The 57671-nt window shown below is 71.1% G+C and carries 44 protein-coding genes (2 of these 44 cut by a window edge); 30 read left to right on the top strand and 14 right to left on the bottom strand.

Annotated features, from left to right (window positions below; translation table 11 throughout):
- Positions 1-265 carry the 5' portion of a DUF5949 family protein gene (locus ACFYY7_RS05890; RefSeq protein WP_388657560.1) on the bottom strand. The gene continues 236 nt to the left of window position 1, outside the view, so 265 of the gene's 501 nt are visible here — the first part of the coding sequence; it begins with the start codon at positions 263-265; the stop codon falls past the left edge of the window.
- 375 nt (positions 266-640) lie between these two features.
- Here ACFYY7_RS05890 and rsgA point away from each other — a divergent pair, with 375 nt between their 5' ends.
- Positions 641-1816, top strand: a complete 1176-nt coding sequence (rsgA, locus tag ACFYY7_RS05885) for a ribosome small subunit-dependent GTPase A (RefSeq protein ID WP_388657557.1) — start codon at positions 641-643, stop codon at positions 1814-1816.
- 103 nt (positions 1817-1919) lie between these two features.
- Positions 1920-3272 (top strand): DNA-3-methyladenine glycosylase 2 family protein, encoded by a 1353-nt coding sequence (locus ACFYY7_RS05880; RefSeq protein ID WP_388658379.1) that lies wholly within the window; start codon positions 1920-1922, stop codon positions 3270-3272.
- A 6-nt stretch (positions 3273-3278) separates the two neighbouring features.
- Here ACFYY7_RS05880 and ACFYY7_RS05875 read toward each other — a convergent pair whose 3' ends face one another.
- From ACFYY7_RS05875 to ACFYY7_RS05865, 3 genes are all read right to left on the bottom strand, one after another.
- Positions 3279-5585, bottom strand: coding sequence for a glycoside hydrolase family 95-like protein (locus ACFYY7_RS05875; protein ID WP_388658376.1), 2307 nt, complete (start codon positions 5583-5585; stop codon positions 3279-3281).
- 260 nt (positions 5586-5845) lie between these two features.
- On the bottom strand, positions 5846-6328 hold the full coding sequence (locus ACFYY7_RS05870) for a DUF456 domain-containing protein (protein ID WP_388657555.1): 483 nt from the start codon (positions 6326-6328) through the stop codon (positions 5846-5848).
- 149 nt (positions 6329-6477) lie between these two features.
- On the bottom strand, positions 6478-7467 hold the full coding sequence (locus ACFYY7_RS05865) for a helix-turn-helix domain-containing protein (RefSeq protein WP_388657552.1): 990 nt from the start codon (positions 7465-7467) through the stop codon (positions 6478-6480).
- Between the two features lie 210 nt (positions 7468-7677).
- Between ACFYY7_RS05865 and ACFYY7_RS05860 the strand changes: the two genes are divergently transcribed.
- The 3 genes from ACFYY7_RS05860 to ACFYY7_RS05850 all read left to right on the top strand — a co-directional run bounded on the left by ACFYY7_RS05860 (position 7678) and on the right by ACFYY7_RS05850 (position 15129).
- A complete protein-coding gene (locus ACFYY7_RS05860; protein ID WP_388657549.1) occupies positions 7678-11448 on the top strand; it encodes a S8 family serine peptidase in 3771 nt (1256 codons plus the stop codon).
- Positions 11449-11575: 127 nt separating this feature from the next.
- Positions 11576-13321, top strand: a complete 1746-nt coding sequence (locus tag ACFYY7_RS05855; RefSeq protein WP_388657546.1) for a protein phosphatase 2C domain-containing protein — start codon at positions 11576-11578, stop codon at positions 13319-13321.
- A gap of 65 nt (positions 13322-13386) precedes the next feature.
- Positions 13387-15129: a pyruvate dehydrogenase gene (locus tag ACFYY7_RS05850; RefSeq protein WP_388657543.1), complete on the top strand. Its 1743-nt coding sequence runs from the start codon at positions 13387-13389 to the stop codon at positions 15127-15129.
- Between the two features lie 78 nt (positions 15130-15207).
- Here ACFYY7_RS05850 and ACFYY7_RS05845 read toward each other — a convergent pair whose 3' ends face one another.
- Positions 15208-18333, bottom strand: coding sequence for an alpha-mannosidase (locus ACFYY7_RS05845; RefSeq protein WP_388657540.1), 3126 nt, complete (start codon positions 18331-18333; stop codon positions 15208-15210).
- Between the two features lie 154 nt (positions 18334-18487).
- Here ACFYY7_RS05845 and ACFYY7_RS05840 point away from each other — a divergent pair, with 154 nt between their 5' ends.
- The 7 genes from ACFYY7_RS05840 (at position 18488) to ACFYY7_RS05810 (ending at position 25459) form a co-directional block, all read left to right on the top strand.
- Positions 18488-19678, top strand: coding sequence for an NAD(P)/FAD-dependent oxidoreductase (locus ACFYY7_RS05840; protein WP_388657538.1), 1191 nt, complete (start codon positions 18488-18490; stop codon positions 19676-19678).
- A 40-nt stretch (positions 19679-19718) separates the two neighbouring features.
- Complete coding sequence (locus ACFYY7_RS05835) at positions 19719-20045, top strand: (2Fe-2S)-binding protein (RefSeq protein ID WP_388657535.1); 327 nt, start codon at positions 19719-19721, stop codon at positions 20043-20045.
- On the top strand, positions 20026-21495 hold the full coding sequence (locus ACFYY7_RS05830; RefSeq protein WP_388657533.1) for an NAD(P)/FAD-dependent oxidoreductase: 1470 nt from the start codon (positions 20026-20028) through the stop codon (positions 21493-21495). The genes ACFYY7_RS05835 and ACFYY7_RS05830 overlap by 20 nt, the downstream gene beginning before the upstream one ends.
- 136 nt (positions 21496-21631) lie before the next feature.
- Complete coding sequence (locus ACFYY7_RS05825) at positions 21632-22540, top strand: dihydrodipicolinate synthase family protein (RefSeq protein WP_388657531.1); 909 nt, start codon at positions 21632-21634, stop codon at positions 22538-22540.
- A 159-nt stretch (positions 22541-22699) separates the two neighbouring features.
- Positions 22700-23701: a proline racemase family protein gene (locus ACFYY7_RS05820; RefSeq protein ID WP_388657529.1), complete on the top strand. Its 1002-nt coding sequence runs from the start codon at positions 22700-22702 to the stop codon at positions 23699-23701.
- Entirely contained in the window at positions 23698-24642 is a 945-nt protein-coding gene (locus ACFYY7_RS05815; protein ID WP_388657526.1) for an ornithine cyclodeaminase family protein, read from the top strand. The genes ACFYY7_RS05820 and ACFYY7_RS05815 overlap by 4 nt, the downstream gene beginning before the upstream one ends.
- An 88-nt stretch (positions 24643-24730) precedes the next feature.
- The gene (locus ACFYY7_RS05810) at positions 24731-25459 is read left to right on the top strand and encodes a GntR family transcriptional regulator (RefSeq protein WP_356079138.1); all 729 of its coding nucleotides are present in this window, start codon (positions 24731-24733) and stop codon (positions 25457-25459) included.
- A gap of 204 nt (positions 25460-25663) precedes the next feature.
- Here the strand turns inward: ACFYY7_RS05810 and ACFYY7_RS05805 are convergent, their stop codons facing one another.
- Positions 25664-27142 (bottom strand): aminopeptidase P family protein, encoded by a 1479-nt coding sequence (locus tag ACFYY7_RS05805; protein WP_388657524.1) that lies wholly within the window; start codon positions 27140-27142, stop codon positions 25664-25666.
- A gap of 409 nt (positions 27143-27551) precedes the next feature.
- Here ACFYY7_RS05805 and ACFYY7_RS05800 point away from each other — a divergent pair, with 409 nt between their 5' ends.
- Positions 27552-29903: a M9 family metallopeptidase gene (locus ACFYY7_RS05800; RefSeq protein ID WP_388657521.1), complete on the top strand. Its 2352-nt coding sequence runs from the start codon at positions 27552-27554 to the stop codon at positions 29901-29903.
- A 98-nt stretch (positions 29904-30001) separates the two neighbouring features.
- Here ACFYY7_RS05800 and ACFYY7_RS05795 read toward each other — a convergent pair whose 3' ends face one another.
- A complete protein-coding gene (locus tag ACFYY7_RS05795; protein ID WP_388657518.1) occupies positions 30002-30391 on the bottom strand; it encodes a barstar family protein in 390 nt (129 codons plus the stop codon).
- Positions 30392-30485: 94 nt separating this feature from the next.
- On the bottom strand, positions 30486-30884 hold the full coding sequence (locus ACFYY7_RS05790; protein ID WP_388657516.1) for a ribonuclease domain-containing protein: 399 nt from the start codon (positions 30882-30884) through the stop codon (positions 30486-30488).
- Between the two features lie 361 nt (positions 30885-31245).
- On the opposite strand from ACFYY7_RS05790, the gene ACFYY7_RS05785 reads away from it, so the two are divergent.
- The gene (locus tag ACFYY7_RS05785) at positions 31246-31608 is read left to right on the top strand and encodes an ATP-binding protein (RefSeq protein ID WP_388658373.1); all 363 of its coding nucleotides are present in this window, start codon (positions 31246-31248) and stop codon (positions 31606-31608) included.
- Between the two features lie 89 nt (positions 31609-31697).
- Here ACFYY7_RS05785 and ACFYY7_RS05780 read toward each other — a convergent pair whose 3' ends face one another.
- Together ACFYY7_RS05780 and ACFYY7_RS05775 are read right to left on the bottom strand one after the other, a co-directional pair.
- Complete coding sequence (locus ACFYY7_RS05780; RefSeq protein WP_388657513.1) at positions 31698-32768, bottom strand: DUF2637 domain-containing protein; 1071 nt, start codon at positions 32766-32768, stop codon at positions 31698-31700.
- Positions 32769-32959: 191 nt separating this feature from the next.
- A complete protein-coding gene (locus ACFYY7_RS05775; protein WP_388657510.1) occupies positions 32960-33808 on the bottom strand; it encodes a (2Fe-2S)-binding protein in 849 nt (282 codons plus the stop codon).
- 146 nt (positions 33809-33954) lie between these two features.
- Between ACFYY7_RS05775 and ACFYY7_RS05770 the strand changes: the two genes are divergently transcribed.
- On the top strand, positions 33955-34707 hold the full coding sequence (locus ACFYY7_RS05770) for a GntR family transcriptional regulator (RefSeq protein ID WP_388657507.1): 753 nt from the start codon (positions 33955-33957) through the stop codon (positions 34705-34707).
- 51 nt (positions 34708-34758) lie between these two features.
- Here the strand turns inward: ACFYY7_RS05770 and ACFYY7_RS05765 are convergent, their stop codons facing one another.
- The gene (locus ACFYY7_RS05765; RefSeq protein ID WP_388657505.1) at positions 34759-35544 is read right to left on the bottom strand and encodes a hypothetical protein; all 786 of its coding nucleotides are present in this window, start codon (positions 35542-35544) and stop codon (positions 34759-34761) included.
- 162 nt (positions 35545-35706) lie between these two features.
- Complete coding sequence (locus ACFYY7_RS05760) at positions 35707-37473, bottom strand: PucR family transcriptional regulator (protein WP_388657502.1); 1767 nt, start codon at positions 37471-37473, stop codon at positions 35707-35709.
- Positions 37474-37741: 268 nt separating this feature from the next.
- Between ACFYY7_RS05760 and ACFYY7_RS05755 the strand changes: the two genes are divergently transcribed.
- The 12 genes from ACFYY7_RS05755 to ACFYY7_RS05700 all read left to right on the top strand — a co-directional run bounded on the left by ACFYY7_RS05755 (position 37742) and on the right by ACFYY7_RS05700 (position 53321).
- Positions 37742-38632 (top strand): FAD binding domain-containing protein, encoded by an 891-nt coding sequence (locus ACFYY7_RS05755; protein ID WP_388657500.1) that lies wholly within the window; start codon positions 37742-37744, stop codon positions 38630-38632.
- Positions 38633-38634: 2 nt separating this feature from the next.
- Positions 38635-39228 carry a (2Fe-2S)-binding protein gene (locus ACFYY7_RS05750; RefSeq protein WP_388657499.1) on the top strand — a complete coding sequence of 198 codons (594 nt, stop codon included), beginning with the start codon at positions 38635-38637 and terminating at the stop codon, positions 39226-39228.
- A gap of 2 nt (positions 39229-39230) precedes the next feature.
- Positions 39231-41615 (top strand): xanthine dehydrogenase family protein molybdopterin-binding subunit, encoded by a 2385-nt coding sequence (locus tag ACFYY7_RS05745; protein WP_388657497.1) that lies wholly within the window; start codon positions 39231-39233, stop codon positions 41613-41615.
- A gap of 299 nt (positions 41616-41914) precedes the next feature.
- Entirely contained in the window at positions 41915-43366 is a 1452-nt protein-coding gene (locus ACFYY7_RS05740) for an NCS2 family permease (RefSeq protein WP_388657495.1), read from the top strand.
- Between the two features lie 106 nt (positions 43367-43472).
- The gene (locus tag ACFYY7_RS05735; protein ID WP_388657492.1) at positions 43473-44624 is read left to right on the top strand and encodes an XdhC family protein; all 1152 of its coding nucleotides are present in this window, start codon (positions 43473-43475) and stop codon (positions 44622-44624) included.
- A gap of 162 nt (positions 44625-44786) precedes the next feature.
- On the top strand, positions 44787-48545 hold the full coding sequence (locus tag ACFYY7_RS05730; RefSeq protein WP_388657489.1) for a S8 family serine peptidase: 3759 nt from the start codon (positions 44787-44789) through the stop codon (positions 48543-48545).
- Positions 48546-48789: 244 nt separating this feature from the next.
- The gene (locus ACFYY7_RS05725) at positions 48790-49092 is read left to right on the top strand and encodes an urease subunit gamma (protein ID WP_351252735.1); all 303 of its coding nucleotides are present in this window, start codon (positions 48790-48792) and stop codon (positions 49090-49092) included.
- Complete coding sequence (gene ureB, locus ACFYY7_RS05720) at positions 49089-49457, top strand: urease subunit beta (RefSeq protein ID WP_388657486.1); 369 nt, start codon at positions 49089-49091, stop codon at positions 49455-49457. The genes ACFYY7_RS05725 and ureB overlap by 4 nt, the downstream gene beginning before the upstream one ends.
- A gap of 1 nt (position 49458) precedes the next feature.
- Positions 49459-51162, top strand: coding sequence for an urease subunit alpha (locus ACFYY7_RS05715; RefSeq protein ID WP_388657483.1), 1704 nt, complete (start codon positions 49459-49461; stop codon positions 51160-51162).
- Positions 51162-51827 carry an urease accessory protein UreF gene (locus ACFYY7_RS05710; protein WP_388657480.1) on the top strand — a complete coding sequence of 222 codons (666 nt, stop codon included), beginning with the start codon at positions 51162-51164 and terminating at the stop codon, positions 51825-51827. Before ACFYY7_RS05715 ends, ACFYY7_RS05710 begins: the two co-directional genes overlap by 1 nt.
- Complete coding sequence (gene ureG / locus ACFYY7_RS05705) at positions 51820-52557, top strand: urease accessory protein UreG (protein WP_388657478.1); 738 nt, start codon at positions 51820-51822, stop codon at positions 52555-52557. The genes ACFYY7_RS05710 and ureG overlap by 8 nt, the downstream gene beginning before the upstream one ends.
- Positions 52554-53321: an urease accessory protein UreD gene (locus ACFYY7_RS05700; RefSeq protein WP_388657475.1), complete on the top strand. Its 768-nt coding sequence runs from the start codon at positions 52554-52556 to the stop codon at positions 53319-53321. The genes ureG and ACFYY7_RS05700 overlap by 4 nt, the downstream gene beginning before the upstream one ends.
- Here ACFYY7_RS05700 and ACFYY7_RS05695 read toward each other — a convergent pair.
- Positions 53308-54573: an MFS transporter gene (locus ACFYY7_RS05695; protein WP_388657472.1), complete on the bottom strand. Its 1266-nt coding sequence runs from the start codon at positions 54571-54573 to the stop codon at positions 53308-53310. The genes ACFYY7_RS05700 and ACFYY7_RS05695 overlap by 14 nt on opposite strands.
- A 262-nt stretch (positions 54574-54835) precedes the next feature.
- Here ACFYY7_RS05695 and ACFYY7_RS05690 point away from each other — a divergent pair, with 262 nt between their 5' ends.
- The 3 genes from ACFYY7_RS05690 (at position 54836) to ACFYY7_RS05680 (ending at position 56604) form a co-directional block, all read left to right on the top strand.
- Entirely contained in the window at positions 54836-55369 is a 534-nt protein-coding gene (locus ACFYY7_RS05690) for a DinB family protein (RefSeq protein WP_388657469.1), read from the top strand.
- A gap of 118 nt (positions 55370-55487) precedes the next feature.
- Positions 55488-56066: a dihydrofolate reductase family protein gene (locus ACFYY7_RS05685; RefSeq protein ID WP_388657467.1), complete on the top strand. Its 579-nt coding sequence runs from the start codon at positions 55488-55490 to the stop codon at positions 56064-56066.
- Between the two features lie 106 nt (positions 56067-56172).
- Positions 56173-56604, top strand: coding sequence for a nuclear transport factor 2 family protein (locus ACFYY7_RS05680; RefSeq protein ID WP_388657464.1), 432 nt, complete (start codon positions 56173-56175; stop codon positions 56602-56604).
- Positions 56605-56667: 63 nt separating this feature from the next.
- Here the strand turns inward: ACFYY7_RS05680 and ACFYY7_RS05675 are convergent, their stop codons facing one another.
- Positions 56668-57671, bottom strand: partial view of a zinc-binding dehydrogenase gene (locus ACFYY7_RS05675; protein ID WP_388657462.1) — the 3' portion only. It continues 136 nt past the right edge of the window; only the last 1004 of its 1140 coding nucleotides appear in the window; its start codon lies beyond the right edge, outside the window; its stop codon occupies positions 56668-56670.

Genomic DNA, 57671 nt, shown 5'->3' with positions numbered 1-57671 from the left:
CCTGGACGAGCAGCTTCACGGGGAGGCCCGGGTTCTCGGCGGCGTACACCGGAGCGCTGCCGACCGGCAGTCCGCAGCGCTCCAGGGCCGTGCGCATGGCGGTCTCGCCGACGGCGGGGCCCTCCGCACCGTCGCCCAGCGAGTAGACGAGCAGGAAGGCGACATCGTGGCCGTCGGCAGGATGTTCACCGCTCCACCCGATCAGCGTGATCGTGCCCAACTGGGCTTGTGTGAACGTGCCGGTGGCGGTCTGGGGTGAGGTCATGCTCGGCACCATAACGGCCCCGGACCGGTCGTTGTGCATGCGTATCACCTGATTGAGGGGTATAGCGGGATAAACTCTGTGGAAGCAGCCCGGATCCCTCTCCGCCCGACGGATGCGCTGGGCCTCGTTCAAATGTGTTGAGCCGGCCGATGCGTGCGGGCTAGGGTGTTCACTGTTCCGGACGGCGGAGGTCAACTACCGCTGTCGGTCCCGTGCTTGAACCAGGAGGTGAGGACTGTGATGACTGTCGCTGCGATGGGTGCTGCCCACAACTCGAAGAGCATCGTTCCCACCCCCGTGGTCGCCGGCTGACCTACTCCGCAACTCTCCGCGCCCGTGTGCGCGTTGCCGGGGCCACCCTTTGAAGGGTTTCCCTTGTCTTTCCCGTCCTTCCCCTCTTCTGTCTCCTCTCTTCAGGGCTCGTCCGCCTCGCACCCGCTGTCCCCGTACGGCTGGGACGACACGTGGGCGGCCGAATTCGCACCGTACGCCGAGCAGGGTCTGCTGCCCGGGCGCGTGGTGCGGGTGGACCGCGGTCAGTGCGATGTCGTCACCCCTGAGGGCACGCTCCGCGCCGACACCGCCTTCGTCGTCCCGCGCGATCCGATGCGGATCGTCTGCACCGGCGACTGGGTCGCGGTCGACCCCGACGGCGACCCGCGGTTCGTACGGACGCTGCTGCCGCGGCGTACCGCCTTCGTTCGCTCAACGTCCTCGCAGCGCTCCGAGGGCCAGGTGCTCGCCACCAATGTGGACCACATCGTCATCTGCCTCTCGCTCGCGGTCGATTTCGACCTGGGGCGGGTGGAGCGCTTCCTCGCCCTTGCCATGTCCAGCTCCAGCGGTGACGCTCTGCTGGGGGGCGGGGGGCCGGCCGGGAACGGTGCGGCCGAGCCGATCGTGGTGCTGACCAAGGCCGATCTCGTACCGGACGCCACCACGCTGTCGTACCTCGTCCAGGACATCGAGGGCGTCGCGCCCGGGGTGCAGGTGCTGACCGTCAGCTCCACCACGGGGGAGGGCATCGATGTCTTCTCCGCCATCGTCTCGGGCGGTACCAGTGTGCTGCTCGGTGCCTCCGGTGCGGGCAAGTCGACCCTCGCCAACACCCTCCTGGGCCACGACGTGATGGAGGTGCAGGCCGCGCGGGACGTCGACGGCAAGGGCCGGCACACCACCACCACCCGCAATCTGCTGCTGCTGCCCTCCGGCGGCGTGCTGATCGACACCCCCGGGCTGCGCGGGGTCGGGCTCTGGGATGCGGAGGCCGGTGTCGGCCAGGTCTTCTCCGAGATCGAGGAGCTGGCCGAGCAGTGCCGGTTCCACGACTGCGCCCATGAGTCGGAGCCGGGCTGCGCGGTGCTCGCCGCGATCGAGGACGGTTCGCTGCACGAACGGCGCCTCGACAGCTTCCGCAAGTTGATCCGCGAGAACCAGCGCATCGCCGCCAAGACCGACGTCCGGATGCGCTCGGAGATGCTGCGTGACTGGAAGCGCAAGGGTGCCGAGGGCCGGTTCGCCATGGAGGCGAAGCGGGGCCGGGTGCGGTAGGTGGTGGTCCCCGGTCCGCGGGCGTCCATGGCCGCGGACCGCCGGGTCCACGTCCGAAACCCGCCAGTCCGGTGCCGGTGGGTGCCGCACACTGGACGGTGTGATGGACGAACTGACCAGGTACGAGGCGGTGAGCAGCCGCGACGCCCGTTTCGACGGGGAGTTCTTCTTCGCCGTCGAAACGACCGGGATCTACTGCCGGCCGAGCTGCCCCGCCGTCACGCCCAAGCGGAAGAACGTCCGCTTCTACCCGACCGCGGCCGCCGCGCAGGGCCATGGCTTCCGGGCCTGCCGGCGGTGCCGCCCGGATGCCGTGCCGGGCTCGGCGGAATGGAATGTGCGGGCCGATGTCGTGGGCCGCGCCATGCGGATGATCGGCGACGGTGTGGTCGACCGGGAGGGCGTGCCCGGTCTCGCCCACCGGCTCGGCTACAGCTCACGCCAGGTGCAGCGGCAGCTCAACGCCGAGCTGGGCGCCGGGCCCGTGGCGCTCGCCCGAGCCCAGCGGGCCCACACGGCACGGGTGCTGCTCCAGACGACCGGGCTGCCCGTGACGGAGATCGCCTTCGCGTCGGGCTTCGCCAGCGTGCGCCAGTTCAACGACACGATCCGGCAGATCTACGCCCGTACGCCGAGCGCGTTGCGGGCCGAAGCGGGGACGGGGCTGGGAGCGGCGGTCCGGGAGGCGCGCACCGCCGGGATCCCGCTGCGGCTCGCCCACCGGGGGCCGTACGCCGCCCGTGAGGTCTTCGACCTCCTGGCAGGTGAGACGGTCGCCCGGATCGAGGAGGTCAGCGGTGCGGCCGGTGCCCGTGTCTACCGGCGTACCCTGCGGCTTCCGTACGGCACGGGCATCGTGGCCGTCGACGAGCGGTCCGCCGGGGCCTGGCTGGACGCCCGGATCCACCTCACGGACCTGCGGGACCTGACGACGGCCGTCCAGCGGCTGCGGCGGCTCTTCGACCTGGACGCCGATCCGTACGCCGTCGACGAGCGGCTCGGCGCCGACCCGCTCCTCGCTGCGGGCGTCGCCGCCCGCCCCGGGCTGCGTTCGCCGGGCGCCGCGGACCCGGAGGAGTTCGCGGTACGGACGCTGGTGGGGCGGGAAGAGGCGGAGCGGCTGGTGGAGCTGTACGGGAAGGTGCTGGACGTGCCCTGCGGCGGGCTGACGCACGTGTTCCCCGAGCCGGGAGTGCTGGCCGGTGCGGCGAGCGATCCGGGGCTGCGGGCGCTGGCGATCGCGCTCGCCGACGGGGACGTAAGGCTCGACGCCGGGGCCGACCGCGACGAGGCCGAGCAGGCGCTGCTGCGGCTGCCGGGGATCGGCCCGGCAGCCGCGGCGCTGATCAGGATGCGTGCGCTCGGTGACCCGGACGTGGATCCGGACGGGCGGCCCGAGGCGGACCGGTGGCGGCCCTGGCGTTCGTACGGGGTGCGAAACATGGGGCTGTTGTGAGCGGGCTTACGCAGGCAGGCCCCAGCGCGGTGCGGGGGCGTTCGGTGTCACCGGGCGGACGGTCAGGTCCGGCCGGTCGCCCCATGCCGTGATCAGGGCCGATTCGCCCTTGTCGAGGCGGATGCGTACCGTGCCGTCGGCCGTCGTCCCGTGGTCCAGCGGCCGTCCGTGCCGGTCGCGGATCTCCACCGGGCCGTCGATGCCATGGCGTACGACGCAGGGTGCGCCGGCCTCGCTGGTCAGCCGCACCCAGCGGGTCCGGCCCTCCTCGCGCACCGCACTGAGCAGGAAGGCGCCCTGGGTCCGGAAGTCGTGCACGGTCAGTTCCCGCCAGGCGGCGGGCAGTGCCGGGAAGACCCTGATCGTGCCGCCCCAGGACTGGCAGACCATGTCGTGCAGGGACTGGGCCGCCGAGAGCGGGGTCTCGATGACCGGGCCGGACTCCTTGTACATGGTGTTCGCCTGGATGAAGCGGCTCATCAGCTGACCCAGGTACTTCAGCGCGTCCTCGCCCTTGCCGAGCAGCGCGGACATCGACGCGGCGCCGGTGAAGGTGTAGCCCTGGAGGGCGCCTTCGAAGCCCACCCCGTGGGCGAGGGACTTCTCGATCAGGGCGCGTTCGTCGGCCGTCGCGCCCGTCAGCTCGTACAGCGGGTACACCGAGAGCATGTGCGAGTAGTGGCGGTGCGACTTCGCGAACGGGACCCCGGCGCCGATCATGAACCCGTTGGCATCGACGGGGTAGGGCGCGAGCCTGGCCAGGACCTCCTGCCAGCGGGCGGTCAGCGGGTCGCGGACGCCGAGCCGCTCGGCGGATTCCAGCAGGGTGCGGCAGCCCCAGCGCAGCAGCATCAGGTCGTAGTTGCAGTCGGGGGCGTTGACGCCGTACTCGGGGGAGAACGTCGCCGGGAGGTGCAGCCTGCCGTCCGTCCCGGGCGTCAGGAAGTGCAGGTAGTAGTTGACGGCCTTGCGCAGCAGCGGGAAGAGCGTGTCGCGCAGGATCGACTCGTCCATGGTGTGGCGGTAGGAGAGCCAGACGTTGTGCAGTGCCCAGGTCAGATTGCCGACCTCGGGGGTGGGCGGGTCCTGGCCGGGGATGCCGACCCCGTAGCCGCCGTCGGTCACCGAGGCACCGTTGACCAACTGGGGGTCGGTGGTGCGGGGGATGCCGGCCGAGTCGGCCCGGTAGGGGGCGGAGACCTCGCGCGAGAGCTGGTCCCGGAATTCGCTCAGGGCGCGGGTGACGGCGTCCAGTTCCAGGTGGTTGGAGCCGTGGATCAGCCAGTACTCCAGCTGGACGTTGAGGTTCCACCAGGTGTTGGGCCAGGGCGTGGGCTCCAGCCAGGGGCCGGAGGTGGCCATCACCGGGGCGTCCTTGCGGGCAGCCGACGCGGTCTTGTAGAGCTGGATCCAGTAGAAGCGCTGCAACCGGGCGTCGGGCAGGGACAGGAAGCTTTTCTGGTAGAACCGGTCCCACCAGGCGCGATGGGGTGCGGCGAGCGGGTCGTACGGGAGCGCGGAAGCGGCCTTGACGGTACGCAGCGCACGGTCGCGGGCCGTTGTCGCGGGGTGGGAGTGCGCGACCGTGACGTAGAGGGTGCGGGCCGAGCCCCTGGCGCGTTCGCGCCAGGCGGTGACGTGCTGACCGCCCGCGAGCAGCGACTGGACGGCGGCGGTGGTGTCGCCGTGCTGTTCGGTCACCGCGGGAGGGTTGCCGGTGTAGCCGTCCGGGACCGGCTTGAAGGCGGCGCGCGGGCTGATCGCCTCGGCGGGGTGGAAGACCCAGCGGAAGTCCTGTTCGCCCGCGCTCGGGGTGATCTCCACGGCGAGCAGATCGCTGGTGGAGTGGACGAAGGCACGGAGCTTCAGGGTGCCCGCGGTCGTGGTGATCGTGCCTTCGAGCTGGGCGGTGCGCAGCCGCATCCACCACTCGATGCCCGTGATGGCGCCGACCGGCTCCAGGGTGAAGTGGCCGATGGGGAGGCGGGCGAGACCGAAGAGCGAACCGAACTCGGGGCGGTGGTCCTGGACCTCGGAGTGCTGGACGTTGAAGCGGACGGCCCGGGTGGTGGCGCCGGGCTCCGCGTAGATGCCGGAGCCGAGGCGGCCGTTGCCCAGGTACGGGCCCTCGTACCAGGTCTTCGGCAGCTTCTGCCAGAGCAGGTCGGCGTCGTCGAGGACGGTGTGCCAGCTGTCGTAGGGGGAGTGCACGGTGGTGGGGGTGGCCGGGGTGGTTGGGCTTGCTGCCAGGGCGGGGGCGGCCGAGCCGGCTGCCACGAGCGCGCCGCCGATCGCGGTGCCGGTGGCGAGCACCGTCCTGCGCGAAGGGGCGGGTCGGGACGGAGCGGGTCGGGACGGGGATGAGGCTTCGGTCCGGGGCGTGCGGGAGGGGTCCGGTGCTGTGGACAAGGATTCTCCTGGCGACTCGTACGCAGACGCTTCAATTCATCCGAGCTATTCCTTGAGGGAAGGTAGGCGCGAGGTATTGCTGCGTCAATGGAGCGGGAGAGATCCGATGTGTTTCCGTGTATCTGGACAGTGTCCAGCAGGATGTCGCAGGGGTGGGGCGTGAATCAGCCCCAGATCACCGCGCCGAGCCAGGCGCCCGTCACCAGCAGGCACGCGAAGAGCTCGACGAGTACCGAATAGCCGGTCGCCCGCATCACCGAGCGCACCGAGGTCCACCCCGCCCCGTGGCTGCCCAGCCGCAGCCGCTCCGCCCCGTAGATGGTCCCCACGTATCCGGGGACCGCACCGATCACCGGCACCACGAAGAAGCCCACGATCGCACCGATCCCGCCGAGCATCAGGGTCTTGCGCGGCGCGCCCGTCTCGCGCGGGCGGCGCGGCGGCAGCAGTGGCTTCAGCGCCTGGTTCAACAGCAGCAGAGCCGTCGCGCCGATGAGTACGCCCCAGGCGACCGGCGTCATGTCGGTCAGCGCCCACCACAGCACGGCGGCCCAGACGATCGCCTGCCCGGGGACCCCCGGCACCAGCACGCCCAGCAGGCCGAGGAGCATGACGAGGCCGACGGCGACGAGTTGCCACATGCTCATCTGACCAGCCTGCCGGAGTCCGGCCGGTCCCGCCCGTCAGCGCACCCGGGGACGGAGGCGTCGGTGCAGCTCAGGGCCGTATCGGAGCCGTAGCGGTGTGTTGTCGCGGCCGCTCCGTGGCGGGCCTCTTCCGGAACAGGGGGTGCGGGTCAGAACCGGGGCGTGCGGGCCACCCAGCCCCGTTCGTACGCGTGCCAGCCCAGCTGTAGCCGGGTGGAGACGCCGGTCAGCTCCATCAGCCCCTTCACCCTTCTCTGTACGGTCCGCAGCCCCAGCTCCAGCTGTTTTGCCACGCTCGCGTCCGTCAGTCCGGCCAGCAGCAGCGACAGGATCTCCAGGTCCGTGGGATCGGGGCCGGTGTCTTCCTCCTGGAGCCGGTTGTCCTCGCCCAGCCTGAGCGGCATCGCCTCGCGCCACACCGCCTCGAAGAGGCCCATCAGCGACTCCAGCAGCCCGGAGGCATGGACCACCAGGGCGGCAGGTTCGGCGCCGCGCCCGGTCAGCGGCACCATCGCCAGGGCGCCGTCCGCGACGACCAGCTTGGTCGGGACCCGGTCGATGACCCGGCACTGCTCGTTCCGGCTCAGCGCCGTCGACAGCTCCAGAATCCCGAACGGCATCGAGAGCGTCTCCCGCTCGACCACCACCCGGTAGGACACCCCGCGCGTCGCGACCTGCTCCTCGGCCTCGTTCTCCATCCCGCTGACGGCGATCGGCTTCCCGGTGACCAGGGCGCACACCTCGCTCGTCGCACCGAGCTGCAGCTGATGGAAGCGGTGCGACACCGCGCTCGCCCCCGTGACCACCTCGACCAGATCGTGCACGGCCGGCTCGTCGGCATCCGCCCGGTACTCCTCGGCGAGCAGCGCCGCCGCCAGCTCCGCCTGCTCCAGTTCATGGCGCTGCTGGGTGAGCAGTGCCCCCAGCGCCACGCCCGGCGGAGCCGCCACCCAACGGCCCGTGCGGGCCGAGGACTGCGCGGCCAGACCGTGCTGCTCCAGCCTGCGCAGCGCCCGCTCGGTGGCTGGCTCGGGAAGGCCCAGCCGGTGCGCGAGATCGGAGACCTCCGCGGCCCCCACCGCCACGAGCGCGCGGTACGTCGACTCCTGTATCTCGTCGAGCCCTATGGCTCCCAGCATCCCCGGACCCCTCCCGGACGCGTTGATTCCGCACGATGTCGCTGTCGTCGGGTGTCCGTCCATGGCGGAAAGCGGCCACGGCGTAAACCCGCCGTGTACATCATCCCTTTATCGCCTGGCGCTCTGCCAATGTGGCGCCACCGAAGTACCAACAACCTCCGGAAGACTGCGGTTTGCGCTGATTGGTTCCGGATTCACTTGGGGAGAACGATGCGTCCGATATCGCGTACGGCGCTGGGCGCGGCCACCGCCGCCGTCCTGGCCGTCACCGCGATCGCACCGTCCGCGGCAGCGCCGCAGGACGATGCGACAGGGAAGAGAGCACTGACCGGCAGTTCGGCCGCCGAAGCCAAGAAGGACAAGTCGGTCACCGTGACCCTGGTCACCGGTGACAAGGTCCTGGTGAGCAAGGACAGTTCGGGGGCCGACTCGGCCACCGCGCTGCCCCGCGAGGACGGCACCGTCCCCCTGGTGCAGACCAGGCAGTCCGGCAAGGACCTCTACGTCTACCCCGAGAGCGCCGCCGCCGCGCTCGCCGAGGGCAAGGTCGACGAGGAGCTCTTCAACGTCACCGGCCTCATCCGGCAGGGCTACGACGACGCCCACACCAAGTCGCTGCCGCTGATCGCGGTTTACGGCGAGGGCCAGGCCCGCTCCACCTTCGCCACCCCGCGCGGCGCCAAGCGCGGACTCGCGCTCGACGCCATCGGCGGTCTCGCGCTCAAGGCGGAGAAGGAGAAGGCCGCCGACTTCTGGTCGGACGTCACCCGTGGCGCCCGTTCCTTCTCGGCCTCCGGCATGAAGAAGCTCTGGCTCGACCGCAAGGTTCAGGCCACCCTCGACAAGTCGACGAAGCAGGTCGGCGCCGACCTCGCCTGGGCCGCCGGATACGACGGCAAGGGCACCAAGGTCGCCGTCCTCGACACCGGTGTCGACGCCGAACACCCCGACCTCAAGGGCCGGGTCGCCGCCTCGGAGAACTTCACCGACTCCGACTCCACCGACGACCGCCAGGGCCACGGCACCCACACCATCTCCACCGTCGGCGGCTCCGGCGCGGCCAGCGGCGGCAAGAAGAAGGGCGTCGCCCCCGGCGCCGACCTGCTCGCGGGCAAGGTCCTCAACGACAGCGGCTCCGGCGCCGAGTCCTGGATCATCGCCGGCATGCAGTGGGCCGTCGACCAGAAGGCCGATGTCGTCTCCATGAGCCTCGGCAGCCCGGAACCGACGGACTGCACCGACCCGATGAGCGTCGCCGCCGAGGAACTCGCGCAGAGCAAGGGCACCTTGTTCGTGATCGCGGCCGGCAACTCGGGCCCGACGTTCAACACCGTCTCCTCGCCCGGCTGCGCCCCGAGCGTGCTGACCGTCGGCGCCGTCGACCGCGACGACACCACGGCCCAGTTCTCCAGCCGCGGCCCGGTCATCGGATCGCACACCCTCAAGCCCGAGATCACCGCTCCCGGCGTCGCCATCTCGGCCGCGGCGGCCGGTGGCCGCGGCGTCTACGCGTACCAGTCGATGTCGGGTACGTCGATGGCCACCCCGCATGTCGCGGGCGCCGCGGCCATCGTGAAGCAGCGTCACCCGGACTGGACCGCCCAGCAGATCAAGGCGGCGCTCGTCTCGTCCGCGAAGAGCGACATCCCCGGCGACGTACGCGAGACCGGCGGCGGCCGCCTCGACGTCAAGGCCGCCATCGACACCACCGTCGTCGGCGCCCCCGCCATCCAGGGCGGCACCTACAACTGGCCGCAGGACCGGACCGACCGCACCACGGTCGACGTCCCGTACACCAACTCCGGCACCAAGCCGGTGAAGCTGTCGCTGAGCGTGCAGGGCGTCACCGGCAACGACGGCTCGGCCGTCCGTTCCTCCGTCGCGAAGCTCGACGCGGACACCGTCACCGTCCCGGCCGGAACCACCGTCAAGGTCCCGCTGCAGATCGACCCGACGGCCAAGCTGAAGGCCGCGCAGTACGGTGACGTCACCGGACGCGTGCTGGCCACCGGCCCCGGCGGCGCCAAGGTCTCCACCCCGTTCTCGCTGTACGTCGGGGCCGAGACTGTCACGCTGCGGGTCAAGCTCGTCGACGGCGCCGGCAAGCCCGCCGGCGGCTCCTCCTCGCTCGACGTGATCGGCACCGACGACTCCAGCGGCGAGCGCCGCTTCAACGACGGTTCCGCCGACCAGGTCTACCAGGTGCGCCCCGGCGCGTACTTCGTCTCCGGCTTCGTCACCACGGCCGACCCGAAGGACGCCACCGGCAACGCGGACGAGTCCGTCGCCTACCTCGCGCGGCCCCAGGTCGACGTCACCAAGGACACGACCCTGGTCCTGGACGCCCGCAAGGCGCACCGGATCCAGGTGAAGACCGAGGACCGCGCCTCCGAGAGCCGCTCCACTACGCTCGCCTTCGGCCGCACCTGGGACGATGTCTGGCTGCACTCGGGCTCCATCTCCGGTGGCTCCGCGGTCAAGAACTACCTGGCCGACGTGCAGGGCAGGGCCAGTGACGGCGACTTCGAGTTCGCCAGCTTCTGGCGCGCGTACGCCCCGCAGATCGAGAATCTGTCGGTCGTCGGCGGCATCGAACTGCACCCGAGGACGGCGAGCACCGGCTCCGTCAACCTCGACGGCACCGGCAAGGCCGCCCTCGTCGACGCCGGCACCGGTACCCCCGCCGAGCTGAAGACCGCGGACGTTGCCGGAAAGATCGCCCTGGTCCAGGTCGGTGACGGCAACAACAACGTGTACGGCCAGGTGCGCGAAGCCAAGGCAGCCGGCGCCAAGGCCATCATCACCCACCGCCCGTCCGCAGGACCCTGGCAGCCGTCCGTCGGCTACGCCGCGTCGACGCTGCCGGCACTCGGCATCGAGGCCGACGAGGCCGACGCGCTGAAGGCCGCCCTGGCCGACGGCCCGGTCGAGCTGAGCTGGAAGGCCACCGCGGTCAGCCCGTTCGTCTACAACCTGGCCTTCCCCGAGACCGGCCCGGTCACCTCGGACCGCACCTACAAGGTCCGCGACACCAAGCTCGGCAAGGTCACCGCCAACTACGAGGCGATGGGCCTCGCGGCGGACTACGTCGACATGATGATCGTCAACCGGCCGTACGGCGGTGCGTTCTCCGGCGTCACCAGCTACGTCGCCGCCCCCAGCAAGCGCACCGAGTACTACTCGGCGGGCGACACCGCGTGGGTCCGCTACATCTCCTCCAGCTTCCCCTGGGGCGAGATGATGGTCGACCAGCCGCGCACCTACACGGCCGGCTCGAAGCGCACGGAGAACTGGTACCGGGGCATCCCCGCCCCCGCCGCCCCGCGCGACGCCGCGGGCAAGCCCCAGCTCGCCGCCGAGCGCCAGGACAACCTGATCGGCGTCGCCCCGGGCTTCTGGAGCGACAGCGAGCACGCCGGTCTCCAGGGCTCCTTCGGTGACATGGGCAGCATGAGCCTGTCCAGCGGCGGCAAGGTGATCGGCGAGTCCGGCTGGCCGTCCGGGGTGTTCACCGTCCCGGCGGAGGACGCCGCGTACGAACTCACCATGAGGACCACCCGGTTCGGCCAGCCCGCCGCCGTGTGGAAGCGCTCCACCAGCACCGAGACCACCTGGAAGTTCCGTTCGAAGCGGGACGAGAACGCGTACTCCCAGGGCATCCCGCTGCTCTTCCCGGGCTACGACCTGGACTCGGACGGGCTCAAGACCCTCGCGGCCGAGGACGGTCAGAAGATCGGTCTCAGCGTCACTGGTCACGCCGGCTACACGCCCGGCAAGCTGACCGCGGCCAAGGTCTCTTACTCCTACGACGGTGGGAAGACCTGGACCGAGGCGACCACCGCACAGAAGGACGGCCGGTGGACCGCGACCGTGAACCACGCGGGCGCGGCCGGCAAGCCGGTCACCCTGAAGACCGAACTGACGGACGCCAACGGTAACTCCGTCATCCAGACCGTGACCGACGCGTACGCCGTGCGCTGATCACGTCCTGACCGGTCCGCCGGGCGTCCTTCCCGTGGGGGGTGGGGACGCCCGGCGGACCCATGTCCGGGGCCACTATTTCCGGATGACCCGTTTTCGTACGGCCCCCGCGGTCGACAATAAGGACATGAGTCAGCAGGGGGAGAAGCCCGCCGCCCACGAGGACGACTGGTGGCGCAGGCTGTACGACGAGAACGCCCGGGACACCGGGACGAGCGACGCGGCCGACAGGCTCGACGACCCGGACAGTCTCGACGACCGTTTCGACTCGGCGTCGGAAGCGGTGGGTCCGGGCGGCGGCGGGGGAGCCGACGGGGGTGCCGGGGCGCCGCCCGAGGCGGAGGCGGTGGTGGCGTCCGGGCCGGGGACGGTGGAGGTGCCCCGGCCGACGGGGGAGGGTGCGGTGCGGGAGGGGGCGGTACGGGAGCGTGCTCCGTGGGAGCCGCCCGCCGTGACCGTACGTGCGCCGGGGGCGCCCCCGGCCGGTCCGACGCAGCCGCGTACCTTCGCCGCCCCGCCGGTTCCCGCGGGTCCGCCGCCCCCGCCGTCCGCTCCGCCTCCCCCGTCGGTGCCGCCGCTGCCCAGGCAGCCGGTCGCCGGGAAACCCGTCGCCTCGCAGGCACCCGTCACCGCATCGGCCACGTCCACCGCCCCCGCCACGTCCACCGCCCCCGCCACGTCCACCGCCCCCGCCACGTCCACTGCACTCGTCACACCGGGCCCACCTGTCGCACCGACCGCACCCGCCGCTTCCGTCGCACCCGCACCGGAGGCCGAACGTGAATCCGGTCCCGTCTCCCGCCCAGTGATCGGCCACGTGGGTGACCGGCCACCGACCTGCGACGCCGAACCCACCGCGCTGCCCGCCGCCGTCCCGGTGGAGCTGGACGGCATCGTCGCCGACACCGTGCTCGACGGCGCCCGCTACGGCACGTACACCCTGCGCGCCGCCTCCGTGCGCGGGGACTCCGCGCGGTTCCGCGGTGAGCCCCGCCGCGACGCGCTGCTCACCGCCCGCTTCGGTACCGACGAACGCGCCCTGGTCCTGGTCGCCGTCGCCACCGGGGCCCGCGCCACCGAATCGGCACATCTGGCGGCGGCCGACGCCTGCCGCTGGATCGGCGCAGCGGTCGGCCGCAGCCACGCCCGGCTCTCCGAGGACATAAGGGGGGGCCGCCGCGGAGAGCTCAAATCCGGACTGCACCGTCTCACCGACCGCACGTACGGCAAGCTGCGGGCCCGCGCCGCCGAGCTGGGGGTGGCGCCGCAGCAGTACACGGCGGGCCTGCGCTGCCTCCTGCTGTCGGCGGACCCCGACTGCCGCACCCGGATCTTCTTCGGCATCGGCGCCGGTGGACTCTTCCGGCTGCGCGACGGCGTCTGGCAGGACCTCGAACCGGTGGTCCCGGCAGCCGGTGACCTCGGCACGGACCCCAGGTCCGGAGTCGGAGCCGCGGCTGTGGCCGGGACCGAATCAGGGTACGGGTCCGGGTCCGAAGCCGGCTCCGGGGCCGAATCCGGGGCCGCGTTCGCCGAGAGCGGCCCCGGCGGTGACCGCCTCACCATGGATCTGGCCGTCGCCACATCCGCGCCGCCCCATGCCGAGGCCCCGCCCGATCCGCCCGGCCTGCCCGGCCCGCCCGCAGAACCGTTCCGCTTCCGGGGCTCGGTGGCCCGGTCGGGAGACACGCTGCTGCTGTGCAGCCCCGGACTGGCCGAACCGCTGCGCAGCGAGCCCGCCCTCGCCCAGGAACTTGCCGGACGCTGGGCCCCCGAAGGTGCACCCGGGCTCGTGGCGTTCCTCGCGGACACCCAGCTCCGGGTGAAGGGGTACTCCGACGACCGTACTGGCGTGGGCGTCTGGGAGGCGTAACCGCGCGGGCCATGGGTTGATGGATGCGGAGTCCGGAAGCCGAAGCGCGGAAAGGGTACGCACCCATGGCCAAGCAGAACGTGTCGGAGCAGTTCGTCGACATCCTCGTCCGGGCGGGCGTCAAGCGTATGTACGGCGTCGTCGGTGACAGCCTCAACCCGGTCGTCGACGCCATCCGCCGCAACCGGGCCATCGACTGGATCCAGGTCCGGCACGAGGAGACCGCCGCTTTCGCCGCCGGTGCGGAGGCCCAGATCACGGGCTCGCTGGCGGCCTGCGCCGGATCGTGCGGCCCCGGCAACCTGCACCTCATCAACGGCCTCTACGACGCACACCGTTCCATGGCCCCCGTGCTCGCCCTCGCCTCGCACATCCCGTCGAGCGAGATCGGGCTCGGCTACTTCCAGGAGACCCATCCGGAGCTGCTCTTCCAGGAGTGCAGCCACTACAACGAGATGATCTCCAATCCGCAGCAGATGCCCCGGCTGCTCCAGACGGCCATTCAGCACGCGATCGGCCGGGGCGGGGTCAGCGTCGTCACGATGCCGGGTGACATTGCATCGCAGCCCGCCCCGGAGAAGTCCGTCGAGCACGCACTGGTCACCTCACGGCCGACGGTCCGGCCCGGTGACGAGGAGATCGACAAGCTCCGCCGGATGGTCGACGAGGCGAAACGTGTGACATTGTTCTGCGGCAGCGGAACGGCAGGCGCCCACGCCGAGGTGATGGAGTTCGCCGAACGGGTGAAGGCCCCGGTCGGGCACGCACTGCGCGGCAAGGAGTGGATCCAGTACGACAACCCGTACGACGTCGGGATGAGCGGTCTGCTCGGCTACGGTGCCGCCTACGAGGCGACCAATGAGTGCGATCTGCTCATCCTGCTCGGCACCGACTTCCCGTACAACGCCTTCCTCCCGTCCGATGTGAAGATCGTCCAGGTCGATGTGCGCCCCGAGCACCTGGGCCGCCGTTCCAAGCTGGATCTGGCGGTCTGGGGGGATGTCCGCGAGACCTTGCGCTGTCTGACCCCGCAGGTGAAGGCCAAGACCGACCGCAAGTTCCTCGACCGGATGCTGAAGAAGCACGCCGAAGCGCTGGAGGGCGTGATCAAGGCGTACACCCGCAAGGTCGAGAAGCACGTCCCGATCCATCCGGAGTACGTCGCCTCGGTGCTGGACGAGCTGGCCGACGACGACGCCGTGTTCACCGTGGACACCGGCATGTGCAACGTATGGGCCGCACGGTATCTCTCACCCAACGGAAAGCGCCGTGTCATCGGATCGTTCAGCCACGGCTCGATGGCCAACGCGCTCCCGCAGGCCATCGGCGCCCAGTTCACCGACCGGAACCGCCAAGTGGTCTCGATGTCCGGCGACGGCGGATTCACCATGCTGATGGGCGACTTCCTGACATTGGTGCAGTACGACCTGCCGGTGAAGGTCGTACTGTTCAACAACTCATCGCTGAGCATGGTCGAGTTGGAGATGCTGGTCGCGGGCCTGCCGTCGTTCGGGACGACCAACAAGAACCCGGACTTCGCCGCCATCGCCCGAGCTTCCGGGGCGTACGGGGTGCGGGTGGAGAAGCCCAAGCAGCTCGAAGGCGCCCTCAAGGACGCCTTCAAGCACAAGGGCCCGGCGCTCGTCGATGTCGTCACCGACCCCAACGCCCTCTCCATCCCGCCGAAGATCAGCGCCGAGATGGTGACCGGTTTCGCACTCTCCGCGAGCAAGATCGTGTTGGACGGGGGAGTGGGCCGGATGGTCCAGATGGCCCGCTCCAACCTGCGGAACGTGCCCCGCCCCTGAACCGGCGGCTCGCGCCCGGATCAGGCCGGGGCCAGCCGCAGCGTCAGGCCGGGGCCAGTAGCGGGGCCAGTAGCGGTGTCAGGCCGGGGTGAGTCGCAGTGTCAGGATCTGGAACGGCCGCAGCGACAGCACGAGACCGTGCTCGTCGGTCTCCGCCTCACGCAGCGGTCGTTCCAGCAGGTCGGTGACCGTGGCCCGGACGACGGGGAAGCCGACCCGCAGTGTGGTGCCCGCGCGGCCGCCCGCCGATTCGTACAGCCGCAGGATCACATCGCCGCTGCGGTCCTCGGCGAGCTTCACCGACTCGACCGTCACCGCCGGGTGCCCCGTGTCGACCAGCGACGGCAGAGCCGGTGCCACCGCGGCCCGCAGCGGCAGGTTGAGCGCGAGACCCTCCCGTACCGCGTCGGTGATCTCGCCGCCCGGCGCCAGCGCGTAGCCGAACCGGTGCCGGCCGAGATCGGTCTCCGGGTCGGGGCTGTGCGGGGCGCGCAGCAGCGTCAGCCGTACGGTCGTGCCGAGGCCCGAACCGTGCGGGGTCCGGGTCACGTCGTGCCCGTACGTCGAGTCGTTGAGCAATGTGACGCCGTACCCCGGCTCGGCGACCCGCAGCCAGCGGTGGGCACAGATCTCGAAACGGGCGGCGTCCCAGCCGGTGTTGTCGTGCGTCGGGCGGTGGATGTGGCCGAACTGGATCTCGGACGTGGAGCGTTCGGCGTGCACATCGAGCGGGAACGCCGCCTTGAGGACCTTCTCCGACTCCCGCCAGTCGACCTCGGTGTCGATGTCGATCCGACGGCTGCCCGCGCTCAGCCGGATGTCCTGTGTGACATGTGACTTCCCGAAGGAGCGCCGGACGCGGACCGCGGCCCGCAACGGACCTTCCTCCACCAGCTCGACGGAGTCGGCGCCGGTGAGATCGGTCCGGGTACGGCGGTAGTGCCGGTCGATGTCCCAGGCGTCCCAGTGGTTGGGGTGATCGGGGTGCAGCTGGAGGAGGTTGGCCCGGTGGCCGGGGACGAGGACGTCCCGCCCCGCGACGAGATCGCGGACGGCGGCGATCAGTCCGTCGCCGTCGATCACCACGCGCAGCAGCCCGTTGTCGAGCACGAGCCCCTCGTCCGCGGACCCGGTCGCGCTGACGGGCTGCTCCGGCACCGCCGAACCGTCCAGCGAACCCGCGCCGAGCCCCGGAGCATCGGCCAGTACCGCCGTGCGGCCGCCGCCCAGGTGCTGCACCTGCGCGCCGGAGGGCAGCACCGCGCCGGCCTCAGCGTCCAGCTCGACCACTTCGCGGCGGCGGTACGGGGACGAGTTGAGCGCCACCAGACCCTGGGCGCCGCCCAGTGCCGCCACCGCGTCCGCCACCAGATCCGCCAGTTCCGCACGTACCCGCTCATAGGTCTCGCGGGCCTCGCGGTGCACCCAGGCGATCGACGAGCCGGGCAGGATGTCGTGGAACTGATGCAGCAGGACCGTCTTCCACAGCCGGTCCAGCCTCTCGTAGGGATATGCGTAGCCCCGGCCGGGGCCGGGGTTGCGCAGGGCCGCTGCCGTGGCCCACAACTCCGCCTCGCGGAGCAGGTGTTCGCTGCGGCGGTTGCCCTGTTTGGTCTTGGCCTGGGTGGTGTACGTGGCCCGGTGTAGCTCCAGGTACAGCTCGCCCGACCAGACCGGAGCCTGCTCCCCGTACTCCTCCTCGGCCGCCGCGAAGAACGCCGCCGGCCGCTCGATGGCGACCCTCGGCGAACCCTCCAGGTCCTTGAGCCTGCGCGCCTTCTCCAGCATCTCGCGGGTTGGCCCGCCCCCGCCGTCACCCCAGCCGAACGGGACGAGGGAGCGGGTCGCGAGCCCCTTCTCGGCGAAGTTGCTTTCGGCGTGGGCGAGTTCGCCGCCGTGGAACTGGGCGTTGTACGTGTCCACGGGCGGGAAATGGGTGAAGACCCTGGTCCCGTCGATGCCCTCCCACCAGAAGGTGTGATGTGGCATTTTATTGCTCTGGTTCCAGGACAGCTTCTGGGTCAGGAACCACTTCACCCCCGCCAGCCGGGCCAGCTGCGGGAAGGCGGCCGTGTAGCCGAAGGAGTCCGGCAGCCAGATCTCCTCGGTCTCCACCCCCAGCTCCTGCTCGAAGAACCTCTTGCCGTGCACGAGCTGCCGGGCCAGTGCCTCGCCGCCGGGCATGTTGGCATCGGACTCCACCCACATCGACCCCACGGGCACCCACTGCCCGTCCGCCACGGCCCGCTCGATCCGCTCCCAGATGTGCGGCTGGTGCTCCTTCACCCAGGCGTACTGCTGGGCCTGCGAGGCCGCGAAGACCAGCTCCGGGTAGTCCTGGGCCAGCGCGGTGACATTGGCGAAGGTGCGCGAGGCCTTGCGCACCGTCTCGCGCAGCGGCCACAGCCACGCCGAGTCGATGTGCGCGTGACCGGCGGCCGAGATCCGGTGCGCGCTCGCCGCGGCGGGGCGGGACAACGCTTCGGTCAGCTCGTCCCGGCCGGCCCGCGCCGTGCCCGCCACGTCGTGCAGATCCAGCGCGTCGAGCATGCGCTCCAGCGAGCGCAGGATCTCGTGGCGCCGGGAACGCTCGACGGGCAGCTCCCGCATCAGCTCGGAGAGCACCTCGATGTCCAGGACCAGATGCCAGACCTCCTCGTCCAGCACCGCCAGCTCCGCGGCGGCGAACCGGTAGAGCGGCCGGTCACCCGCCGTCGTCACGTCCCCGAGCGGGGTCGGCACGAAGCCGTGTTCCAGTACGGCGGGGTTGGCCGCCGCCTCCAGCAGCAGCGAGACCGGCTCGCCGCCCGCTGCCGGGGAGGCCACCGTCAGATGGCGATTGCGCGGATGGATGCCCTTGATGGGGACGCCCGCGGTGTCGTACAGCATGCCCTCGGCCTGGAACCCCGGCCCCTGACCGGAGAAACCGGGGTCCACGACCACCTCGACCCGCCGCCCCGCCCACTCCGACGGCACGGTTCCCTCCAGCCGGAACCAGCTGGTGGACCAGGGCCTCCCCCACTCCGTGCCGGTGCGGAACGGCTCGAACGGCTCCTGGAGGACCTGAGCCACCGGAACGGGTTCGCCGGGAATGTGCCGGACGGAGAGCGCGAGCGGCGTGCGCTCCGGGTACTGGGCGGGGCGGATGAACTGGTGAAGGGCGCGTTCGAGGCGGTCCTCCACCAGGGTGCGGTCGTCGTGCATCACGGCTCCAGGGGTCGGCGCCTGCGGGTGTCATGGCTCCACTTCCCCTGCGGCCGCTCACGCACCCCTTCGGGCGGCGCGACGGGGTGACGATTGATCAACTGGCCCTGTGCGCACCCTTGGCGACCCTTGAGCAATGTGACATATTACTGCCGTGCTCACGAGACACCCCGTGGATGTCGTCATCGTCGGGGCCGGAATGGTCGGTGCCGCCTGCGCCTACTACACCTCCCGGTCCGGACTGTCCGTAGCCGTCGTCGACCGCGGGCCGGTCTCCGGCGGCACTACCGGAGCCGGCGAGGGCAACCTCCTGGTCTCCGACAAAGTGCCTGGACCGGAGTTGGAACTGGCCCTGCTGTCCGCCTCGTTGTGGCGGCAACTGGCCGAGGAGCTGCCCCCGGAAATCGAGTACGAGCTCAAGGGCGGCGTGGTCGTCGCCGCCTCCGAGGACTCCCTGGCCACCCTGTCCGCGACCGCCGCCGGTCAGCGGGCGGTGGGTGTCGAGGCGCACCCCATCGCGTCCGACCGCCTCCGCGACATCGAACCCCACCTCGCACCGGACCTGGCCGGCGGCTGTCACTACCCGCAGGACGCCCAGGTCCAACCAGCCCTGGCGGCGGCCCAGTTGCTGCGTTCGGCGGCACGCGCCGGTGCGCTCTTGTGCCCGGGGGAGGAGGTGGTCGGAATACTCAGGGACCGAGAGGGCGCCGTACGCGGGGTACGTACGACAAGGGGCGAACTGCGCACTCCTGTCGTGGTCAACGCGGCGGGCACCTGGGGAGGCGACCTGGCCGCACTGGCCGGGGTGAACCTGCCGGTCCTGCCCCGCAGAGGGTTCGTACTGGTCACCGAACCACTGCCCCGGCTGATCCGGCACAAGGTCTACGCGGCGGAGTACGTGGGCGACGTGTCGAGCGGGTCCGCGGCGCTCCAGACCTCACCCGTGGTGGAGGGCACACCCTCGGGGCCGGTGCTCATCGGGGCGAGCCGCGAACGTGTCGGCTTCGACCGGACGCTGTCCGTTCCGGTCGTGGCCCGACTGGCGGCCGGAGCCGCCGCGCTCTTCCCCGTACTCGCCGATGTGCGGGTGATGCGTGCCTACCACGGATTCCGCCCCTACCTGCCCGATCACCTCCCCGCGATCGGACCGGACCCCCGTGTGCCGGGGCTCTTCCACGCCTGCGGCCACGAGGGGGCCGGGATCGGGCTGGCGCCCGCGACCGGACTGCTGATCGCCGACGCGATCCGGGGAGAGCGGCCCGCACTCGATCTCGGGCCGTTCGCCCCCGACCGGTTCGATGCCACAGGTGATGCCACAGCCGATGCCACGTGCGATGTCACATGACGGTGGAGAGCGGGGCGCCCGTGCCCCAGGAGAGGACCCAGTGAGACGCACCCGCGCACGTACCCCCGCCGAACTCGTCGGGGCCGCGCCCGAACCGGAGTTCCAGCTGACCTTCGACGGCCGCCCGATCCGCGGACTGCCCGGCCAGACCATTGCTGCCGCACTCTGGTCGGCGGGCATCCTGACCTGGCGCACCACCCGGGTCAACGGCCGCCCGCGCGGCGCCTTCTGCTCCATCGGCGCCTGCTACGACTGCCTGGCCACCGTCAACGGCCGGCCCAACCAGCGTGCCTGCCTGCTGCCCGCGGCACCGGGCGACGCCATCACCACGCAGGAGGGCGACGGTCATGCCGCACTCGACGGATGAGCCCCGGGCGCGGGAGACCGACCGCGCCGCGATCGCCGTGGTGGGCGCGGGACCGGCGGGCCTGGCCGCAGCCGTCACCGCCGCCGACCACGGGGTCGACGTGATCCTGCTGGACGCGGCCGACGCACCCGGCGGGCAGTACTACCGCAGCCCGGCCGACGGGCTCGGTGCCACCCGGCCCGAGGCCCTGCACCACGACTGGCGTGCCTTCACGGAACTCTCCGCAAGGCTGGCCGCGCACCGCGACACCGGCACGATCCGCCACCTCACCCGCCACCAGGTGTGGACGGTCGAACGAACCGGTGACGGGGACTGGATCCTGCACGCGGTCGCCGGGGAAGGCGACGAGGAGGCCCGTACCGCCGTCCGGGCCCGCCGGGTGATCCTGGCGACGGGCGCCCACGAGCGCCAACTGCCCTTCCCGGGCTGGACCCTTCCGGGAGTGGTGGGCGCGGCGGGGGCCCAGGCCATGCTCAAGTCCGGGCTGGCTTTGCCGGGGCGCCGCATCGTGGTCGCGGGCAGCGGGCCGCTGCTGCAGGCGGTCGCCGCGTCGCTGACCCGTGCGGGGGCGCGCGTCCCGGCACTGGTCGAAGCCGCCGGGTACGGGGCGTACGCCCGCGTTCCCCGGGTTCTGGCCGCCAACCCCGCCAAGGCGGCGGAAGGGGCCCGCTTCGGGGCGGAACTGGCCCGTGCCCGGGTCCGGGTGCTGAGCCATCGGGCGGTCACCGAGGTGCATGGCGACGAGCGGGTGGAGGCGGTGACCGTCAGCAGGGTGGACCGTCGATGGCGCCCCGTCACGGGGACCGGCCGCCGGATCGCCTGCGACGCGCTGGCCGTGGGCCATGGACTCGTGCCGCAGCTCGAACTCGCCGTGGCAGCCGGCTGCGGTACGCGTATGGGCCCTGACGGCACACACGCGGTCACCCTCGACGAACAGCTCAGGACCACCGTCCCCGGGATCTGGGCGGCCGGCGAGACCGGCGGCGTCGGCGGTGTGGAACTCGCCTTGTACGAAGGTGAGTTGGCCGCACTTTCCATTGCCCGTGAGGTACGGGGCGGAGTGCGGAGGCAGGAGGCGCGCAGAGCCGTCGTGCTGCGCCGCTCCCGCCGCCGGCTGCGGGCCTTCGCCGCGCTCATGGGGACCGTGCACCGGCCGGGGCCCGGCTGGAGCGAGTGGCTGACCGGCGACACGGAGGTCTGCCGCTGCGAAGAGGTCACCGCGGGCCGGATCCGTACGGCGTGCGAGGAGCTGGGAGCCGGTGACACCAGGACCGTCAAACTGCTCACCCGGGCCGGAATGGGGTGGTGCCAGGGCCGGACGTGCGGATTCGCCGTCCGTGAACTGGCCGCCGCGCACGGCGCCGGGCAGGAGCCGGGCGGCCCGGACCGGCGCCCGCTGGCCTGCCCCGTGAAGCTTTCCACGCTCGCCGACCTGTCCGGCCCCGGGTAGACCGCGGCCGGCTCTCCAACCGGAGCCCGACGGCACGCCGCGACAGGTTCCCGCACACCACCGGAACGTCGCGTCCACCGACTGTCCTCCGCTTTTCCGCTACACCGTGACATGTCACACCTCTCAAGGAGCCACGATGCAGACGAACACCGACTCGCGCACCCGCCCCTGGCACGGGGTCATGGTCGCCACCCCGCTCACCCTGCGCGACGACTGCACCATCGACTACGACGCCTACGCCACCCATGTGCGCCAGCTCATCGAGGCGGGCTGCGACGGAGTGGTGCCCAACGGCTCACTGGGGGAGTACCAGACCCTGACCGACAACGAACGCGACGAGATCGTCCGGGTCGCCGTCGAGGCCGCGGGTGACGGCAGCCGCGTCATGCCGGGCGTCTCCGCGTACGGCAGCGCGGAGGCACGCCGCTGGACGGAACGGGCCGCCGAGGCGGGCGCCGGTTCCGTACTCCTTCTGCCGCCCAACGGCTACCGCTGCGACGATGCGGCGGTGCGCGCCCACTACGCCGACGTGTCCGAAGTCGGAGTGCCGGTCGTCGCGTACAACAACCCGTACGACACCAAGGTGGACCTGACTCCCGACCTGCTTGCCCGCCTCCACCAGGACGGCAGCATCGTGGCCGTCAAGGAGTTCACCGGCGACGTCCGCAGGGCGTACGAGATCGCCGAACGGGCGCCCGGCCTCGACCTGCTCGTGGGCGCCGACGACGTACTGCTGGAGCTGGCACTCGCCGGTGCCGTCGGGTGGATCGCGGGTTGCCCGAACATGTTGCCGTCCTCCTGCGTGGATCTGTACCGGGCCGCTGTCACCGATGACATGGCAACTGCCCTGCCGCTGTACCGGGAACTGCACGAGCTGCTGAGGTGGGACTCGAAGCCGGAGTTCGTCCAGGCCATCAAGGCGTCCATGGACGTCGCCGGCCGCCACGGTGGCCGTACCCGGCCGCCGCGGTTCCCGCTCCCCGCCGAAGACGCGGCCGCCGTACGCGCCGCGACGGAGAAGGCACTCGCCGAGGGCATGCACTGAGACCGGCACCCGCCCGTACGTCCGGGCCGAGCCGCGCCAGGCCCGGTCCGGGCGCGGCCTGGTCCGGGCGCTGCCCGGTCCAGCCCGGTCCAGCCTGTTCGTTCCCGTTCCTTCCCGTTCCCGCGTTCTCGTGTACGCCGTGACCAACCAGGGGGAGCCTTGCAGACACGTCACATTTTCCATGCCGTCGACTCACACACCGAGGGGATGCCCACCCGCGTCATCACCGGAGGCATCGGCACCATCCCCGGTGCGACGATGGCCGAACGGCGCAGCTACTTCCAGGAGCACCGGGACGCCGTACGCACCCTGCTCATGTACGAACCGCGCGGCCACGCCTCCATGAGCGGCGCGATCCTTCAGCCGCCCACCCGGCCGGACGCGGACTACGGCGTCCTCTTCATCGAGGTCTCCGGCTATCTGCCGATGTGCGGGCACGGCACCATCGGGGTGGCGACCGTTCTGGTGGAGACCGGCATGGTGGAGGTCACCGAACCCGTCACCACCGTGCGGCTGGACACCCCGGCCGGGCTCGTCAGCGTCGACGTACAGGTGAAGGACGGCGCCGCCACCGCCGTGACCATCACCAACGTTCCGGCGTTCAGTGTCGCGCTCGACCGGGTGGTGGACGTACCCGGCTACGGGAAGCTGCGCTACGACCTCGCCTACGGCGGGAACTTCTACGCGATGGTTCACCTCTCCGACCTCGGGCTGCCCTTCGACCGGACGCGCAAGGACGACATCCTGGCCGCCGGGCTCGCCCTGATGGACGCGGTCAACGCCACCGACCGGCCCGTCCACCCGGAGAACCCCGACATCCACGGCCTCAAGCACGTGCAGTGCATCGCACCCGGGTCCGACGCCCGCCACTCCCGGCACGCGATGGCCATCCACCCCGGCTGGTTCGACCGCTCGCCCTGCGGGACCGGCACCTCGGCCCGTATGGCGCAGCTGCACGCACGCGGTGAACTCCCCCTGGACACCGACTTCGTGAACGAGTCCTTCATCGGCACCTCGTTCACCGGACGTCTCGTCCAGGAGACCATCGTGGGCGGACTGCCGGCCGTGGTCCCCACCGTCACCGGCCGCGCCTGGATCACCGGTACCGCACAATTCTTCCTGAACCCGTCCGACCCCTTCCCCGAAGGATTCCTGCTGTGAACCTGCCCCTGCTCGGCGCCGCCGACATCGAGGCCCTGGGACCGACCGGAGCCGTGGACGCACTGGAGGCGGCGCTGCGCGGGGGCCTGGATCCGGAAACGGCCCCCGCCCGGCACCATGTCACGGTGCCCGGCGGGGAGCTGCTGATCATGCCCGCCACCACCCAGCAGGTGACCGGTGTGAAGATCGCCGGGGTGGCCCCGGCCAACCCGGCGCGCGACCTGCCCCGGATCACCGGAAGCTATCTGCTGCTCGACGCTCCCACCCTGCTGCCGCTCGCCCTGTTGGACGGGGCCGCGCTCACCACCCTGCGCACCCCGGCCGTGTCCGCGCTCGCGATCCGCCATCTCACCGGTCCCGTCGTGCGCCACCTCGTGCTCTTCGGAACGGGCCCCCAGGCGTACGGGCACCTGACGGCGGTGCTCGCGGAACGCCAGGTCGAACGGATCACCGTCGTCGGCCGCAATCCGCAGCGGGCCGATGCGCTGGCAGCGCATGCCCGTCGACTCGGGACGGACGCCCGTACGGCGGAGGCGCCCGGCGCCAAGGAGGTCTCCACGGCCGACCTGGTGCTCTGCTGCACGACCTCCGCCACTCCGCTGTTCGACGGCACCCTCGTACCGGACGGGGCGACGGTGGTCGCGGTCGGCTCGCACACCCCTGATGCCCGGGAGGTCGACACCGCGCTGGTGGCCCGCTCCGCCGTCTTCGTCGAATCACGGTCGGCGGCGCTGTCCGAGGCGGGCGATCTGCTGATTCCCATGGCCGAGGGGGCCTTCCGGGCCGAGGACATCCACGGCAACCTCGCCGAGCTGGTGACCGGTCGCGCCCCCGGCGGAGAGTTGGCCCGTTTCGAGGGCCCCCGGTTTTTCAAGAGCGTCGGAATGGGCTGGGAGGACCTCGCCGTCGCCGCCGCGGTGCACCGGAATTCGGCGCCCTGAGCGAGTTGTCCACAGCTCCGGAGCGACGGGACCTGACGGAAACGTGACATTGTATTCTGAGGCCCCGCACGGTGCTGGAGGAACAGATATGGCCCGCCTGACGACGCTCAACGCCATCTCCGCGCAGGAGCACTTGCGTGACCAGGTGGCCAACGCCCTCAGGGCGGCCCTGATCGCAGGGGAGCTCCGTCCGGGCGTGATCTACTCCGCTCCCGCGCTCGCCGCCGACTTCGGGGTGTCCGCCACCCCGGTCCGCGAGGCCATGCTCGACCTGGCACGCGAGGGTCTGGTCGAAGCCGTACGCAACAAGGGCTTCCGGATAACGGAGTTGACCGAACAGGACCTGGACGACTTCACCGAGCTGCGGGTCATGATCGAGGTTCCCACCATCGGCCGCATCGCACGGATGGGCAGGACCAAGGAGCTGGAGGCGCTGCGGCCACTCGCCCAGGCGATCGTCGCGGCCGCCGCCGAGCACGACATCCTCGGCTACCTGGAGGCCGACCGCCGCTTCCATCTCGAACTGCTCGGCCTGGCGGGAAATCGCCGCTTGGTGGAGGAGGTCGGCAATCTGCGCAAGCGGTCACGTCTGTTCGGGCTCAACCGGCTCGACGAATCCGGGTTGTTGGTCCAGTCCGCAGAGGAGCATGCCCAGCTGCTCGACCTCCTGATCGCGGGCAACGCGGAGCGCGCGGAGCGGTGCATGCTGGGTCATATGTCACATGTCAGGAACCTCTGGGCCGAGGATGAACCCAACGGTACGGGCGCGGGTGGCAAGCGGATCAGAAGCGTGAGGATGCCGGCCGCAGAGGCCTGATCCGCAGCCCGCAGCCCGCCGATCGGCATTCGCCGCTCCTCCGCAGAAGTTCTCGACCGTCGGCTGGCCCACCCTTCAACGACCGCCCATCGGGCGGCCGTTGAAGCGGGATGAACGGCCGGGCTCGTAGGCCCGGCTCTCAGACCGGGCTATCGGGCCCGGCTCTCATGCCCAGGTCTCCTGCCCAGGTCTCAAGCCCAAGTCTCATACCCGGGACTCCAGCAGCGAGCCCATCCACTCCTCGATCCCGTCGACGGTGCGCGGCAGCGCGGAAGACATGAGGCGGGCACCGTCGGCCGTGATCACGAGGTCGTCCTCGATCCGCACCCCGATCCCGCGCAGCGCCCGGGGCAGCGTCTCGTCGTCGGGCTGGAGATAGAGCCCTGGTTCCACCGTGAGTACCTGACCGGGCTCCAGGCGCCCGTCCAGATAGGTGTCGGCACGTGCCTGCGCACAGTCGTGCACGTCCATGCCGAGCATGTGGCCGCTGCTGCAGAGCGTGTACCGCCGGTAGAACCCGTTGTCCGCGTCGAGTGCCTCGTCCGCGGACATCGGCAGCACGCCCCACTCGTGCAGCCCTTCGGCAATGACCCGCATGGCCGCCAGATGGAAGTCACGGAACCGCGCCCCCGGACGCAGCGCCGCGATGCCCGCGTCCTGTGCGCGGAGCACCAGCTCGTAGACCGTTCGCTGCACGGAGGAGAAGCGGCCGGACAGCGGCAGGGTGCGGGTGATGTCGGCCGTGTAGAGCGAGTCGGTCTCCACCCCGGCGTCCAGCAGCAGCAACTGATCGCGTTCCAGCGGGCCGTCATTGCGGATCCAGTGCAGTACGCAGGCGTGCGCCCCGGCTGCGGCGATCGTGGAGTAGCCAGGACCGTTCCCCTCCAGCCGGGCCCGGAGATCGAAGACGCCCTCGATCCAGCGTTCGCCGCGCGGGTGGAGGAGAGCCTGCGGCACGCTGCGCACCACGTCCTCGAAGCCGAGCGCCGTGGCATCGACGGCCTGCTGCAACTGGCCGGTCTCCCACGGGTCCTTCACGAGCCGGAGCTCACTGAGCACCGCTTCGAGCCCGGCCGGTGCCGAGCGCCCGAGCGGGAACCCGCGGCAGGAACACAGGAGTTCGTCGACCGACGGGTCCACGCCGGCCAGCACCCGGACCGGTGGCTGCGGCCCGGTCAGCAGCTTCTCCCAGGCGTCCAGATGCGCGCAGCGGATGCCGGTCAGACGGGCTGCCTCCGCGAGGTCGGGCCTGCGCCCGACCCAGAACTCCCCGTACCTGCGGTCGCGGTAGAACTCCTGCCCGGTGCGGGGTGACCGGGGCCGCAGGTACAGCACCGCTTCGTGCCGCTCGTCGCCGTCCGGTTCGAGTACGAGGACGTGGCCGGCCTGGTCCTCGCCGGTGAGGCCGGTGAGCCAGGCGTAGCCGGTGTGCGGCCGGAAGCGGTGGTCGGTGTCGTTGGAGCGGACCGCGAGCGCGCCCGCCGGAATGATCAGACGCTCGCCGGGGAAGCGGGCGGCCAGCCGGGCCCGGCGGGCCGGGGTGGCGTCGATGGAGGGGACGCGAAGGTCCGTCGGCAGCGGGGACTTGGCCCACCCGGTGCTCATGAAGGCGTCCAGGGCGGGTGACACCGGCAGATCGTGGCTGCCGGTGCGGGGTGCGGAGAGGGAACGGGACACGGGCATTGCTCCTCGGGGGCTCTGTGGGACCGGGGTCGGTGCCGGGGTCGGTGCCGGTCGGGGCTGGGGCCGGAATTCCGGCTTTCCGGGGGCGAGGTGCTGCGGTGGTGAGGAAACCGGTGGTGGTGGCCGGTGGGTTCGGGGCCGCCTGTCATATCCCGTGCTGCGACGAGAAGTTGTCGCGCAGATGAATGTGCGCGAGAGGGGTTCCAAAGAACATGTGACATGTGCCATTGTACAGCGCGCAAGGAGAAGGGGCCGTGCTCATGTCACGAAGTGAGTGCAGTTCAGACCTTCAGAACCGGTCCGGCACCGACCCCTTGCATTCCCCCACAACCGCGCCCTGTCGCGCGGTCACCACTCCGCTGGGAGGCGGCACGTGAAGAACCTGAGGGTTCGGCAAAAAATAACCGGAATGTCCACTGTGGTCCTGGCGGCATGCCTGGGCGTGGGCCTGTTCACGGCACCGAGCCAGGCCGTCGAGCAACGCCCCGCCGCGTCGACCGTGCCCGCCCACTTCTTGGACACCGCCCAGAAGCAGGCGGAACCCCGGACCGAGGACCTCGGCGGCCCCACCGCCGAGGCGCTGACGGCACCCGCCGACGATGCCGCTCACGTCGAACGCAAGTCGCTCAAGGCCGCCGACCGGCCGCCGCTGTCCGCGTCCAAGGACGCGCTCAAGAGGGACTACGACGACCCCGCCAGCGCGCTTCCGAGCCACCTGGCACCTTCGATGAAGGCCGAGAAGCGGGCCCGCGCCGAGAAGTCCGGCCAGGCCGCGGCCGAGTGCAACACCACCGATTTCACCAACAACACCGGAAGCGCCCTGGTCGAGAAGGTCAAGGCGGCGACCACCGACTGCGTCAACACGCTGTTCCGTATCCAGGGTCAGGACGGCTACAACGCCTTCCGCGAGGACCAGATGGTCACCATCGCCGATGCGATGCGCGACGCGTCGGCCTCCTACCCCGGTGACGACAGCACCGGCATGCCCCAGCTGGTCCTCTTCCTCCGGGCCGGCTACTACGTGCAGTACTACGACCCCGACACCGTCGGGGAGTACGGTCCGCGCCTGCGCACGGCCATCCAGGGCGCGCTCGACGGATTCTTCGGCTCCTCGCACGCCTTCGACGTCACCGACGCCAACGGTGAGAGCCTGTCCGAGGCGATCATCCTGGTCGACAGCGCAGCGGAGAATGCCCGCTACCTGAACATCGTCAAGCGGATGCTGGCCGACTACGACGAGTCGTACAACAGCTCCTGGTACATGGTCAACGCCGTGAACAGCGTGTACACGATCATGTTCCGCGGTCACCAGGTGCCTGAGTTCATCAGCGCCATCGAGGCCGACTCCAGCGTGCTGAACTCCCTGCACGACTTCGCCGCGAACCACCTCGATCTGCTGGGCACCGAGCAGTCGTTCCTGGCCTCCAACGCGGGACTCGAGCTCGGCCGCTTCCTCAAGGAGGACTCGCTGCGCGCCAAGGCGAGCCCGCTCGCGATCGACCTGATGGGCAAGAGCTCCATCGACGGCCCCACCGCCTCGCTCTGGGTCAATCTGGCCAAGATGGTCGACGCCTACGACAAGGACAACTGCGCGGCCTACGGCGCCTGTGACCTCGCGGAGCGTCTCGAGAAGGCCGTCCTGCCGGTGAAGCACACCTGTAGCGACAGCATCACCATCCGGGCGCAGGACATGACCGCGGAGGAACTCGAAGCCAGCTGCACCAGCCTGCGCAACCAGGACGCCTACTTCCACGAGGTGGCCCGGGACAACGGGGCGGTCGCCGACGACAACAACAAGACCATCGAGGTCGTGGCCTTCGACTCCAGCACCGACTACCAGACCTACGCCGGAGTGATCTTCGGCATCGACACCAACAACGGCGGCATGTACCTGGAAGGCGACCCCAAGGCCGAGGGCAACCAGCCCCGGTTCATCGCCTACGAGGCAGAGTGGGCCCGCCCCGACTTCCAGATCTGGAACCTCAACCACGAGTACACGCACTACCTCGACGGCCGCTTCAACATGTACGGCGACTTCGGCGCCGGAATGACCACGCCGACCGTCTGGTGGGTCGAGGGCTTCGCGGAGTTCGTCTCCTACTCGTACCGCAAGCTCGACTACGAGGCCGCCATCGCCCAGGCCGCGAACCGCACGTACACCCTGCGCACCCTGTTCGACACCACCTACGACAACGCCGACCAGACCCGCGTGTACAACTGGGGCTACCTGGCCGTCCGTTACATGCTCGAATCCCACCGCTCGGACGTCGACACCCTGCTCGGCCTCTACCGCAAGGGTGACTGGGACGGCGCGCGCACCCTGCTCACGTCGACCATCGGCAGCCGTTACGACGCCGACTGGAACACGTGGCTGGCGGCCTGCGCGGCCGGTGCCTGCGGCGGCGGGTCCACCAACCCGCCCGGTGAGATCACCGAGTGCAAGGACACCGACACCAGGATGCTGGGCAAGAACTGCATGCGCAGCGCGCTGAAGGCCGTCAAGGGCGACTACGCCTACCTGGCCGTCGTCATCCCGGCCGGCACCACCCAGTTGAAGATCACCGCGTCCGGCGGCACGGGTGACGCCGACCTCTACTACAGCGCGGAGGACTGGGCGACCACCAAGGTCTACACCGACAAGTCCGTCGGGGCGGGCAACGAGCACACCCTGACCGTCAACAACCCGACGCCGGGCTACCACTTCATCAGCCTCTACGGCAACGAGGCGTTCGACGGCGCCAAGGTCACCACCGAGTTCTGATCCCTACGACCCCCATGGTGCCGGCCGGCCGAGTGATGACCCCGCTCGGCCGGCCGGTGCCGTCCTCCGGGCCTCTTCCGCCGGACACGGCCCGGGACTCAGTCGAGCCGCAGCGTGCCGGGCGTCGTGCCGTCCGCCAGGATCTCCACGATCAGGTCGAAGAGCGTCGGCCCCCGCCCGGCCAGGGCCTCGTCGAGCCGCCTCCGGGTCGCGGGCCGGTTGGTGGGATGCACCCGCTCCAGGCGCCGCCGAAGATGGCGGGCCGTCTCCTCGTGGCCCAGGGCCCGTGCGGAGAGCGCGTGATCCCGCCACTCGAAGACGAAGTCGCCGTCGTCGGGCGTGCCCATGCCGCCGCCGAGACAGTCCGCGAGGGCGTCGAGGTTGCGGCCGAAGTAGCCGCCGGGGCCGTTCACGGCCTCGCCGATCACTTTCCAGAACTGCTCCAGGCCGGTGACCCGGGAGCCTTCGATCACGTAGGTCACGGTCATGGGTGGAGCGTACAAGTCCGTATGTCTGCTCCGGTCCGTGATCCGCGCCGCAGGTGGGGGGCTACGGCGCGGATCGGTCCGGAGGGGCCGGGCTTCAGCAGCCCTGGTCGATCAGGTCGAAGGTGGAGTAGTGGTCGCTGGTGTAGTAGTCCTCCTGAGCCCGCTCGCCGGTGACGATCCGACGCGCGCCGCGGGTCGGGGAGTTGGGCGTGATGACCGTGTACTCGTGGTAGTAGCCGGTGCTCTGGCCGGGCAGGACGCCTTCACGGTTCTGGAAGACGGTGCCGTCCTGCGAGTACGGGAACGGGCCGCCGGCATCGATCAGGTCGAGGGTGTCGTGTGCCTGGGAGGGCAGCGCCGAGTAGCAGATGCTGCCCACCGAATCGGTGGACGGGGTCGAGGCGGTGGCCGAGGTGACCGGGCCGCCGACGAGGAGGACGGACAGGAGGGCGGCCGCGCCACCGAGCGTGGTGATCCGTGGGGGGATTCGCATAGCCACCATGATGACGCGCGTAGATACGGTCCCGTCAACGCCAACCGATGTGAATTTTTTGGAAGTTAACCCGGGGGTAGGAAATGTGACGGACTGATGTCCCGGTGTCTGCGGGCCGGTACCACCCTCTGTTCACTTATTGATGAGTCGACAAGCGTGGCGGCCCGTCAGCGGGGCATGCATCCGGTGAACGTGTTCCGCGAAGGAGCCGACAACGGGACAACGGACCACGAGCAGGGGGCGATGCACTGTGCGGGCGGGGGAGACGATGGAGCGTCAGGGAGATACCGATTCCATGAACGGCGAGGCCTCGCACGAACCGGGGGCGCAGGACCGGGAGCCGGTCCGGCTGCATCGCAGACTGGCCCACACCGATCTGGCGGCGGTGGGCGAAGTCAGAGGTGCGTTACGGGAGTTCCTGCGCTACCGGTGGAAGGAGGAGCCGGCCCAGGTGGCGGAGCTCCTGCTCAGTGAGCTGGTGACCAACGCACTGATCCACACCCGGCACGGCGCGGTCGTCACGGTGAGTGTGGATCCCGCCAAGTTGCGGGTGGAAGTACGGGACTTCGTGTCCGGACTTCCCCTGTCGTACGTACCGAACGCCGACGACGGTACGCATGGCCGGGGACTGTTCCTGGTGCAGAGTCTCGCGGACGCCTGGGGGGTCGCCGCCCATGCGCTGGGCAAGGTCGTCTGGTTCGAACTGGACGGCGAAAGGCCCTGACCGAAGGCCATGGAAGGCCGCCGATACGCGACCGGACGGCGAAAGGCCCTGACGGACCGGAAGGTACCGGGCCGTCAGGGCCGACGGCGTCAGCCGAACTGCTGCTCCAGATCTTTCAGTTTCCGCTCCAGTGAATCGAGCCGGGGCAGTGCCTGGGTGTCGTCCTCGGCGGTGAGGTCGACGGTGATCGGATCATCCGGGCTCCGGTCCGAGGTGCCGGTCGGGCCCGCCACGGCTTGCAGGGATGGCCGGGGGCGCAGAGGCAGTTGTCCCGGCTGGGATATGGCGGGCTCCACGACGGACTGTGCGGAGCCCGTCGTGGCGGGGAGGGCCTGGACATCCACCTGGGTGCCGCGGCCGACCCGGCGCCAGGCCCGGTTCTGCCGGTTCAGCGCCTTGATGTGGGCCCGGTCCAGCTTCTCCTGGTCCTTCCTGCGGAGACGGTTCTGCTCCTTCTCCCGCCTGTCCTCACGTACCTCGTCGACCGCCTCGTCCAGGGTGCGTACGCCTTCCAGCAGCATCAGCGACCAGGCGCCGAAGGTCTCCCGGGGGGCGCGCAGCCACCGTACGATCCGGATCTGCGGCAGCGGACGGGGCACCAGGCCCTGCTCGCGCAGCGCGGCCCGGCGGGTCTGCTTCAGCGCCCGGTCGAAGAGCACGGCCGCCGAGAGCGACATCCCGGCGAAGAAGTGCGGGGCGCCCGCGTGGTCGATGCCGCGCGGCGCGTGGACCCAGTTGAACCAGGCGGCGGCGCCGGCGAACGTCCACACGAGCAGGCGCGAGCCGAGCGCCGCGTCCCCGTGGCTGGCCTCGCGCACCGCCAGTACGGAACAGAACATGGCCGCCCCGTCGAGGCCGAACGGGACGAGGTACTCCCAGCCCCCGGAGAGGCCGAGGTTCTGCTCGCCGAAGCCGACGAGCCCATGGAAGGAGAGTGCGGCGGCGACCGCCGCACAGCAGAACAGCAGGACGTACGAGGCGGTGGCGTACAGGGCCTCCTTGCGTCTGCGGCGCTCCTCGCTGCGTTCCCAGCTGTCGTCGGCCGCGGACGTGTCAGCGGCGCGCTTGCCGCGTGCGACCACCGCCACCGCCGCCAGGACTCCCACGAGCAGCACGGCGCCCGGAAGCAGCCAATTCAGCGATATGTCGGTCAGTCTCATGCGCGGTCCCTTGCATTGCGTAGGGCATTTCGGGCGCCATGATTGCCGAAACCCCCACATGCGCATGGGGGTTTCGGGGCAAGAGAACGCCATTGGGTCGGCACGGCGTGCGGATGACGGGGATCCGGTCGAATGACCGTACGCGGCCGACAGGTTGCGTTCGAATTGTACTACTCGCGCGGTGGTGTTGATCAGTGAGCCGGCGTCAGCTTCCGTACTCGGTCGGCATCGCAGGTACGCGGACAGGTGACGCAGGTGTCCTCGGGGCGCAGCGTGTAGAAGAGGCAGCAGCTCGCCCGGTCGCGGGTGGGCAGCGACTCACCGTCGGGCCCGGTCAGTTCGCGGAAGCCCGCGGAGCCGACGTACGGCTTCGTGGTGCCCGGCAGCAGCGCCTCCAGATCGCTCATCGCCCGCTGCTCCTCGCCGAGCAGATGGGCGATGTACCAGAGGCCCTCGACGATCTCGTCCGTCGCCATGCCCCACAGTGCGCGCCTGCCGCGCCGCATCCGGGGCCCGAAGCCGTCGAGCACCGGGCCGATGTGGTCGGCCACCGCCGCGAGCACCTCGGCCCGCAGCGCGGCCTCGTCGGGCACCACGCGGGCGCCCGGCAGCGCGGCGGCCGGATCGTCCGGCAGGCAGGCGAACTCCCGCACCCGGAGGGTCAGATGGCCCAGCGCCCGCTGGAACGCCACGTCCTTGACGGGGATCCGGGGCACCCGCCGGTGGAGGAACCAGGGCACCGTCACCAGCAGGCAGGCGGGCCAGGCGTAACGGTGCAGCCCGAAACTGGCGACCACGTCGGGGCGGGGCTGCTGCCCGTAGTCCCGGACCACCTGGGCGTGGTCCCAGTCGAGGAAGGTGTCGAGCGCCGGGCCGCCCGCCGCGAGCTCGTCCGCACCCACCCAGCCGGCACCGCCGGGAGCGGTCTCGTCGTCCGCGAGCACCTGGGCGCGCAGGCCGGGAAAGACCTCGGCGAGGCGCGCGTACGCGTCCGTCACGGCGGACGCCGTGGTGCCGGGAAGCAGGGCGGGGAGTGTCATGCAGGGACCACCGAATCGCGACCGTTTGCAGGTAAGCCTTACCTTACCCGAACGGATCGATGTTTGAACTGCGGCCTCCTGCGCCTATCGTGCACAAGGGGCATGGCGCACGCGAGCCGCGCCCACGGCAGGCCGAGGAGGTCCGAGTGGAGCAGGGCAGAGCGCGTGAGGCGTACGGCGCCGCCGTGCCCGCGACCGCCCCGGCGGCGGTCGTCCGGGTGCCCGAGCAGGCACGTGGCGAGCACACCCACAGCGAGCCGCCCGCCCCGCGGGCGGCGGTGCAGCGGCACTCCGTGCGCGGCCAGATCCTCGAGGCGCTGCGCGCCGCACTGGTCGACGGCCGGCTGGAACCGGGACAGGTCTACTCGGCACCGGCCCTGGGCGCCAGGTTCGGTGTCTCCGCCACCCCGGTGCGCGAGGCGATGCAGCAGCTGGCCATCGAGGGCGCCGTCCAAGTAGTGCCGAACCGAGGGTTCCGGGTGTCCGAGCGCGGCCCGCGCCAGCTCGCCGAGCTGGCCGAGGTGCGGGCCCTGATCGAGGTCCCCGTGATGCTGCGGCTGGCCCGTACCGTCCCGCCCGGCACCTGGTGCGCCCTGCGTCCGCTGGCCGACGCGACGGTGGCCGCCGCGGCCGTGGGCGACCGGGCGAGCTACGCCGAGTCCGACCGGGCCTTCCACGGCGCGGTCCTCGCGCTCTGCGGGAACGAGCAGCTGGTGCAGGTCGCCGACGAGCTGCACCGCCGCTCCCAGTGGCCGCTGGAGGGCAACCCCGCCACCCGCCGCGCCGACCTCCTCGCCGACGCCGCCGAACACACCGCGCTGCTCGACGCGCTGATCGCCCAGGACCTGCCCGTCGTGCAGTCGCTCGTGCGGGAACACTTCAACGGCGCCGAGGGCTGACCGGCGGAGGACCGGCCGCCCGCCGGGCCGGCCCCCGATCGCCGGTCGGCCTCAGTTGGCCTCGACCGTCCCCGTGGGAGGCGGGTCCAGATGGGGGGCCAGCCACGTCGGCACACCCCCGAGCAGCCGGAACAGCCGGCCCGCCTCGGCGCGCAGCCGGGTCGCGAGCTCCGGCTCCGGCTCGGAGTCCGCGAGGGCGATGAGGGCCGGAGCCGTACCGATCAGGTAGCCCAGTTCCTCCCTTATCCGCAGGGACTCCGCGAAGCCGTGCCGGGCCTCCGCCACTTCGCCCTCGCGCAGGGACAGCAGGGCGAGGTGGCGCCAGGTGGAGGAGAGCAGCAGCGCGTCGCCCTGGGCGGTGGCCCCGGCGTGGGCCCTGCGGTACGCGGCACGGGCGGCCTGCGGCGAATCGGCGATGTTCTGCGCGATCAGGCCCCGCCGGAAGTCCAGCAGCGGGCGGCCCGGCGCGGACGGGGCGAGCAGCGCGGCGGCCCGGCTCAGGGCGACACTGGCCTCGTCGGCCCGGTCGCGTACGCCCAGGAGTGTCGACGCGTAGGCCAGATGGCCGCGTTCACAGGCGGCCGCGCCGCGTTCGGCGTCGTCGTGGGCCAGCGCCTCCGCCGTGCGCAGGGCGTCCTCGGCGTCGGTCCAGCCCTTTCCGGTGTACAGGCACCGCTCGGTCAGCAGGGCGGTCCGCTGGAGCGCGGCGGCCGGATCGGTGTGGGCGCCGGGTTCGAGCAGCGCGGCGGCGTCCGTCCAGCAGGCGCGTGACCGCAGCCGCCATACCGCTGTCTGGAGCGGCGGATCGTCATCTGCTGTCGTTCCGGAACCAGACATGGCGGTATGCGCCACATTGCCCTCCCCGAGCGCGCCATCGAGCTGTTGAGTCTGGCGGCATCTCAGCACGGATCCGCATGCCGGGCCAAGGGTTCGTTCAATCTCAGGTGAAAGATTTCACAAACGAACGGAGCCGCCAACGGCCGTGACAGGGCCGGGAGATCAGCTCATACGCAGGGCGAGGAAGAAATCGAGCTTGTCCTCCAGCCGGGAAAGGTCACGTCCCGTCAACTGCTCGATTCGGCCGACCCGGTAGCGCAGCGTGTTGACGTGCAGGTGGAGCCGGGCCGCGCAGCGGGTCCACGAACCGTCGCAGTCCAGGAACGTCTCCAGCGTCGGGATCAGCTCCGCGCGGTGGCGCAGGTCGTAGTCGCGCAGCGGGTCGAGCAGACGTGCGGTGAACGCGCGGCGCACGTCGTCCGGTACGAACGGCAGCAGCAGCACGTGCGAGGCCAGCTCGTGGTGGCCGGCCGCGCAGACCCGGCCGGGGCGGGCCGCCGCCACCCGGCGGGCGTGCCGGGCCTCCTCCAGCGCGCCACGCAGCCCCTCGGGCGAATGGACGGCCGCGCTGACCCCCAGGGTCAGCCGTCCGTCGTCGGCGAGGCCCGCGGAGAGCGGTTCGCGGACGGCGGCGAGCAGCACATCGGCGTGGAGCGCGGGGGCCTCGTGCGCGGTGTCCGCTCCGGCGTCCCGGTCCGGCGCGGGCGCGCCGAGGGCGGGCAGCGGTACGAGGGCGACGGCCTCCTCGCCCGTATGGGCGACCGCGATCCGGTCCGCCGTGTCGGGGCCGGTGACCGCGGGGTCGACCAGGATCTCCTCCAGCAGCGCCTGGGCGACCGGGCCGCCCGCGATGTCGGAGCCGGAGGGGCTGGAGGGGCCGGAGGGACCGGGGCCCGCCGGGGTGCCGGTGGCGGACCGGCCCTCCGCGTCGCCCCACTCGACCCGCGCCACCACGACCTGCCAGTGCGGGGCCGTCCCGAGGCCCGGCAGCAGCACCGGGGCCGCGACGCGCAGCCTGGCGGCTATTTCGGCCGGCGGGGCACCCGTCTGGACCAGCTCCAGGACCTCCTGGGCGAGCCTGCGGCGTACCGTACGGGCCGCGTCGCGCCGGTCCCGCTCGACGGCGATCAGCTGGGTGACGCCCTGGAGCAGGTCCAGCCGGGCCGGCGGCCAGTCGCTCGCGTCCGCCTCGACCGCGAGCAGCCAGTCCGAGAGCACCGACTCACGGACGTCGCGGGAGGCCGGCAGGGCGCCGCGGCCGGTGTTCCGGATCGGGAAGAGCGAATACGTGGTGCCGTCGACCGTGGCCCGGTGCGGGGCGCGGCGGCCGGTCCGGGTGGCGGCCAGATGGCGGCCCGCGAGCGCGGCGCCGACCGGTCCGGGCAGTGACGTTTCACCGGCGCCCGCGATCTGCCGCCCGGTGGGGGAGAGCACCCAGGCATGCAGGTCGAGGTCGGACCCGAGCAGATCCAGGACCACCTCGGGACCGCCGCCCGCCGGGCCCGAGGTCATCAGCCTGCGGTGCCGGTCCACCACCGCCGCCAGATCGCCCGCCCGCTCACCGGACACCTGGCGCACCACATGCTCGGTGATCGTCGCGAACGCAACGGTCTCATTGACGGCGAAGAGCGGCAGCCGGTGACGCGCGCAGGCCTCCACCAGATCCCCGGGGATGTCGCCCAGCTCCGCCTCGCCCGCCGCGAGCCCGGCGACGCCGGCCCCCGCCAGGATCCGTACGAACGGCTCCGAGTCCGCCGCGTCCCGGCGCCAGGCCAGACCCGTGAGGACCAGCTCGCCGCCCGACAGATAGCGGCTGGGATCCCGCAGGTCGGTGGTCATCACGCCGCGGACCGTGCGGTCCAGCTCGTCCTCGCCGCCGAGCAGCCGCAGGCCCAGCGCGTCGGTCTCCAGCAGTGCGCGCAGCCGCATCTCGTCGCCGCCGATCTCTTTCGTTGGTGCGGGTGAAAACTGGGTATTGCGGTGAGGTCACCGCTCCCCGCCATTCGTTCGAATCTACAAGACGAGGAGATCGACCAGCCAACTCCTTCATGTTTTCGGTGACTGCACCGAGTGGAGCACGGCTTGTGTACTGGGCCCCACACCGCGTTAACAACACATGAACGCCGGAACGACCAGTCGAGGGCCGGCCGCACCCCGCCCCCAGTGAACGACCCGATTGAGAAGAAGAGAGCCACTCATGGACTTCCTTCGCCCCGCCAGCTGGGAGGAGGCGCTCGCCGCCAAGGCCGAGCACCCGACGGCTGTGCCCATCGCGGGTGGCACCGATGTGATGGTCGAGATCAACTTCGACCACCGGCGGCCCGAGTACCTCCTGGACCTGAACCGCATCGGAGAGCTGACCGAGTGGGAGGTGGGCCAGGAGAACGTACGGCTCGGCGCCTCCGTACCGTACAGCCACATCATGGAGCACCTGCGGGCCGAGCTGCCCGGACTGGCGCTCGCCTCGCACACCGTCGCCTCGCCGCAGATCCGCAACCGCGGCGGCGTCGGCGGCAACCTGGGCACCGCCTCGCCCGCCGGTGACGCCCACCCGGCCCTGCTCGCCGCGGGCGCCGAGGTCGAGGCCGAATCCGTACGCGGAACCAGGATGATCCCGATCGACGCCTTCTACACCGGCGTCAAGCGCAATGCCCTCGCACCGGACGAGCTGATCCGGGCCGTGCACATCAAGAAGGCCGACGGGCCCCAGCAGTACTCCAAGGTCGGTACCCGCAACGCGATGGTCATCGCCGTCTGCGCCTTCGGCCTGGCCCTGCACCCCGAGACCCGCACGGTGCGCACCGGAATCGGATCGGCCGCCCCCACGCCCGTACGGGCGAAGGAGGCCGAGGAATTCCTGAACGCCGCGCTGGAGGAGGGCGGGTTCTGGGACAGCCGCAAGATCATCACGCCGTCCGTCGCCAAGCAGTTCGCCGCGCTCGCCGCCGGTGCCTGCAACCCGATCGACGACGTGCGCGGCACCGCGAGCTACCGCCGGCACGCGGTCGGGATCATGGCCCGCCGGACCCTCGGCTGGACCTGGGAGTCGTACCGCGGCAATGGCCGCAGCACCGAAGGAGCTGCCTGATCATGCGCGTCAATTTCACGGTCAACGGACGCAGGCACGAGGCGGACGACGTCTGGGAGGGCGAATCCCTCCTCTACGTGCTGCGCGAACGGATGGGCCTGCCCGGCTCGAAGAACGCCTGCGAACAGGGCGAGTGCGGCTCCTGCACGGTCCGCCTCGACGGTGTCCCGGTCTGCTCCTGCCTGGTCGCGGCCGGGCAGGTGGAGGGCCGCGAGGTCGTCACGGTGGAGGGCCTCGCGGACTTCGCCGCCCACCGCTCCGAGCAGCACCCCGGCAGCGGCTGCGCCCCCGGCGCATGCGGCACGGCGCTCGACAAGGCCATGCGGTGGAAGGCGGAGCCGTCCGGCGAGGAGAGCCGGGAAACCGGTCAACTCTCCCCGATCCAGCAGGCGTTCATCGACGCCGGAGCCGTCCAGTGCGGCTTCTGCACCCCCGGTCTGCTGGTCGCCGCCGACGAGCTGCTGGAGCGCAACCCGGAACCGTCCGACGCGGACATCCGCGAGGCCCTCTCCGGCAACCTCTGCCGCTGCACCGGCTACGAGAAGATCCTCGACGCGGTCCGCCTCGCGGCCGCCCGCGCGGAAGAAACGGTCTGACGATGGGCGTAACCGGAAACCCCACCAGCATCAACCAGGGCACCCGCACCAAGGGCGGCATCGGCGAGTCCACGCTCCGCCCCGACGGCATCCTCAAGGTCACCGGGGAGTTCGCGTACTCCTCCGACATGTGGCACGAGGACATGCTCTGGGGACACACCCTGCGCTCCACGGTCGCGCACGCCGAGATCGTCTCCATCGACACCTCGGAGGCACTCGCCACGTCCGGCGTCTACGCCGTACTGACCTACGACGACCTGCCGAGCACGGTGAAGAACTACGGCCTGGAGATCCAGGACACCCCCGTCCTCGCCCACGGCAAGGTCCGCCACCACGGCGAACCGGTGGCGCTCGTCGCCGCCGACCACCCGGAGACGGCCCGCCGCGCCGCCGCGAAGATCAGGATCGAGTACCGCGAACTGCCCGTCATCACCGACGAGGCGTCCGCGACCGCCCCCGACGCGATCCTCGTGCACGAGGGCCGCGACGACCACCACGCCGGGCACGTACCGCACCCCAACATCGTCCACCGCCAGCCCATCGTCCGCGGCGACGCGGACGCGGCGGCGGCCCGCGCCGATGTCGTGGTGAGCGGCGAGTACGTCTTCGGCATGCAGGACCAGGCCTTCCTCGGCCCCGAGTCCGGTCTGGCCGTGCCCGCCGAGGACGGCGGCGTCGACCTGTACGTCGCCACCCAGTGGCTCCACTCCGACCTGCGCCAGATCGCACCGGTCCTGGGCCTGCCCGAGGACAAGGTCCGCATGACGCTCTCCGGCGTCGGCGGGGCCTTCGGCGGCCGCGAGGACCTGTCGATGCAGATCCACGCCTGTCTGCTCGCCCTGCGTACCGGCAAGCCGGTCAAGATCGTCTACAACCGGTTCGAGTCCTTCTTCGGCCACGTCCACCGGCACCCGGCGAAGCTCTGGTACGAGCACGGCGCCACCCGCGACGGCAAGCTGACACATATGAAATGTCGCATTGTGCTGGACGGCGGCGCCTACGCGTCCGCCTCCCCGGCCGTCGTCGGCAACGCCTCCTCGCTCTCCGTCGGCCCGTACGTCATCGACGACGTCGACATCGAGGCCATCGCGCTCTACACCAACAACCCGCCGTGCGGCGCCATGCGTGGCTTCGGTGCGGTGCAGGCCTGCTTCGCCTACGAGGCCCAGATGGACAAGCTCGCCGCCGAACTGGGCATGGACCCGGTCGAGTTCAGGCAGCTCAACGCCATGGAGCAGGGCACCCTCCTGCCGACCGGACAGGTCGTCGACTCGCCCGCACCGGTTGCCGAACTGCTGCGCCGGGTCAAGGACATGCCGCTGCCGCCCGAGCGCCAGTGGGAGGTGGCCGGCGAACAGGCCGACGTACGGGCCCTGCCCGGCGGGCTCTCCAACACCACCCACGGCGAAGGCGTCGTACGCGGCATCGGCTACGCGGTCGGCCTCAAGAACGTCGGCTTCTCCGAGGGCTTCGACGACTACTCCACCGCGCGGGTGCGCATGGAGGTCATCGCCGGCGAACCGGTCGCCACCGTGCACACCGCCATGGCGGAGGTCGGGCAGGGCGGCGTCACCGTCCACGCCCAGATCGCCCGTACCGAACTCGGCGTCTCCCAGGTCACCATCCACCCGGCCAACACCCAGGTCGGCTCGGCCGGCTCCACCTCCGCGTCCCGCCAGACCTACGTCACCGGCGGCGCCGTGAAGCACTCCTGCGAGGCCGTCCGCGAGAAGGTCCTGGAGATCGGCCGCCGCAAGTTCGGTACGTACCACCCCGCGTGGGCCACCGCCGAACTGCTCCTGGAGGACGGCAAGGTCGTAACCGACGGCGGCGAGGCGCTGGCCGATCTGGTCGACGTACTGGAGGACGAGGCGGTCGACATCGAGCTGGAGTGGCGCCACCGGCCCACCGAGGCGTTCGACCTGCGCACCGGACAGGGCAACGGCCACGTCCAGTACTCCTTCGCCGCCCACCGCGCCGTCGTCGAGGTCGACACCGAACTCGGCCTGGTCAAGGTCATCGAACTGGCCTGCGCCCAGGACGTCGGCAAGGCGCTGAACCCGCTCTCCGTCGTCGGCCAGATCCAGGGCGGCACGATCCAGGGCATGGGCATCGCGGTGATGGAGGAGATCGTCGTCGATCCCGAGACCGCCAAGGTCAGGAACCCGTCCTTCACGGACTACCTGCTCCCCACGATCCTCGACACGCCGACCATCCCCGTCGACGTGCTCGAACTCGCCGACGACCACGCCCCGTACGGACTCCGTGGCATCGGTGAGGCCCCCACCCTGTCGTCTACCCCGGCCGTCCTCGCGGCGATCCGGAACGCGACGGGCCTGGAGCTCAACCGGACGCCGGTACGCCCCGAGCACCTCACCGGCAACTGAGCCGAGGCTCCATAAGAACTCTCCGGGCGGTGCGTGCCTCCCAGGAACGTCACACTTCCGCCGCCCGCGCCGCCCGGAGACCCCCGGCACTGCAGCACCGCAGTACCGCAGCACCGCTCTACACAACACACCGCTGCAGCACGTCAGATCGCAGTACCACGTCACACGTCACATTCCACTCTGCATGAACAGTTCGTCTCGGGCCGTCCCCCGGGTCGTGCCGCCCGCGCAGTCATCCCAAATCCCGCATTTCGATTCTTCATCGCGGGTGCCCCTGTGAACCTTGGGAGTCAGGCATCATGACCCAGCAGTCAGTGGAGCCCAGGACCAGTGCGGAGGACGCGGGCTCAGGCTCGCGCGTCCCCGCCGGAAGATCCTGGCTCGACCGGTACTTCCACATCTCCGACCGTGGCTCCACCGTCGCACGCGAAGTGCGCGGCGGCATCACCACGTTCATGTCGATGTGTTACATCCTTCTGCTCAACCCGCTCCTGCTGTCCGGGCCGGACGCTTCGGAGCACCGGCTCAGCCACGCGGCGCTGATCACGGCGACCGCCCTGGCCGCCGCCGTCTCGACCCTGCTGATGGGATTCATCGGCAAGGTGCCCCTCGCCCTCGCCGCGGGACTCTCCGTCTCCGGCGTGCTCGCCACCCAGGTGGCACCCCACATGACCTGGCCGCAGGCCATGGGCATGTGCGTGATGTACGGCGCCGTGATCGTGCTGCTGGTCGTCACCGGGCTGCGCGAGATCATCATGAACGCGATACCGCTGGCCCTGAAGCACGGCATCACCATCGGCATCGGCATGTTCATCGCGCTGATCGGCCTGGTCAACGCCGGCTTCGTCGGCAAGGGCGCCCCCGTCGCACTCGGCACCGAGGGACAGCTCACCGGCTGGCCCGTACTGCTCTTCTGCGTCACCCTGCTGCTCATCTTCATGCTCCAGGCCCGCAATGTGCCCGGCGCGATCCTGATCGGCATCGTCGTCGGAACGGTCCTCGCCGTCATCGTCAACGCGGTCACCGACATCAGCCCCAAGGCATGGGGCGGCAGCGCACCCGAACTGCAGGGCAGCGCGGTCTCGATGCCCGACTTCGGGCTCTTCGGCCATGTCGAGTTCGGCGGTTGGGGCGAGATCGGCGCCATGACCGTGGGAATGATCGTCTTCACCCTGGTGCTGGCCGGCTTCTTCGACGCGATGGCGACCATCATCGGCGTCGGCACCGAGGCCGGACTCGCCGACAGCAAGGGCCGGATGCCGGGCCTGTCCAAGGCACTGTTCATCGACGGTGCGGGCGGCGCGATCGGCGGCGTCTCCGGGGCGTCCGGGCAGACCGTCTTCATCGAGTCGGCGACCGGCGTCGGCGAGGGTGCCCGCACCGGCCTGTCCTCCGTGGTCACCGGTCTGCTCTTCGCAGCCGGACTGTTCTTCACCCCGCTCGCCCAGATCGTGCCGGGGCCGATCGCCGCCGCCGCACTGGTCGTCATCGGCGCGATGATGATGCAGAACGCCCGCCACGTCGACTGGAGCGACCGCGCCGTCGCCGTGCCGGTCTTCCTGACCGTGGCACTGATGCCGTTCACCTACTCGATCACCGCCGGTGTCGGCGCGGGAGTGATCTCCTTCGCCGCGATCAAGGCGGCGCAGGGCAAGTTCCGCGAGGTGGGCGCTTTCATGTGGGTACTGACCGCAATATTCGTCGTGTACTTCGCGCTCAGCCCGATCGAGAGCTGGATCGGCGCCAAGTAGAACCGGGGCCGGTCTGCACGGGGCCGGTCCGCACCGAAACGGCTGGCACCGGGCCGGCCCCGCCGTCCCGCCCGCCCCTCCGCACACCCGTAGAAGGAGAATCGCCATGCTGGACATCGCCGAAGAGCTCAACCGGTGGGTCGGGCAGGGACGCGAATTCGCCGTGGCCACCGTCGTGGCGGTCGGCGGCAGCGCGCCCCGGCAGCCCGGAGCCGCGCTCGCCGTCGACCGCGACGGCACGGCGATCGGATCGGTCTCCGGCGGGTGTGTGGAGGGCGCCGTCTACGAACTGTGCGAGCAGGCGCTGGACGACGGCGCCGCGGTGCGCGAGCGGTTCGGCTACAGCGACGAGGACGCCTTCGCGGTCGGACTGACCTGTGGCGGCGTCATCGAGATCCTGGTGACACCGGTCCGTGCGGACGACCCCGCACGGGCGGTGTTCGCCGCCGCGCTCGCCGCCGCCGCACGGGGGACGGCGGCGGCGCTCGCCAGGATCACCGACGGGCCGGCGGAGCTCCTCGGCCGCCCCCTGCTGGTCCATCCCGACGGCTCGTACGAGGGCGGGCTCGGCGGACACCCGGAGCTGGACCGCACCGCCGCGGCCGATGCCCGCGCCATGCTGGACGCGGGCCGCACCGGCTCCGTCACCATCGGCGCCGACGGCTCGCGCTGCGGGCAGCCGCTCACCCTGCTCGTCGAATCGAGCGTCCCGCCGCCCCGGATGATCGTCTTCGGGGCCATCGACTTCGCCTCGGCACTGGTCCGGGTGGGCAAGTTCCTCGGGTACCACGTGACATTGTGCGACGCCCGCCCGGTCTTCGCCACGAAGGCCCGCTTCCCCGAGGCCGACGAACTGGTCGTCGACTGGCCGCACCGCTATCTCGCGGTGACCGAGGTCGACGCCCGCACCGTTCTGTGCGTCCTCACCCATGACGCCAAGTTCGATGTCCCGCTGCTGGAGCGGGCGTTGAAGCTGCCGGTCGCCTACGTCGGGGCGATGGGCTCGCGCCGTACCCATCTGGAGCGCAACGACCGGCTGCGCGAGGTCGGTGTGACGGAGCTGGAACTGGCCAGGCTGCACTCGCCGATCGGCCTCGATCTCGGAGCGCGCACCCCCGAGGAGACCGCGCTGTCGATCGCCGCGGAGATCGTCGCCGACCGGCGCGGCGGCAGCGGCGTGCCGCTCAAGGGCGCGCACACGCCGATCCATCACGAGGCCGGCCGGCCGCCCACCGGAATGATCAACTCCGTGGCCTGAAACCTGCTCCTCAACCGGCCCTCAACCAGCTCCTGAACCGGCCCTGAACCCGCTCCCGAACCGGTCCTGGAGCGCGACCGCTGAGGGCGGATTGCCGCCACGGCGGCTTCACGCCAGGTTCGAACTCGGCCGTAGCCATGCTTTTGACGGTAGATCAGCAGCATGACTCCTACACCTCCCTCCGCCTCCGGCCGGGCGAGATCTTCCCGTCCGGGGCGCGGAGCGCTGCTGTTGGCGACCGCCGTCGCCCTCGTGAGCGGTGCACTGGTCCCCGCGGCCGGCTCCGCTCTTGCCGCCGACCCGGGCGGGCCCCGGCCCGCCGACCGCCGGGCCCCCTCCGCCCAGGAGTACGACATCACCCTGCTCACGGGCGACGTCGTGCACTACACCGACGGTGCCGGCAAGCAGGACACCGTCACCGTGGACCGCCCCGACGGCGCGGTCGGCGGGGTGCACGTCCAGCAGGCCGGCGACGACATCTACGTACTGCCCGACGAGGCCACCGCGCTGCTCGCGGCCGGCAAGCTGGACCGCAGGCTGTTCAATGTCTCCGCGCTCGCGAAGATGGGGTACGACGACAAGCGGTCGGGCGGCATCCCGGTGATCGCCACCTACCCGGCGGGCAAAGCCCGTTCGCTGCCCGCCGCCCCCCGAGGCGCCAAGAAGGTCCGTACCCTCGAAAGCATTCACGGCGCCGCGCTGAAGGCGGACAAGGACACCACCCGCACCTTCTGGAACGGCATAACCACCACCCCGGCGGCCCGTTCGCTGGACGGCGGCATCGCGAAGCTGTGGCTCGACGGCCGGGCCGAGGTGGCGCTCAAGGACTCCGTGCCGCAGGTCAACGCCCCGCAGGCATGGGCCGAGGGGTATGACGGCAAGGGCTCCAAGGTCGCCGTCCTGGACACCGGCATCGACGCGACGCACCCGGACGTCAAGGACCGCATCCTGGAGACCAAGAGCTTCGTGCCGGGCGAGGAGGTCGTCGACCGGCACGGCCACGGCACCCACGTCGCCTCCACGATCGCGGGCTCCGGCGCCGCCTCCGAGGGGGTCAACAAGGGCGTCGCCCCGGGCGCCGACCTGATCATCGGCAAGGTGCTCAGCGACGAGGGCTCCGGTGCGGACTCCGGCATCATCGAAGCCATGGAGTGGGCGAAGACCGAAGGGGCCGACGTCGTCTCCATGAGCCTCGGCTCCAGCATCCCGGACGACGGCTCCGACCCCATGTCGCAGGCGGTCGACGCCCTCTCCGCCGACGGCGGTCCGCTGTTCGTGATCGCCGCGGGCAACGCGTACGGCGCGGGCACCATCGGCTCGCCCGGCTCGGCGGAGAAGGCACTCACCATCGCCGCCGTCGACAAGCAGGACAAGCGCGCCGACTTCTCCTCGATGGGCCCGCTGGTCAGGTCGTACGGACTGAAGCCCGACCTCTCCGCGCCGGGCGTGAACATCAACGCGGCCGCCTCGCAGTCGGTCCCCGGCGTCGACGGGATGTACCGGTCGATGTCCGGTACGTCGATGGCGACTCCGCATGTCGCGGGCGCGGCAGCCATTCTGAAGCAGCGTCACCCCGACTGGTCCGGCCAGCGGATCAAGGACGCGCTGATGAGCTCCTCCAAGGTGCTGCCGGACTACACCCCGTACGAGCAGGGCACCGGCCGGCTCGATGTGAAGGCGGCGGTCGACACCACGATCGAGGCCACCGGCTCCGTCGCGGTCGCCTCGTACGACTGGCCGCACTCCCCGTCCGACCCGGTCGCCGAGCGGACCATCACCTACCGCAACACGGGCACGAAGGACGTCACGCTCGACCTGGCGACGGACACCGACTCCGACGCCTACACCCTCTCGGTGAAGCAGCTCACCGTCCCGGCCGGCTCCACCGTCGAGGCCGTGCTGTCGCTCGACCCGTCCAAGGTCGCGAACAACACCCAGTTCTCCGGCCAGGTCGTCGCCAAGGACGCGGCGGGCACCACCGTCGCCCACACCGGCTTCGCCCTGGACAAGGAGCAGGAGCTGTACGACCTGACGCTCCAGCTCCGTGACCGCGCCGGCAAGCCGATGGACGGCCTGGTCGTCCTCGGTGCGCTCGGCGACCCGAACCTGGGCGTCGTCCAGGTGTCGGGCGAGAACACGCTCCGGCTCCCGCCGGGGAACTACACCGCGTGGGCGGCCGCCGACGTCGCCGGTGACCGCGCGGACTCCAAGGCCGTCGCCTTCCTCGCGGCGCCCGAGATCATCCTGGACAAGGCCTCCACGGTCACCCTCGACGCCTCCAAGGCCCGCAAGGTCAGTGCGCGGACACCGAAGGAGACCGAGACCCGGCAGCTGCGATATGACATGGCACGTACCGCACCGGACGGCACCGTCCAGCGCGACGCGTACCAGATCCCGTTGACGTACGACCAGCTGTGGGCGAGCCCCACCAAGAAGGTCACCCAGGGCAGCTTCTCGTTCCTGACCCGCTGGCGGCAGGGCGAGAAGCTGATCGATCTGACCGCCGGCGGCCGTGATGTCCCGGTGACCGCGCAGGGCGGTGCACCGGTCGCGGAGAGCGGCACGCAGAAGCTCACCGCCGTCTTCGCGGGCAACGGCGCCGCGGCCGACTACAAGGGCCTGGACGTCAAGGGCAAGGCGGTCGTCATCCGCCGCAGCGACGCGGTCGCTCCCGAGGACCGGGCCGCCAACGCGGTGGCCGCGGGCGCCAAGGCGCTCTTCGTCGTCAATGACGGCGACGGCGTCGACATGGATCGGTACGCCCCCTACGGCTCCGAGACCACGATCCCGGTCGCCTCGGTCCAGCGCCTCGCGGGCGAGAAGCTGATCGGGTCGGCCCGGCAGGGCTCGAAGGTGACGATCACACAGCGGAAGTTCGCCCGCTACGTGTACGACCTGGTCGACCGCCACGACGGCGTCGTTCCGGACCGCTCGCTGGAGTTCGCCCCGTCGGAGCGCCGGCTGGCGAAGGTGAAGAACACCTTCTACGGCCACCAGGACGTGCTCGGCGGCGGCTACCGCTACGACATCCCGGACTACGGTCCGGGGCTCGGCTTCGAGGAGTACGAGAAGTTCCCCGGTACCCGCGAGGAGTGGGTCACCCCGCTTCCGGGCGCCTCCTTCTGGTACGAGAACCACTCGGTCCTCAACGCCGACGAGAGCGGTACCGCGCAGGAGATGCGCAGCGGCGATCTCGACTACACGGCGGGCCGCACCTACCCGGCCGAATGGTTCGCGCCGGTCACCCGCCCGCGTCTGGGCACCGGCTACTGGGGTCCGTTCCGGTCCGTCTACAACGACATCCAGTTCAACTTCACCCCGTGGACGGACTCCGGCGCGGGCCACTCGGGCGCCATGCCGGACGACGAGTACGACACCACCACCACGGCCTTCTACCAGGGCGACAAGCTGATCAAGAAGGTCGCGGGCCGGGCGGGCTTCGCCTGGGACGTCTCGGCCGAGAAGCTGCCGTACCGCTTCGTGCTCGACTCCGCCCGGGACACCGACAAGTGGCGGACGTCCACCCGCACTCACACCGAGTGGAACTTCGTCTCGGGTGCCATGGACGAGAACGGCCCGTTCCAGGCCGACATCCCGATGCTCCAGCTGGACTACCGGGTGAACACCGACCTCGCCGGTGACGTCGAGGCCGGTCACTGGACCGAGGTCGGGCTCTCCTCCGGTACGCAGGAGTGGCTGGACGGGGCGGTCAGGGCCACCGGGGCCTCGCTGTCGGTCAGCTACGACGACGGGGAGAGCTGGGAGGCGGTGCAGCTGCGCAAGGACGCGGCCGGCTCCTGGACCGCCCGGTTCAAGACCCCGAAGAAGGCCGGCTCGTTCGTCTCGCTCAAGGCGCACGCCGAGGCGGCCGACGGGCTGGGCATCGACCAGGAGATCATCCGGGCCTTCGGTCTGAAGTGACCTGCTGAGTTTCGCTCCTGAGGCGGCCGTACACCCCCCGGCGGGGATGTGCGGCCGCCTCTCTTTGCTGTTTCTTGATGGACAAAATTTGTCTACTTTGCCCGTATATGGCGGGCGATAAGGGCAGAAAGGGACTTATCGCGGAGCGTTGCAAGTTGCCACGGCGCGGTCGGGAGGCTTATAAGAGGAACGTGGCAAAGGTGATTCCGGGAATTCCGGGGACTGCCGCCACGGAGGTTTCCCCATGTTTCTCACTCCGTCCGACACGGAGAAATTGCTGCTGAGCGTCGCCGGAATGGTCGCTCGTGACAGGCGGGACCGCGGCGTTCGGCTCAACTACCCCGAGGCCGTCGCGCTGCTCTCCTGCTGGGCCATGGAACGCGCCCGCGAGGGTGCCCGCGTCAGCGACCTGATGGCCGCGGGACGGAGCGTCCTCACCCGCGCTGACGTGCTGGAAGGTGTTCCCGAGATGCTGCATGACGTCCAGGTCGAGGCGACCTTCCCGGACGGGCGCAAGCTCGTCACGATCACCTCGCCGATCCCGTGATCCCGGGCGAGATCCGGACCGGAGCCGGCGAACTGAAAATCAATGACACCCGTACGCAATTGCATGTGACCGTGGTGAATGACGGTGACCGTCCCATTCAAATCGGCTCGCATCTGCATTTCCCCGACGCGAATCCGGCGCTTTCCTTCGACCGGTCCCTGACCGAAGGATTCCGGCTCGATATTCCTTCCGGTACTTCTCTGCGCTTCGAGCCCGGAGTCGGCGCCGAGGTCACCCTCGTCGAACTGGGGGGCCGCCGGAAGGTGCCCGGCATCGTCGTCCCGGGCACCCGGGCCGCCCGGGCGGACGGACCGGAGGCGGCGCGAACGGACGGCTCCCGGGCCGCGCGAACGGATGGCATGTGACATGGCACGAATGACCCGCGCCGCCTATGCGTCGCTCTACGGCCCCACCACAGGCGACCGCGTCCGCCTCGCCGACACCGACCTCTGGATCGAGGTCGAGGAGGACCGCTGCTTCGGCGGCGACGAAGCCGTGTTCGGCGGCGGCAAGTCCATCCGCGAATCCATGGCCCAGTCCACCGCCGCACGCGCCGACGGCGCCCTTGACCTCATCATCACCAATGTCGTCGTCCTCGACCACTGGGGCATCGTCAAGGCCGACGTCGGCGTCCGGGCCGGCCGCATCGTCGCGCTCGGCCGTTCCGGCAACCCCGACATCAGCGACGGCGTCCACCCCGACCTGGTCATCGGTCCCGGCACCGACGTGGTCTCCGGCGAAGGCCGCATCCTCACCGCCGGGGCCATCGACACCCACGTCCACTTCCTCATGCCGGAGACCCTGCACGAGGCCCTCGCCACCGGCACCACCACCGTCATCGGCGGCGGCACCGGCGCCACCGAGGGCTCCAAGGCCACCACGGTCACCCCGGGTGCCTGGAACCTGGCGATGATGCACCGGTCCCTGGACCGGGTCCCGCTCAACATCATGCTGTTCGGCAAGGGCTCCACCGTCGGCGAGGAGGCACTGCGCGAGGCGGCACTCGGCGGCGCGGGCGGCTACAAGGTCCACGAGGACTGGGGCGCCACCCCCGCCGCCATCGACGCGGCGCTGAAGGCGGCCGACGCCTACGGCCTCCAGGTCGCCCTGCACGCCGACAGCCTCAACGAGGCCGGCTACGTCGAAGGCACCCTCGACGCCATCGCCGGACGCGGCATCCACGTCTTCCACGCCGAGGGCGCGGGCGGCGGCCACGCACCCGACATCATCACCGTCGCCTCCCACCCCAACATCCTCCCGGCGTCCACCAACCCCACACTCCCGCACACCGTCAACACCGTCGCCGAACACCTCGACATGCTGATGGTCTGCCACCATCTCAACCCGCGCGTACCCGAGGACCTCGCCTTCGCGGAGTCCCGCATCCGCGCCACCACCATCGCCGCCGAGGACGTCCTGCACGACATCGGCGCACTCTCCATAACCTCCTCGGACGCCCAGGCCATGGGCCGCATCGGCGAGGTCATCTGCCGCACCTGGCAGGTAGCGCACACCATGAAACAGCGCTTCGGGGATCGCGACAGCGAACTGCCCGCTGACAACGAACGCGCCCGCCGCTACGTCGCCAAGTACACGATCTGCCCGGCGGTCGCCCACGGCATCGACCATGTCGTCGGCTCCGTCGAACCGGGCAAGCTCGCCGACCTGGTGCTGTGGGACCCCGCCTTCTTCGGCATCCGCCCCGCCGCCGTCATCAAGGGCGGCATGGTGGTGTACGCGCCGCTCGGCGACGCCAACGCAGCGATCCCCACCACCCAGCCCGTCCTCATGCGCCCCACCGCCGCCGCCGAAGCCGCCCCGCACCTCTCGGTCAGCTTCGTCGCCCCCGCGGCCCTGGCCGACGGGCTTGCCGAACGACTCGGTCTCGTACGGGAGTTGGTCGCCGTACGTCCCACCCGCCACCTCACCAAGGCGGACCTGCCGAACAACACGGCGCTCCCGGACATCGACGTCGACCCGGAGACCTTCGCCATCCGGATCGACGGAGAACTCGTGGAGCCCGCGCCCGCCACCGAACTGCCGCTGGCCCAGCGGTACTCCATGTTCTGATGGCCGGCCTGGCGCATCTGCTGCTCGGCGACGGACGGCTCCCGGTCGGCGCGTACACCTACAGCGCGGGACTCGAACCGGCCGTCGCGGCAGGCCTCACCCGGGACCGGATCCCCGCCCTGCTGCGGGCCCGGCTGCACACCGCGGCCGTCACCGAGGCAACCGCCGCCGTACTCGCCCTGCGGGCGGCCGGGCAGGACCCGGTGGACTACGGACCCGTACAACAGGCGCTCGCCGCCCGGACCCCGGCCGCACCCCTGCGCGAGGCATCGGCGACGCTCGGCCGCGGCGTGCAGCGCCTGGCGCGCAGGCTGGCCCCCGGCCACCCGGCGGTCACCGCCCTGACCGGGGTCCGCCCCCGCCCGCTGCGGCCGGTGGCCCTCGGCGCACTCGGGGCCGTCATGGAGGTGTCGCCGGAGGAACTGGCGCGGGGCGTCGTCTACGACGAACTCCAGACCATCACCTCGGCGGCGCTCAAGCTGCTGCCCGGCGACCCGCTGGACTCGGTCGCCTGGATCCTCGACGCCGAGCCGCACGCGGCGGCCGCGGTGGCCGAAGCCCTCGCGGTACGGACTCCGGCCGGACTGCCCGCCCGTACGCCCCCGCTCACCGAACAGTGGGCGCTCGAACACGCACAACGAGAACGGAGACTCTTCCTTGCCTGACCAGCACCTCGACCCCACGCCCGACCTGCACACCCACCAGCAGGCCCACCGGCCGCGCGCCCTGCGCCTCGGTGTCGCCGGCCCGGTCGGCACCGGCAAGAGCTCGATCCTCGCCACCCTCTGCCGCGAGCTGGCCGGTGAACTCGCCATGGCCGTCGTCACCAACGACATCTACACCGACGAGGACGCCCGCTTCCTCCGCTCGGCCGGTGTCCTGCCCACCGAACGCATCCGGGCCGTCGAGACGGGCGCCTGCCCGCACACCGCGATCCGGGACGACGTCAGCGCCAACCTCGACGCCGTCGAGGACCTGGAGGAGGCGTACGGGCCGCTCGACCTGGTGCTCGTCGAGAGCGGCGGCGACAACCTGACCGCCACCTTCAGCCCGGCCCTCGCCGACGCCCAGCTGTTCTGCATCGATGTCGCGGGCGGCGGCGACGTCGCCCGCAAGGGCGGCCCCGGCATCACCGGCGCGGACCTCCTGATCATCAACAAGACCGACCTCGCGCCCCATGTGGAGGTCGACGTGGCCGCGATGGTCGCCGACGCATCGCACGCCCGCGACGGCCTGCCGGTCCTCGCACTCTCCAAGCACGACCCGGAATCCGTTGCCGAACTCGCCGACTGGGTAAGGGAGTTGCTCGTACGCCACCGATCCGGCACCCACGTCCCCACCGACCCGGGCCCGATGGCTCCCCACAGTCACAACCACAGCCACGACGGCTCGTGACCGCGGAGTCCGCCGAGCCCACCGTCGTCGCCGTGGAGCGCGACGGCTCGGGCCGCCACGTCGCCCGCGAACTGCGTCCGGGCGCCTTCCTCGCCCCCCGCCCCCTGCTGCCTTCCCCCGACCGGCTGCGGATCGCCCTGGTCGGCACCCGGGCGGGCCTGCTGGCGGGCGACGATCTGCTGCTGGACATCTCGGTCGGCCCCGGCGCCCGGCTGGAGCTGGTCGAGCCGTCCGGCCTGGTCGCGTACGACCACCGAGGCGGCACGTCGAGCTGGCGGGCCCGGGTGGACATCGCGGAGGGCGGTGAACTGTGCTGGGACGCCCGGCCGTTCGTGATCTCCACGGGTGCCGCGGTCGTGCGCTCGATGGCGGTCGCGCTGGCGGCCGGGGCCCGGATGCTGTGGCGCGACACCCTGGTCCTGGGGCGCTCCGGCGAGCGGGGCGGCGGTGTCCGGGCGAGGACGCACGCCACGTACGACGGCTGCGAGCTGCTGGTCGAGGACCTGGATCTCATGGACCCTGACCTGCGTGAACTCCCCGGCATCCTGGGCCTCAACCGCATCATCGGCTCGGTCACCGCCCTCGGCGCCGCCCCGGCCGGCCGGCCCCACCCGTACCGCATGGACCTGGCGGGGCCGGGGGCTCAGGTACGGCTGCTGGACACGGTGGCGCCGGCGATCGAGGCGGACCTGGCCGCGGTCTGGGAGGAGTGGCGCACACCGGACGGACCCGGTGTGCGCACCTCCACGGTCACGAGCGGCTGACCGCTTCGCGCGCCACCGCTCCACGGGCCGCCGATCCGCGCGCCACCACGGCCGCACACAACAGCGCGGGCATCGCCGCGACCGCGAAACAGACGGCCGGCGGCAGCCGGTCCACCAGCAGACCCACCGCCGCGGCCCCCACCGACGACCCGGCGTTGACCGCGGTGTTCACCCAGGCACCGGCCTGTGTGCGGCTGCCCGCGCCCACGGACTCGTCCGCGATGAGGTACGCCGTGGTCAGCGCGGGCGCGACGAACAGCCCGGCCACCGCGGCGAGCGCGGCCAGCACGTACACACTCGGCGACAGCCCGGCCCCGGCCACGGCGGCGCCCAGCCCGGCGGCCAGCAGCGGCAGCCTCGCCCGGTTCGACGCCCGCCAGGAGACGGCGCCGTATGCGAGTCCCCCGACGGCGCTTCCGGCCGAGAGTGCGGCCAGCACCCACGACACGGCCCCCGTGCCCTGGTGGCGCTGCTCGGTGAATGCCACCACCAGCAGATCCAGGCCCCCCAGGCACAACCCCACGGCCGCCGTCACCAGCACCGCGTGCCGCAGCCCGATGACGCCGAGCAGCCGCCGCCCGGCCGGCGGGTCGTCCGTTCCGGCGGCCTTGTCGTCCGACGGCGCCACGCCCGCAGCGCGTACCGCCGGTGACGACACCAGCGCCAGCGTGCCCACGAGGATCAGCGCGGCACTGGCCGCGATCCCGGCCGCGGGCGAGGCGAACTTCACCACCACCCCCACCAGCAACGGGCCGCTGACGAAGAGGAGTTCCTCGGCGACACCGTCCAGGCTGTAGGCGCGCCGCAACAGCTCCCGGTCGGCGACGAGACCGCTCCACAGGGTCCGCATCACCGGCCCCAGAGGTGGTGAGAAGGCCCCCGCGACGGCGGCGAGCGCCGCCAGCAGGAGCGCCGGGGCCCCCGGCCGCCAGGTGGCGTACGCGAGGGCGGCGAGCAGTGCCGCGTAGACCCCGGCTAGCGGTGGCAGGACCCGGCGCGGCCCGTGCCGGTCGATCAGCGCGGCACGGGCGGGGGAGAGGAAGACACTGGTCGCCCCGAAGAGCGCCATGACGGCACCGGCGACGGAGTACGAGCCGACGCTCGCGTTCACCGCCAGCATCAGAGAGAGCGAGACCATCCCGTACGAGAGCCGCCCCAGCAGAGCGGCACCGAAGGTGCGGGCGGCGTGCGGGGTACGCAGGACGGTGGCGTACGAAGGCGTGCGCGAAGGCACGGGTGATGGCGAAAGCATCGATACGTTCCTCTTGAGGGCAGCGCGGCAGAGGGCGCTGCGGGCATGCGGGGACACCGGAGCGCCGCACCCGGCAGAAGCGAGGGGTGCGGTCGGTACGGGGTCCTACGCACGGGAGAGGAACATGTCGGCCAAGGTACCAGGGCGTCAGGCCCGGATGGAGGGGGAGTTGGGCAGAGCACCGGCCGGTGTGCATTGTGAGGCGTGACATCGCCGATATGCGCTGTGAAGTGTGACATCGCCTCGGGTAGCTTCGACGCCCATGTCGCCCGCTCCGTACCTCTCCTCGTATCCCTCCCGCAAGCGCCCCGCCCACGAAGCGGACGAGCGGACCCAGCTCGTCGGCTGGCTCGACACGCAACGCGCGACCGCCCGCTGGAAGTGCGAGGAACTCTCGGAGGCGGACGCGCATCGCCCCGTCCTGCCGTCCTCGCCGCTCATGACGATGGCGGGTGTCATGTCACACCTTCGCTGGGCCGAGCACCTCTGGTTCGAGGTCGTCCTGCTGGGACGCCCGGCCGTGGGGCCGATGTTCGACGAACCCGAGGACGCCGACATGAGGGTCGAGGGCGTTCCGCTCGCGGAGCTCCTGGACGACTACGACCGGCAGGTCGCGGTGTCGAACGAGATCTTCGCGGCACAGTCGCTCGACGATGTGGGACGGCACCCGGACTTCGATGCGTCAGGGGCGAGCCTGCGCTGGATCATGTTCCACATGATCGAGGAGACCGCCCGGCACGCGGGGCACCTGGACGCCATCAGGGAGCTCCTGGACGGCAGGACGGGCCACTACTGACCTTGCCCGCCCCCGTCCGCGATGCGTGTCACTCGTTGCCAGGTGTGCGACCGGGGCGTCAACTGTTCTGGCGCCGGGCAACCGCGCGGCGCGACGTCTGCGGCGGAAGAGGATTGCGATGAGGAAGATCGTCCTGATGGCCTCGGTGTCCCTCGACGGCTTCATGGAGGGGCCGGACCGCGAGATCGACTGGCACGTGGTCGACGACGAACTGCACCGTCACTTCAACGAGCTGCTCAGGGGCATGGGCGCCTTCCTCGAAGGCCGGGTGACCTATCAGCTCATGGAGGATTTCTGGCCGACCGCCGACTCCGACCCCTCCGCCACCGAGACCGAGGCGGAGTTCGCCGGTATCTGGCGGGAGACGCCCAAGATCGTGTTCTCCCGGACCCTGGAACACGCCGGCCGGAACGCCACGATCAGGCGGGAGGTCGACGCGGAGGAGATCAGGGCGCTGAAAGCGCAGCCCGGCGGGGACCTGTGCCTCGCGGGCGCCGATCTCGCCGCGACCTTCATGCGGCTCGACCTGGTCGACGAGTACCGGGTCTACGTCCATCCGGTCCTCATCGGCCGGGGCAAGCCCCTGTTTCCCGCCTCGGCGGGCCGGACCGGCCTCCGGCTGGCCGAGACCAGGGAGTTCGGCAACGGGGTCGTGCTGCTTCGTCACGAGCGCCGCGCGGTTGCTCCAGCGGAATGAACTCGCCGGGCCGTGGCGGTGTGTGAGCGGTGCTGTGCCGGGTCGCCGGGGGAGCTCCCCGTATAACTGCCGCACCGTCGCGAGAGATCTCACGAAAGGACCGGCGATGACGCTCAGTGTCGAGGACCGTCTGGACATCTCCGAACTGCTCGCCCTGCACGGGCACTTGGTCGACAACGACGAACTGGACCGGCTGGACGAGCTGTTCACCGACGACATCGTCTACGAGACCTCGAACCTCGGGCACGGGGAGGTTCACGGCCTGGCCGCCTTCCGGGACATGGCGCGGGCGCGGGCGGGCAAGCCGGGCGCGCCCGTCGGCCACCACGTCACCAACATCGTCCTCACCGAGGCCGGGGACGGCCGGGTCCATGCCCGGTCCAAGGGGATCGGTGCCGGACCGGACGGCGAGTGCGGAAGCGTGACCTATGAGGATGTGATCGTGCGCGGAGAGCGGGGATGGCGCATCAGCCGGCGCAAGATCTTCCTGCACTTCACGCCCGCGGCCGCGCCGGAGAGCGAGGAGTCCGACAGGTGAGGGCCGACGGCGTCCCCGGACAGCCGGGGGCGCCGTCGACCAGGACACGGATCAGGCCGGTTGTCAGGCGTCCAGCATCCCCGAGGTGTCGATGACCTGGCGGATGGCCCGGCCGGAAGCCAGCTCCTCCAGCGCCGCGTTGATGTCGGTCAGCGGCAGCGTGCCCGTGTGCATCAGCTCCACCGGCATCAGGCCCGCCCGCCACAGGTCCAGGAACCTCGGGATGTCGCGGCGCGGCACCGCGTCGCCCATGTACGAGCCCAGCAACGACTTGCCCTCGCCCGCGAACGCCAGCGCCGGGACCTCCAGCACCCGGTCCGGCGCGGGCAGGCCCACCGAGACCACCTTGCCGCCCCGGGCCACGGCGCTCAGGCACTCGGCCATGACCTTGGGGCTGCCCACCGCCTCCACCACCGCCTCGGCTCCGCCGGAGGTGAGTTCGCGGATCTGCCGCAACGCGTCGTCGGGGGCGTACGCATGCGTCGCACCCAGCCGGAGCGCCAGTTCGCGCTTCTCCTGGACCGGGTCGACCGCGATGATCGGGTACGCCCCTGCCGCGCGGGCTCCGAGCACCGCGGAGAGGCCCACCCCGCCCAGGCCGTAGACCACTGTCGACTGCCCCGGACGCAGGGCCGCCGTGTTGATGACCGCGCCCGCGCCCGTCAGGACCGCGCAGCCGAACATCGACGCGACCGTGAACGGGATGTCCTTGGGGATCGGGACCACCGACTCCTGGGCCAGCACCGCGTGTTCGGAGAACGCCGAGACGCCCAGCTGGTGGTGGACCGGGTTGCCGGCGGCGTCGGTCAGCAGCGACGGGCCGTGCAGCAGCGCACCCGAACCGTTGGCCGCCGCGGCCTGTGCGCACAGGGCCGGGCGGCCCGCCGCGCAGTCGCCGCAGAAGCCGCAGCTCGGCACGAAGACCAGCGCCACATGGTCGCCGGGGGAGACCCGGCCGACGCCCGGTCCGGTCTCCTGGACGACGCCCACCGCCTCGTGGCCCAGCGCCATCGGCAGCGGGCGGACCCGGTCGCCGTTGACCACCGAGAGGTCCGAGTGGCAGAGCG

Source organism: Streptomyces sp. NPDC001933, from assembly GCF_042890955.1.
GTDB lineage: Bacteria > Actinomycetota > Actinomycetes > Streptomycetales > Streptomycetaceae > Streptomyces.
The sequence above is the reverse complement of the archived record's forward strand: the minus strand, read 5'-3'. Positions and strand labels throughout refer to the sequence as shown.

Coding starts and splice junctions, on each gene's coding strand:
- ACFYY7_RS05880 (WP_388658379.1), top strand. CDS start 1,920: ATGGACGAACTGACCAGGTACGAGGCGGTGAGCAGCCGCGACGCCCGT.
- ACFYY7_RS05870 (WP_388657555.1), bottom strand. CDS start 6,328: ATGAGCATGTGGCAACTCGTCGCCGTCGGCCTCGTCATGCTCCTCGGC.
- ACFYY7_RS05865 (WP_388657552.1), bottom strand. CDS start 7,467: ATGCTGGGAGCCATAGGGCTCGACGAGATACAGGAGTCGACGTACCGC.
- ACFYY7_RS05860 (WP_388657549.1), top strand. CDS start 7,678: ATGCGTCCGATATCGCGTACGGCGCTGGGCGCGGCCACCGCCGCCGTC.
- ACFYY7_RS05855 (WP_388657546.1), top strand. CDS start 11,576: ATGAGTCAGCAGGGGGAGAAGCCCGCCGCCCACGAGGACGACTGGTGG.
- ACFYY7_RS05850 (WP_388657543.1), top strand. CDS start 13,387: ATGGCCAAGCAGAACGTGTCGGAGCAGTTCGTCGACATCCTCGTCCGG.
- ACFYY7_RS05845 (WP_388657540.1), bottom strand. CDS start 18,333: ATGCACGACGACCGCACCCTGGTGGAGGACCGCCTCGAACGCGCCCTT.
- ACFYY7_RS05830 (WP_388657533.1), top strand. CDS start 20,026: ATGCCGCACTCGACGGATGAGCCCCGGGCGCGGGAGACCGACCGCGCC.
- ACFYY7_RS05825 (WP_388657531.1), top strand. CDS start 21,632: ATGCAGACGAACACCGACTCGCGCACCCGCCCCTGGCACGGGGTCATG.
- ACFYY7_RS05810 (WP_356079138.1), top strand. CDS start 24,731: ATGGCCCGCCTGACGACGCTCAACGCCATCTCCGCGCAGGAGCACTTG.
- ACFYY7_RS05805 (WP_388657524.1), bottom strand. CDS start 27,142: ATGCCCGTGTCCCGTTCCCTCTCCGCACCCCGCACCGGCAGCCACGAT.
- ACFYY7_RS05800 (WP_388657521.1), top strand. CDS start 27,552: ATGTCCACTGTGGTCCTGGCGGCATGCCTGGGCGTGGGCCTGTTCACG.
- ACFYY7_RS05795 (WP_388657518.1), bottom strand. CDS start 30,391: ATGACCGTGACCTACGTGATCGAAGGCTCCCGGGTCACCGGCCTGGAG.
- ACFYY7_RS05790 (WP_388657516.1), bottom strand. CDS start 30,884: ATGCGAATCCCCCCACGGATCACCACGCTCGGTGGCGCGGCCGCCCTC.
- ACFYY7_RS05780 (WP_388657513.1), bottom strand. CDS start 32,768: ATGAGACTGACCGACATATCGCTGAATTGGCTGCTTCCGGGCGCCGTG.
- ACFYY7_RS05775 (WP_388657510.1), bottom strand. CDS start 33,808: ATGACACTCCCCGCCCTGCTTCCCGGCACCACGGCGTCCGCCGTGACG.
- ACFYY7_RS05765 (WP_388657505.1), bottom strand. CDS start 35,544: ATGTCTGGTTCCGGAACGACAGCAGATGACGATCCGCCGCTCCAGACA.
- ACFYY7_RS05760 (WP_388657502.1), bottom strand. CDS start 37,473: ATGCGGCTGCGCGCACTGCTGGAGACCGACGCGCTGGGCCTGCGGCTG.
- ACFYY7_RS05755 (WP_388657500.1), top strand. CDS start 37,742: ATGGACTTCCTTCGCCCCGCCAGCTGGGAGGAGGCGCTCGCCGCCAAG.
- ACFYY7_RS05750 (WP_388657499.1), top strand. CDS start 38,635: ATGCGCGTCAATTTCACGGTCAACGGACGCAGGCACGAGGCGGACGAC.
- ACFYY7_RS05745 (WP_388657497.1), top strand. CDS start 39,231: ATGGGCGTAACCGGAAACCCCACCAGCATCAACCAGGGCACCCGCACC.
- ACFYY7_RS05740 (WP_388657495.1), top strand. CDS start 41,915: ATGACCCAGCAGTCAGTGGAGCCCAGGACCAGTGCGGAGGACGCGGGC.
- ACFYY7_RS05735 (WP_388657492.1), top strand. CDS start 43,473: ATGCTGGACATCGCCGAAGAGCTCAACCGGTGGGTCGGGCAGGGACGC.
- ACFYY7_RS05730 (WP_388657489.1), top strand. CDS start 44,787: ATGACTCCTACACCTCCCTCCGCCTCCGGCCGGGCGAGATCTTCCCGT.
- ACFYY7_RS05725 (WP_351252735.1), top strand. CDS start 48,790: ATGTTTCTCACTCCGTCCGACACGGAGAAATTGCTGCTGAGCGTCGCC.
- ACFYY7_RS05715 (WP_388657483.1), top strand. CDS start 49,459: ATGGCACGAATGACCCGCGCCGCCTATGCGTCGCTCTACGGCCCCACC.
- ACFYY7_RS05710 (WP_388657480.1), top strand. CDS start 51,162: ATGGCCGGCCTGGCGCATCTGCTGCTCGGCGACGGACGGCTCCCGGTC.
- ACFYY7_RS05695 (WP_388657472.1), bottom strand. CDS start 54,573: ATGCTTTCGCCATCACCCGTGCCTTCGCGCACGCCTTCGTACGCCACC.
- ACFYY7_RS05690 (WP_388657469.1), top strand. CDS start 54,836: ATGTCGCCCGCTCCGTACCTCTCCTCGTATCCCTCCCGCAAGCGCCCC.
- ACFYY7_RS05685 (WP_388657467.1), top strand. CDS start 55,488: ATGAGGAAGATCGTCCTGATGGCCTCGGTGTCCCTCGACGGCTTCATG.
- ACFYY7_RS05680 (WP_388657464.1), top strand. CDS start 56,173: ATGACGCTCAGTGTCGAGGACCGTCTGGACATCTCCGAACTGCTCGCC.